Genomic DNA, 56,687 nt, shown 5'->3' on the forward strand with positions numbered 1-56,687 from the left:
ATTCGTTTCCGGGCACAGCCTGGGTGAATACAGTGCGCTGGTGGCTGCCGGCAGCCTGAGCCTGGGTGACGCGGTCAAGCTGGTCAAGCGTCGCGGCGAGCTCATGCAGGAGGCCGTGCCGGCCGGGCAGGGCGCCATGGCTGCGATTCTGGGCCTGGATGACGCCGTGGTCGTGGACCTGTGTGCTCAGGCTGCGCAGGGTGAGGTGGTCAGTGCGGTCAACTTCAACTCCCCGGGCCAGGTTGTCATTGCCGGTGCCAAGGCTGCTGTAGAGCGCGCCATGGAAGCCTGCAAGGCCGCCGGCGCCAAACGTGCGCTGCCGCTGCCGGTCAGCGTGCCGTCGCACTGCGAGCTGATGCGCCCGGCCGCCGAGCGGTTTGCCGAATCGGTGAACGCCATCGACTGGCAGGCCCCGCAGATCCCGCTGGTGCAGAACGTCAGTGCGGGCGTGGCTGGCGATCTCGATACCCTCAAACGCGACCTGCTGGAGCAGCTGTACAAGCCGGTACGCTGGGTCGAATGCGTGCAGACCCTGGCCGCCAATGGCGCGGTGCAACTGGTCGAGTGCGGCCCCGGCAAGGTGCTGGCCGGCTTGAACAAGCGCTGCGCCGACGGCGTGAACACCTTCAACCTCAATACCCCGGATGCTTTCGCCGCCACCCGTGCGGCGCTGGCCTGATTTAGGAGAAACTTGCATGAGCCTGCAAGGTAAAGTTGCACTGGTCACCGGCGCCAGCCGTGGCATTGGCCAGGCAATCGCCCTGGAACTGGGGCGTCTGGGCGCCACCGTCATCGGTACCGCCACGTCCGCCTCCGGCGCCGAGCGTATTGCCGCGACCCTCAAGGAGCACGGCATCGCCGGTACCGGGCTGGAGCTGAACGTGACCAGCGACGAGTCGGTCACCGCCACCCTCGCTTCTATCCAGGTGCAGTTCGGTGCGCCGACCATCCTGGTCAACAACGCCGGCATCACCCGCGACAACCTGATGCTGCGCATGAAAGACGACGAGTGGTTCGACGTCATCGATACCAACCTCAACAGCCTCTACCGTCTGTCCAAGGGCGTGCTGCGCGGCATGACCAAGGCGCGCTGGGGTCGTATCATCAGCATCGGTTCGGTCGTTGGGGCCATGGGTAACGTCGGCCAGGTCAACTACGCCGCCGCCAAGGCCGGCCTGGAAGGCTTCAGCCGCGCCCTGGCGCGTGAAGTCGGCTCCCGTGCGATCACCGTGAACTCGGTAGCGCCGGGTTTCATCGATACCGACATGACCCGCGAACTGCCAGAGGCACAGCGTGAAGCGCTGCAAAACCAGATTCCGCTGGGTCGTCTGGGCCAGGTCGACGAAATCGCGAAAGTGGTTGCGTTCCTGGCCTCTGACGGCGCAGCTTACGTGACCGGTGCTACTGTCCCGGTCAACGGCGGGATGTACATGTAGTTAAATGTGACGGATTGCTTCAAAAAAATGTCATACGAGCTGTCTAAAATCCGTTATAAAGCTGCAACCAAATTCTAGGCGGCAGGTGGGTGTGAAGTTCGAGGGATGCATTACGCTTGAAAAGCGGGCGTCTTTCTATAAACTTACACACCGGCCAGCTGCCTGACATATATCCATTAGGAGTGAAAACTAGGTATGAGCACCATCGAAGAACGCGTCAAGAAAATCGTCGCCGAGCAACTGGGCGTTAAAGAAGAAGAAGTGGTCAACACCGCTTCCTTCGTAGAAGATCTGGGTGCCGATTCCCTTGACACCGTTGAGCTGGTGATGGCTCTGGAAGAGGAATTCGAGACCGAAATCCCTGACGAAGAAGCCGAGAAGATCACTACTGTTCAAGCAGCCATCGACTACGTCACCAGCCACCAGGCTTAAGACTTTGTAGTCGTCGCTTCTTGTCATGGAAAAACCGCACTGCCGTTACTGGCGTGCGGTTTTTTCTTTGCATGAGATGTAGACCATAGAATAAGGAGAGTGCTGTGTCGCGTAGACGCGTCGTGGTCACCGGTATGGGTATGCTGTCGCCACTGGGCACGGATGTGCCAAGCAGTTGGCAAGGCATTCTGGCTGGCCGCAGTGGCATAGGTCTGATCGAGCATACTGACCTGTCTGCCTACTCCACCCGTTTTGGCGGCTCGGTAAAGGGCTTTGAAGTCGAGCAGTACCTGTCGGTCAAGGAAGCCCGCAAGCTCGATCTGTTCATTCAATACGGCCTGGCGGCCGGGTTCCAGGCGGTGCGCAATGCCGGGCTGGAAGTCACCGATGCCAACCGTGAGCGTATCGGCGTGGCCATGGGTTCGGGCATCGGCGGCCTGACCAATATCGAAGAAACCAGCCGGACCTTGCACGAGCAAGGCCCGCGGCGCATTTCGCCGTTCTTCGTGCCAGGCTCGATCATCAACATGATTTCCGGTTTCCTGTCGATCCACCTGGGTGTACAGGGGCCCAACTACGCCATTGCCACTGCCTGCACCACGGGCACGCACTGCATCGGCATGGCGGCGCGCAATATCGCCTACGGCGAAGCCGACGTGATGATCGCCGGTGGCGCAGAGATGGCGGCCTGTGGCCTGGGTATGGGCGGTTTTGGCGCTTCGCGTGCGCTGTCGACGCGCAACGACGAGCCAACCCGTGCCAGCCGGCCGTGGGACAAGGGCCGTGACGGTTTCGTGCTGTCCGACGGTGCCGGTGCGCTGGTGCTCGAAGAGCTCGAGCACGCCAAGGCGCGGGGCGCGACCATCTATGCCGAACTGGTTGGTTTTGGCATGAGCGGCGACGCCTACCACATGACTTCGCCACCCGACAACGGCGCCGGTGCAGCCCGCTGCATGGCCAACGCCTTGCGCGATGCGGGCGTGAACCCCAGCGAAGTCGGCTACATCAACGCCCACGGTACCTCGACGCCTGCCGGCGACCTGGCCGAAGTGGCAGCGATCAAGTCGGTGTTCGGCGAGCACGCCTACAAGCTGGCCGTGAGCTCGACCAAGTCGATGACCGGTCACCTGCTGGGGGCTGCCGGCGCGGTAGAGGCGATTTTCAGCGTGCTGTCCATCAATGGGCAAGTGGCGCCGCCGACCATCAACCTCGATGAGCCGGATGAAGGCTGCGACCTGGACTTCGTGCCGCACCAGCCGCGCAACATGCCGATCGAGGTCGTGCTGTCGAACTCCTTCGGTTTTGGCGGTACCAATGGCTCGCTGGTGTTCCGCCGGTTCGCCGAGTGATGCACAGCTGGGTCGATGGCCTGCCGGCTGACGCCCTGACGTTGGGCAGCCGCGGGCTGGCCTATGGCGATGGTCTGTTCGAGACCATCGCCGTGCGGGCCGGGCAGCCCTCACTGCTGACGTATCACCTCGACCGCCTGGCGCTGGGTTGCCAGCGCCTGGCGATCGACGCCGATCATCCGCTCATCCGCGACGAGGTATGCCGTTATGCCGGCTTGCTGGGTGATGGCGTGCTCAAGCTCATTCTCACCCGTGGCGACAGTCAGCGCGGCTATGCCCCGGCTGCCGGTGCACCGCCGCGTCGCATTCTTCAGGCCAGCCCCGCCGCCAGCTACCCGCCGCAGAACGCCGAGCAGGGGGTAAGGCTGTTTGCCTGCCAGACCCGCCTGGCCGAGCAACCCTTGCTTGCCGGGCTCAAGCACCTCAATCGTCTGGAGCAGGTACTGGCACGGGCCGAGTGGCAGGGCGCCGAGTACGCTGAAGGTTTGATGCGTGATGTATCCGGGCGCGTGATCGAAGGTGTCTACAGCAACCTGTTCGTGGTGCGCGATGGCGTGCTGTACACCGCCGACCTGGCGCGTTGCGGCGTGGCCGGGGTAATGCGCGCTGCCTTGCTGGACGAGGCGCCGCGCCACGGTATCACGGCCCGTGTGGTCGACCTGGCGCTGGCCGATCTCGAGCAGGCCGACGAGGTGTTGCTGTGCAACAGCGTGTATGGCGTATGGCCGGTGCGTGCATTTGCATCGCTGAACTGGTCGCCGGGGCCGCTCACCCGTAAACTGCAGGCCATTGCCCGTACGCTACTGGATGCCTGATTCGTGAGACGTAAATTGTTGGTGCTGCTGGAGACCGGGTTGATCCTGGCCGGCCTGCTATTGGGCTTCTCGGCCTGGAAGGTGCACTCGGCGCTGGAGCAGCCGCTGCACCTGACCGGCGAGCGGTTGCTCGATGTTCCTACCGGCACCACGCCCAACCGCATGTTCTACCGCATGCAGCAGGACGGCGTGATCCGCGACGCCTTCTGGCTGCGCCTTTACTGGCGCTTCAACATGCCGAGCGTGGCTTTGCATACCGGCGAGTACCGCATGACCCCCGGCATGAACGTGCGCGACCTGTTCGAGGCGTGGCGGCGTGGTGACGTGGTGCAGTACAGCCTGACCCTGGTCGAGGGCTGGAATTTCCGCCAGGTGCGCTCGGCACTGGCCAGACATGAAAAGATCCGCCAGACCCTGGATGGCCTGAGCGACAGCGAGGTCATGGACAAGCTCGGGCACCCGGGCGTGTTCCCCGAGGGGCGCTTCTTCCCTGACACCTATCGGTTCGTGCGCGGCATGAGCGATGTCGAGTTCCTGCAGCAGGCGTACGCGCGCCTGGAGGAGGTGCTGGCCAAGGAGTGGAACGAGCGCTCCCCGGCTGCGCCCTATCGCGACCCTTACCAGGCGCTGATCATGGCCTCGCTGGTCGAGAAGGAAACCGGCGTGCCACAGGAGCGTGGTCAGATCGCCGGCGTCTTCGTGCGTCGCCTGCAGATCGGCATGCTGCTGCAGACCGACCCTACCGTGATCTATGGCATGGGCGAACGCTACAACGGCAAGATCACCCGCGCCGACCTGCGTGAGCCCACGCCCTACAACACCTACGTGATCGCCGGCCTGCCGCCGACGCCGATTGCCATGGTCGGGCGTGAAGCCATTCACGCGGCCTTGAACCCGGAGCCGGGCAGCAGCCTGTACTTCGTCGCCCGGGGCGATGGCAGCCATGTGTTCTCCGACGACCTGGGGGCGCACAATTCTGCCGTGCGCGAGTACCAGATCAAGCGGCGTGCCGACTACCGTTCAAGCCCGGCGCCAAGCGCCGGCGACACCCCGAACGAGGTTCCTGCGCCCGAGGCGCCCCAGGCTGCACCGCAGCCTGCCGAGCCCTCGGTGCAGCCGGATGTTCCCCCGGCCAGCGAACCTACCCCGCAATGACCCTGATTAAGGACTGCCTGTGAGCGGCTTGTTTATCACCCTGGAAGGTCCCGAAGGCGCGGGCAAGAGCACCAATCGCGAGTACCTGGCCGAGCACCTGCGCGCCCACGGGCTGGATGTGGTGCTGACCCGCGAGCCGGGCGGCACCCCGCTGGCCGAGCGCATCCGCGAACTGTTGCTGGCCCCCAGCGATGAGACGATGGATGCCGACACCGAGCTGTTGCTGGTGTTCGCCGCGCGCGCCCAGCACCTGGCCCAGGTGATCCGCCCGGCGCTTGCGCGGGGCGCCATCGTCCTGTGCGACCGTTTCACCGATGCCACCTATGCCTACCAGGGCGGTGGCCGCGGGCTGTCGGTCGAGCGCATTGCCACCCTTGAAACCTTCGTCCAGGGCGACCTGCGCCCCGACCTGACCCTGGTGTTCGACCTGCCGGTGGAGGTCGGCCTTTCGCGCGCAGCGGCGCGCGGGCGGCTGGATCGCTTCGAGCAGGAAGGCCAGGCGTTTTTCCAGGCTGTTCGCCAGGCCTACCTGGCCCGCGCAGCCGCCGACCCGGCGCGCTATCACCTGGTCGATGCCGCGCAACCGCTGGCCCGGGTTCAACTCGCCCTGGATGCGTTGCTGCCGCAGATCCTGGAGCGTTGCCGTGGCTGAGGCCTACCCGTGGCAGGCGACGCTCTGGCAGCAACTGGCCGGGCGCACACAGCATGCCCATGCGTACCTGTTGCACGGCCCGCAAGGCATCGGCAAGCGGGCGCTGGCCGAGCGCCTGATGGCGTTTCTGCTGTGCCGCCAGCCCGAGGGGCTTGAGGCGTGCGGGCACTGCAAGTCGTGCCAGTTGCTGAAGGCGGGCAGTCACCCGGACAACTACATCCTGGAACCTGAAGAGGCCGACAAGCCGATCAAGGTCGACCAGGTGCGTGACCTGGTCAGCTTCGTGGTGCAGACCGCGCAGATGGGCGGACGCAAGGTGATTCTCATCGAGCCGGTCGAGGCAATGAACATCAACGCTGCCAACGCCTTGCTCAAGAGCCTCGAAGAGCCTTCGGGCGATACCGTGCTGTTGCTGGTCAGTCACCAGCCCAGCCGGTTGCTGCCGACCATCAGGAGCCGTTGCCAGCAACAGGCCTGCCCGTTGCCAAGTCAGGCGCAGAGCGAGGCGTGGCTGGCAGCCGCGTTACCCGACAGTGACGAGGCCGAGCGCCACGAACTGCTGAGCCTTGCAGCAGGTTCGCCACTGCTGGCTGTCAGCCTGCAGGCCCAGGGTGTGCGCGAGCAGCGCGCGCAGGTGGTCGAGGGGGTCAAGAAGCTGCTCAAGCAGCAGCAGTCCGCGACCCAGTTGGCTGAAGGCTGGAACAGCATCCCGCTGTTGTTGCTGTTCGACTGGTTCTGCGACTGGTCCAACCTGATCCTGCGCTATCAGCTGACCCAGGACGAAGAGGGCCTGGGGCTGGCCGACATGCGCAAGGTCGTGCAGTACCTTGCCCAGAAGAGCCCGCAGGGCAAGGTGCTGGATATCCAGGACTGGATTCTTGTGCAGCGCCAGAAGGTGCTCAACAAGGCCAACCTCAACCGCGTGCTGTTGCTCGAAGCGTTGCTGGCCTCCTGGGCCCTGTTGCCGGGCCAGCGTTGAGCTGGCCTTTCGATCCTCCATTTTCAGTGTTGTCATTACGCCCATGCTTGTAGATTCCCATTGCCACCTCGACCGTCTCGACCTCGCCGCCCATGGTGGCTCCCTGGATGCCGCGCTGGATGCCGCGCGGGCACGGGGCGTCGGGCATTTCCTGTGCATCGGCGTAAGTGCCGACAATGCGGCCCAGGTCAGGGCGCTGGCAGCGCGCTACCCTGATGTGGACTGCTCGGTCGGCATTCACCCGCTGGACCTGGCGCCAGGCGAAGCGCCGGCGCTGGACTGGCTGCTCGGCGAACTGAACCACCCCGAGGTGGTGGCCATTGGTGAGACCGGGCTGGACTATCACTACGAGCCCGAGGCTGCACAGTTGCAACAGGCGTCGTTTCGCCTGCACCTGGAGGCGGCCAGGCTCACCGGCAAGCCGGTGGTCATCCATACCCGTGCGGCGCGCGCCGATACCCTGACCCTGCTGCGCGAGGCGGCATTGCCGCAGGCAGGCGTGCTGCACTGCTTCACCGAAGACTGGGAGATGGCCAAGGCAGCGCTGGACCTGGGGTATTACATTTCGTTGTCGGGGATTGTCACGTTCCGCAATGCCGACGCGTTGCGTGATGTGGCGCGGCAGGTGCCGGCAGATCGTTTGCTGGTAGAGACCGACTCACCGTACCTGGCGCCGATTCCGCACCGCGGCAAGCCGAACTTGCCGGAGTATGTGCGTGACGTGGCGGAGTTCATCGCGTTGGTGCGGGGGGAGCGTTACGAGCAGCTGGCGCAACAGACCACCGAGAACTTCAGGCGTCTGTTCCCCCTGGCACGGGTGCGGGTGGCCTGACCCCGCTGCGCGGGCGCCGTGGCGGTCGCGCGGGCAAAAAAAACCCGGGTTCTGGGGGGGAATCCGGGTTAAGACCATTAGGAGTAAAACAAAGGCGAGCGGTCCGTGTTCACCCTTATCGGCGCGTCACTTGGGGGGATGCGTCGCGCCAACACCTCAAGTATTGGTCAGGTTCGCCGCGATTCCACCAAGGGTTGATCGTTTTTTAAACAGATTTGGAATACGTGCGGCCCTGCTGAGCACGCATTGCTCTGCCGTGCGCCTGACCGCCTGGATTGCACGTCTGGGGCAGGGGGAAGGGGAGGTCCGCTTCGGGCAACCGGGTCGCCGGCCTGTTCAAACTCATCAAGAAACATAGGCATGCGCGGATGATCCGTGCATTTTTGCGCAAGTTAGGCATAATAACGGGCTTCGATTTTGATCCAGTCCTTCTTATGCAGAAAGAACCTCGTAAGGTCCGTGAGTTTCGTCGCCGAGAGCAAGAGATTCTCGATACCGCGCTCAAGCTGTTTCTCGAACAGGGTGAAGACAGTGTCACCGTCGAGATGATCGCTGACGCCGTGGGTATCGGCAAAGGCACGATCTACAAGCACTTCAAGTCCAAGGCGGAGATCTACCTGCGCCTGATGCTCGACTACGAGCGCGATTTGAACGAACTGCTGCACTCTGCCGATGTGGATCGCGACAAGGAGGCCCTGTCGCGTGCCTACTTCGAATTCCGCATGCGCGACCCGCAGCGCTACCGCCTGTTCGACCGCCTCGAAGAGAAGGTGGTCAAAGGCAACCAGGTGCCGGAAATGGTCGAGGAGCTGCACAAGATCCGTGCCTCCAACTTCGAGCGCCTGACCCTGCTGATCAAGGGTCGCATCACCGAGGGCAAGCTCGAGGACGTGCCGCCGTATTTCCACTACTGCGCAGCCTGGGCCCTGGTGCATGGCGCGGTGGCACTGTATCACTCGCCGTTCTGGAGCAATGTGCTGGAGGACCAGGAAGGCTTCTTCCAGTTCCTCATGGACATTGGCGTGCGCATGGGCAACAAGCGCAAGCGCGACCCGGAGCCATCTGGCAGCTGAATGCTCGCTGGCGCCGTGCAGGCATATACTCAGGTAAGAGGCTTGCAAAAAACTGATTTCTGAGTCAGGTTTTGCAGGCCCGATTCACACTTGCCGGAGTGCTCCATGATCGTCGACCGTCAAGGCAGACGTTTTCGCAACCTGCGCGTCAGCCTCACCGCGGCGTGCAACTATGCCTGCACCTATTGCGTGCCGGACGGCAAGCGTCTGGTCGCAGCGCAGGATGAGCTCTCGGCCCAGGCCATGGTGCGTGGGGTGGCCTGGCTGATCGAAGCTGCCGGTATCGAGCGCCTGCGTATCACCGGTGGCGAACCCCTGGTCAGTCCCAAGCTCGAAGCCTTCCTGGCTGGCGTGTCGGTGCTCGGCCTCGATGACATCGCCCTGACCACCAATGGCCAGTTGCTCGCGCGCAAGCTGCCATTGCTGCTGGATGCCGGCATCCGGCGCCTGAACGTCTCCCTTGATACCCTCGACGCCGATGCCTTCCGCGGGATCTCCCGTGGCGGGGATCTGGCCAGCGTGCTCGATGGCATGCACAAGGCCAGCGACGCCGGCATGAAGATCAAGGTGAACATGGTGCCACTGCGCGGGCGCAACCTCGATCAGGTGCTGCCGCTGCTCGACTACTGCCTGGCCCGTGGCTATGAACTGCGCTTTATCGAACTGATGCGCATGGGGCACCTGGCCAGCGACCACAACGCTTTCCTGCAGCAGTTCGTGAGCCTGGAGCAGTTGCTGCAACTGATCGGCGAGCATCACGAGTACGCCCAGGCCGATGCGCCAGTGGACGCCACTGCATTGCGCTACCGGGTGCCGGGGCAAGGCCACTTCGGCGTGATCGCCAACGAAAGCGTGCCGTTCTGCCGAACCTGCTCGCGCCTGCGTCTGTCTTCTACCGGGTGGCTGCATGGCTGCCTGTCGTCGAGCAACCGGCATTTCATCGGTGACCTGCTCGACAAGCCGCGCCACCAGGCGTTGCCGGCCTTGCAGGGCATGTTGATGAAGGCCCTGGGGGACAAGCAGGCCGTGGCATTTTCAGGCGGTGCCACGGTGATGAAGATCATCGGCGGTTGAGCCATACCCTCCAGCTGGCGCAAAACCTGCATCTGGTGGCTGTTCGCCGGTTTTCCGTCACCGGCTTCTGGAGGAAAGATGCGTAGCCTGGTTCTGCTGCTGGCGCTGATGGCGCTGGGTGGCTGCATGAATGTGAGCGATATGGGCGAAGGTGTGCGCTACCACATGAGCGACGCCGGCCTGCTCGACCATAGCGAAACCCGCCGTTCGTTGTCGGTGCGCCTGCAGCCCGACTCGTTCGTCTTCATCGGTCAGGGCGTGTTCGTGCCGCCGGGCAATGCCTATCCGCGGCCCAACGTGGTGGCCGAGGAAGCCTTCAAGGCCTTTGTCGAGTACTTCCCGCTGGTGCGACGTGCCGAGGGTCCGCTGGGGCTGGAGGATGCCTTGTCCCAGGCGCGCGACGTGGGCGCGCATTACCTGCTGTATGCGCGTTTTGCCAAGGCCGACAACCGTATCGGCAATGGTGACGAGTGGTACGACGAGCAGGCGGTGGACCGCCTGGGTGTCGACACCGGAAGAATTCAGCTGATGCTGATCGAAACCAGTACCCGCTATCTGATCGATACCGTGAGCATCCGCAGCCGTGGCGGTTTGCTGACGTTCCACGACAATCAGCCGCAGGATTTGATTGCGGCACCGCTTGAGGATTACGCTCGCAGTTTGTTGGGCATGAGCCGCTGAGGAGCAGATGATGGTGGATACCGGCAAGGCCAATGACCTGTTGGCGCAACTCCCGAAGGTCGGCAAAGGTCCGGCGCCGGTCCACCTGTGGAATCCGGACTTCTGCGGCGACATCGACATGCGAATCGCCCGCGACGGTACCTGGTACTACCTGGGCACCCCGATTGGTCGCAAGCCGATGGTGCGTCTGTTCTCCACCATCATCCGTCGCGACGGGGATGACTACTTTCTGGTCACGCCTGTGGAAAAGGTCGGAATCCAGGTCGATGATGCGCCGTTCGTGGCGGTGCTCATGGACGTGCAGGGCAGTGGTGAGCAGCAGGTGCTGCGCTTCACCAGCAATGTGGAGGATGTGGTCGAGGCCGGGCCCGAGCACCCGCTGCGCTTCGTGATCGACCCGCTGACACAGGAACCTTCGCCTTACGTGCACATGCGCAACAACCTCGAGGCGCTGATCCATCGCAGCGTGTTTTACCAGCTGGTAGAGCTGGCTGTAACGCGTGACATCGATGGGCAGCCATGGCTGGGCGTATGGAGTGCGGGGCAGTTCTTTCCGATCGGGCAGCAATAGCCTGTCGCAGCCTTTATCGCCAGGCAGCCCTGGTCCGGGCTGAAGACCAAAACGAAAAAACCCGCCAAAAGGCGGGTTTTTCGAGTATTTCAGAAGCTGTGCAAGCACGCTCTGAAACGATGTTTGGCTCCGCGACCAGGACTCGAACCTGGGACCCAATGATTAACAGTCATTTGCTCTACCGACTGAGCTATCGCGGAATCTGGGGCGTATCTTACTGATTGCTAAGGGGAAGTCAAGCTCCCCCTGAGCAATCAGGTGTTACAGGACCTCGACGATCGCCTTGGTCACCACGTGAATGTTGTTCTGGTTCAACGAGGCGACGCAGATACGACCGGTATCCAGAGCATAGATCGCATGCTCGTCCTTCAGGCGTGCCACCTGCTCGACGGTCAGGCCCGAGTAGGAGAACATGCCGCACTGACGCCCGACGAAGCTGAAGTCCTGCTGTGCGCCGTACTGGGCCAGCAGCTCGACCATCTGCTTGCGCATGCCGTGGATGCGCTGGCGCATCTCGGCCAGTTCCGCTTCCCACATTGCGCGCAGCTCGGGGCTGTTGAGCACGGTGGCGACAATGGTCGCGCCGTGGGTCGGCGGGTTGGAGTAGTTGGTGCGGATCACGCGCTTGACCTGCGAAAGCACGCGAGTGGCCTCTTCCTTGGACTCGGTGACGATCGACAGGGCGCCGACGCGCTCGCCGTACAGCGAGAACGACTTGGAGAACGAGCTGGAGACGAAGAAGTCCAGGCCCGATTCGGCGAACAGGCGCACGGCAGCGGCGTCTTCGGCGATGCCCTGGCCAAAGCCCTGGTAGGCCATGTCCAGGAACGGGATGTGACCCTTGGCCTTGACCACCTCGAGCACGTTGTTCCAGTCGGCCGGGGTCAGGTCGACGCCGGTCGGGTTGTGGCAGCAGGCGTGCAGTACCACGATCGAGCCGGACGGCAGCGCGTTGAGGTCCTCGAGCATGCCGGCACGGTTGACGTCATGGGTGGCGGCGTCGTAGTAGCGGTAGTTCTTGACCGGGAAACCGGCGGTTTCGAACAGGGCGCGGTGGTTTTCCCAGCTCGGGTCGCTGATTGCGACAGTGGCATTGGGCGACAGCTGCTTGAGGAAGTCAGCGCCGATCTTCAGGGCGCCGGTACCACCGACGGACTGGGTGGTGACCACACGGCCGGCGGCCAGCAGGGGCGAATCGGCACCGAACAGCAGCTTCTGCACGGCCTGGTCGTAGGCCACGATGCCGTCGATCGGCAGGTAGCCGCGGGAGGCGTGCTGGGCGGCGCGTTGGGTTTCGGCTTCGATGACTGCACGCAGCAGTGGGATACGCCCTTCTTCGTTGCAGTAAACACCAACGCCCAGGTTCACCTTGTGGGTGCGGGTATCGGCATTGAACGCTTCGTTGAGGCCCAGGATAGGGTCGCGGGGTGCCAGCTCGACAGCGGAAAACAGGCTCATTTTTACCTTGGCTCTGAATGGAGAGTGATAGAGGTCGCACGCTCCAGCCGAATGCACTGAAGCGGTGCACAAACGGGGAGTCAGTATAGTGATACCCATCGGTCACGGCGACAGTCTGTCGCAGCTTTTACTGCTGTTTTCGCGAATATTTTTCGACCGTCAGTCGCTTGCGCCGGTCAATACTGTGAAACAGGCCGTGGTTTGCCTTGAAACTGGCGCCGGGCACCACCAATTGGGTATAAGTACTGTCTATAAATACAGTTGCCTGTATCCGTTCATTTCCAGGGGTTCACCATGTCCGAGTTTCAACTCGTCACCCGTTTCCAGCCGGCGGGTGATCAGCCCGAAGCCATTCGCCTGATGGTCGAGGGGATCGAGGCCGGGCTGGCGCACCAGACCCTGCTCGGGGTGACGGGTTCGGGCAAGACCTTCAGCATCGCCAACGTGATTGCCCAGGTGCAGCGCCCGACCCTGGTACTGGCGCCGAACAAGACCCTGGCCGCCCAGTTGTATGGCGAGTTCAAGTCATTCTTCCCGAACAACGCGGTGGAGTATTTCGTTTCCTACTACGACTACTACCAGCCCGAAGCCTACGTGCCGTCCTCCGACACCTTCATCGAGAAGGACGCCTCGATCAACGACCATATCGAGCAGATGCGCCTGTCGGCGACCAAGGCGCTGCTGGAGCGGCGTGACGCGATCATCGTCACCACGGTGTCGTGCATCTATGGTCTGGGCAGCCCGGAAACCTACCTGAAGATGGTGCTGCACGTGGACCGTGGCGACAAGCTCGACCAGCGGGCCTTGCTGCGCCGTCTGGCCGACCTGCAGTACACCCGCAACGACATGGACTTTGCCCGCGCCACCTTCCGTGTGCGCGGCGACGTGATCGACATCTTCCCGGCCGAATCGGACCTGGAGGCCATCCGCATCGAGCTGTTCGATGACGAGGTGGAGAACATCGCGGCCTTCGACCCGCTGACCGGCGAGGTGATCCGCAAGCTGCCGCGCTTCACCTTCTACCCCAAGAGCCACTACGTGACCCCGCGCGAAACCCTGCTGGAGGCCATGGACGGGATCAAGGCGGAGCTCAAGGAGCGCCTGGAGTACCTGCACAAGCACAACAAGCTGGTCGAGGCCCAGCGCCTGGAGCAGCGCACCCGGTTCGACCTGGAGATGATCCTGGAGCTGGGCTACTGCAACGGCATCGAAAACTACTCGCGCTACCTGTCCGGGCGTCCGGCCGGCGCGCCGCCGCCGACCCTGTACGACTACCTGCCGCCGGATGCGTTGCTGGTGATCGACGAATCCCACGTCAGCGTTCCGCAGGTGGGGGCCATGTACAAGGGGGACCGCTCGCGCAAGGAAACCCTGGTGGAGTACGGCTTCCGCCTGCCTTCGGCGCTGGACAACCGGCCCATGCGCTTTGACGAATGGGAGTCGGTCAGCCCGCAGACCATCTTCGTCTCGGCCACGCCGGGCAACTACGAGGCCGAGCATGCCGGCCGTGTGGTGGAGCAGGTGGTGCGCCCGACCGGTCTGGTCGACCCCCAGGTGGAGGTGCGTCCGGCCACGACCCAGGTGGATGACCTGCTGTCGGAGATTCGCAAGCGTGTGGCGGTGGAGGAGCGGGTGCTGGTCACTACCCTGACCAAGCGCATGGCCGAAGACCTCAGCGATTACCTGGCCGATCACGATGTGCGGGTGCGCTACCTGCACTCGGACATCGATACCGTTGAGCGAGTCGAGATCATCCGCGACCTGCGCCTGGGCACCTTCGATGTGCTGGTGGGTATCAACCTGCTGCGCGAGGGCCTGGACATGCCCGAGGTCTCGCTGGTGGCGATTCTGGATGCGGACAAGGAGGGCTTCCTGCGTTCGGAGCGCTCGCTGATCCAGACCATCGGGCGCGCGGCGCGCAACCTCAACGGCCGCGCGATCCTGTACGCCGACAACATGACTGGCTCGATGGAGCGAGCGATCGGCGAAACCGAGCGTCGCCGCGACAAGCAGATGGCCTTCAACGAGGCCAACGGCATCGTGCCCAAGGGCGTGGTCAAGGACATCACCGACATCATGGAAGGCGCCAACGTGCCCGGCTCGCGCAGCAAGAAGCGCAAGGGCATGGCCAAGGCCGCCGAGGAGCGCGAGCGTTACGAGGCCGAGTTGCGTTCGCCTGGCGAGATCGCCAAGCGCATCAAGGCGCTGGAAGAGAAGATGTACCAGCTGGCGCGGGACCTGGAGTTCGAGGCTGCAGCGCAGATGCGCGACGAGATCGCGCAGTTGCGTGAGCGACTGCTCACGGTCTGACGGGCCTTTCGCGGGTCAAGCCCGCTCCCACAGGATCACATTGACGCCAAGGGCAATGGAGTACCTGCGGGAGCGGGCTTGCCAGCGAAGACTTCAACGCGGTCTAGTGCGCCTCACCCGCCTTCAACCCCTGCGGCAGCTTCTTCGTCAACAGCACCGCCACCATGCTGATTGCCAGCCCGATGCCGACAAAATGGAAGGCGTCGTTGTACGCCATGATCATCGCCTGCTGATGGGTGATCTCGCTCAGCCTGGCCAGCGCTGCCCCTTCGCTGCCCAGCTTCTCGGTCAGCAAGGTCAGCCGCTCGGCCACTGCGGCATTGGTCGGTACCACCGCCTCGCGCAGGTAGTCGAAATACACCTTGGTGCGCGCATCCAGCAGCGTGGCCAGCAGCGCAATGCCGATGGCCCCGCCCAGGTTGCGCAGGATGTTGAACAGGCTCGACGCCGAGCCTGCGTCCTGCGGCTGGATATAGGCCGTGGCAATCAGCGAGATGGTCACCATGATCATCGGCTGCCCCAGCGCACGGATGATCTGGATATGGTTGAACTGGGTGCCGGCAAAGTCCGGGTTCAAGACCCCCGAGCTGAAACTCGCCAGCCCGAACAGCCCGAAGCCGATGGTGCAGAGGATCTTCGGCGAAATCACCTTCATCAGTTGCGGCACCAGCGGGATCAGGAACAGCTGCGGCACCCCCATCCACATGATCACTTCGCCGATCTGCAGGGCGTTGTAGTTCTGGATCTGCGCCAGGTACAGCGGCAGCAGGTAGATCGAACCGTACAACCCCACGCCCATGCCCAGGCTGGCAATGCTCGACAACCCGAAATTGCGGTTCTGCAGGATGCGCAGGTTGATCAGCGGGTTGGGTTTCGAGAACTGCACGATCACGAAGGTAATGAGGCTGACCAGGGCAATGCTGCCCAGGGTGACGATCAGCCCCGACTCGAGCCAGTCCTTGCGATGCCCCTCCTCAAGAAACACCTGCAGGCAGCCAAGCCCGACGCCCAGCGTCAGGATGCCGGTGTAATCGGTGCTTTTGAGCAGCTCCCAGTGCGCTTCCTTCTTCTCCAGGCCGTACAGCAAGCCGCCGATCATGATCAGGCCGGGCGGGATGTTGATGTAGAAGATGTATTCCCAGCCCCAGTTCTCGGTCAGCCAGCCGCCCAGGGTAGGGCCGATGGACGGGGCGAAGGTGGCGGTCATGGCGAACATCGCCATGCCCTTGGCGCGGTGATGCTCGGGCAGCTTGATCAGGGTCAGGGTGAAGGCCAGCGGGATCAGGGCGCCGCCGGTAAAACCCTGCAGGGCGCGGAACACGATCATGCTTTCCAGGTTCCAGGCCATCGAGCACAGCAGCGACGACACCAGAAAACCCGCCGACACCCACACCGCCAGGCGCCGCGCCGACAACAACTGCACCAGCCAGGCGGTCAGCGGGATCATGATGATCTCGGCCACCAGGTAGGAGGTGGAGATCCACGAGCCTTCTTCCAGGGTCGCCGACAGGGCGCCCTGGATGTCCTTGAGCGACGAGTTGGTGATCTGGATGTCGAGCACTGCCATGAACGCGCCGAGCATCACGCTCATCACCGCGATCCAGTCGCGCCGGCTGGGTTCGCCGGCGGGACGGATCAGTTGATCACCGGCCATCGGTACGGATATCGACGGTGGCGGTCACCGACATGCCCGGGCGGATCTTGCCGTGCAGCGGGTTGTCGGCGGCGAAGGTCAGCTTGACCGGGATGCGCTGCACGACCTTGGTGAAGTTGCCGGTGGCGTTGTCGGGTGGCAGCAGGCTGAACTGCGCGCCGGAAGCGGCGAACAGGCTGTCGACGCGGCCTTCGATCGGCGTGTCGGGGTAGCTGTCGAACACCAGCTCGGCACGCTGGCCGGGCTGCATCTTGCCGATCTGGGTTTCCTTGAAGTTGGCCTGCACCCAGATGTCCTGATCGGGCACGATCGACAGCAGGTAGGCGCCGGCCTGCACGTACTGGCCGTTGCGTGCCGCGCGCTGGCCGATCATGCCGCTGATCGGCGCGCGAATTTCACTGCGGCTCAGGTTCAGCTCGGCCTGGGCCAGGTCGGTGCGGGCGGTGGCGATCTGGGCGTCCAGGCGCTTGAGTTCGGCAGCCAGTGCGTTGACCTGCTGGCGTTGACCCTGCAGGTCGGCCTGGGCCTTGCTCACCTGGGAGCGTGCCACGTTGCTTTCGGCCGACAGGGTGGTCACCCGTTCTTCCGAGACAAAGCCTGGCTTGCGCAGCGCCTGTGCACGGTTGAGGTCCAGCTGGGTACGCCCAAGTGTGGCCTGGTTGGCCGACACCTGTGCCTGGCCGGCGGCGATCAGGCTCGCCTGCTGCGTCAGGCGGCTGTCGGCTTGCATGCGCTCGGCCTCGCGGGTGGCCAGGGTGGCGCGGGCGCGCTCCACGGCAAACTGGAAGTCGTTGCCTTCCAGGCGTACCAGCAGGTCGCCCTTGGCCACATGCTGGTTGTCCTCGACCAGCACCTGCTCGATGCGCGCGCCCAACTGGCTGGAAACCCGGGTGATCTCGCCCTGCACGTAGGCATTGTCGGTGCTCTCGTAGAAGCGCCCCTTGAAGTACCAGTGGGCCAGAAAGCCCAGGCCGATGAGCAGAACCAGGGTCAGGAAAATCAGCAGGCGACGCTTGAGTTGGGCAGGCATGGGTACGATCGTTCCAAAAATGTAAGCAAATTTAACAAGGTTTGCCTTGGCAAACACAAGCGCCGATCGTGCCCATTGCTGGAGCCGGGTGGCCCCGTGCTGTTAACATCCAGCCTTTGTTTCACCTCTTGTTCGAGACTCTCATGACCACCGTTCGCACGCGTATCGCGCCTTCGCCGACTGGCGATCCCCATGTCGGCACCGCCTACATCGCCCTGTTCAACTACTGCTTCGCCAAGCAGCACGGTGGCGAATTCATCCTGCGTATCGAAGATACCGATCAGCTGCGCTCCACCCGCGAGTCCGAGCAGCAGATCTTCGATGCCCTGCGCTGGCTGGGTATCGAATGGAGCGAAGGCCCGGATGTCGGCGGCCCGCACGGCCCGTACCGCCAGAGCGAACGCGGCGAGATCTACAAGCAGTACGCCCAGCAACTGGTCGATCTGGGCCATGCCTTCCCGTGCTTCTGCACTGCCGAAGAACTGGACCAGATGCGTGCCGAGCAGATGGCCCGCGGCGAAACCCCGCGCTATGACGGGCGCGCCTTGCTGCTCTCGCCTGAAGAAGTGCAGCGTCGCCTGGCCGCCGGCGAGCCCCATGTGATCCGCATGAAAGTGCCGACCGAAGGCGTGTGCGTGGTACCGGACATGCTGCGCGGCGACGTAGAGATTCCTTGGGACCGCATGGACATGCAGGTGCTGATGAAGACCGATGGCCTGCCGACCTACTTCCTGGCCAACGTGGTCGATGACCACCTGATGGGCATCACCCACGTATTGCGTGGCGAAGAGTGGCTGCCTTCGGCGCCCAAGCTGATCAAGCTGTACGAGTACTTCGGTTGGGAGCAGCCAACCCTGTGCTACATGCCGCTGCTGCGCAACCCCGACAAGAGCAAGCTGTCCAAGCGCAAGAACCCGACCTCGGTGACCTTCTACGAGCGCATGGGCTTCATGCCCGAAGCCATGCTCAACTACCTGGGCCGCATGGGCTGGTCGATGCCGGACGAGCGCGAGAAGTTCTCGCTGGCCGAAATGGTCGAGCACTTCGACCTGTCGCGTGTGTCGCTGGGCGGCCCGATCTTCGACATCGAGAAGCTGTCGTGGCTCAACGGCCAGTGGCTGCGTGAGCTGCCTGTCGCAGAGTTTGCCGCGCGCGTGCAGAAATGGGCGTTCAACAGCGACTACATGATGAAGATCGCGCCGCACGTGCAGGGCAGGGTAGAGACCTTCAGCCAGATTGCGCCGCTGGGTGGGTTCTTCTTCGAAGGTGCGCTCAAGCTCGACGCCAAGCTGTTCGAGCACAAGAAACTGTCGGCCGACCAGGTACGCCAGGTGATCCAGCTGATCCTGTGGAAGCTCGAGGGGCTGCGCCAGTGGGAGAAGGATCGCATCACCGGCTGCATCCAGGCGGTGGTCGAGGCGCTGGAGCTCAAGCTGCGTGACGCGATGCCGCTGATGTTCGCCGCGATTTCCGGCCAGGCCAGCTCGGTGTCGGTGCTCGATGCCATGGAGATCCTCGGGCCGGACCTGACCCGCTACCGCCTGCGCCAGGCGCTGGACCTGCTGGGTGGTGTGTCGAAGAAAGAAAACAAGGAATGGGAAAAGCTGTTGGGCACCATTGCCTGAGCATTTTTCCCTTAGGAGCCGGCCTTGCCGGCGAACAAAGCGCTGCGGTACCCGGTATTGCGCAGCGCCTGTTTCGCCGGCAAGGCCGGCTCCTGCAAGGGCGAGACCCCCGAGTTTGCGGGGGCTCTCCTGACCCAGGCCGGTAAGTGTTTGTTATCTCGGAAATTTCTTTTGGATTTTGTTGAAAATTTATTTGACAGGTCTTCAATCCGATCTTAATATGCGCCCCGTCCACAGCGATGAACGAAACGAAGCGCGAAGCACCCAGCCAAGCGATTCAGTTCAAAGCGACATTGTGGGGCTATAGCTCAGCTGGGAGAGCGCCTGCATGGCATGCAGGAGGTCAGCGGTTCGATCCCGCTTAGCTCCACCAAATTCCCTATCCGGAGTTGGTCATACAACTCAGGGTTCAACCGGGTTCCAGCAGCCGGGTTGTGTGGTAAGAAGGTTCGTCCCCTTCGTCTAGTGGCCTAGGACACCGCCCTTTCACGGCGGTAACAGGGGTTCGAGTCCCCTAGGGGACGCCAGTTTTACACAAGTGATGTTGCAAGGCATCGCTGGGCCGCGAGGCTAGAAATCTGGGGCTATAGCTCAGCTGGGAGAGCGCCTGCATGGCATGCAGGAGGTCAGCGGTTCGATCCCGCTTAGCTCCACCAATTTTGCCAGGGTTCGTGAAAACGAGCCTGCACGAAGGTTACAAGTCCCCTTCGTCTAGTGGCCTAGGACACCGCCCTTTCACGGCGGTAACAGGGGTTCGAGTCCCCTAGGGGACGCCATTTTACCCGCTCTGCGGGATTTCAAGGCTCATTCGATTATTGAATGAGCCTTTTGTTTTTTCCCTCGAAAAAATCTCTTTCGCCCTTGGGCCGCAGGAGAAAGTGCTTGCCAATAAATATTATGAGCATAATATTAGCTCCATAATATTTGGAGGCCTGCCATGCACGACAAAAAAGCCCAGACCCGCCAGCGCATTTTGGATGCGGCGCGCAGTGCGCTGATCCTTAACGGCCCGGCCGACCCCAGTGTGCAGCAGGTGATGGGCGCTGCGGGGCTCACCGTGGGTGGGTTCTATGCGCATTTCGAGAACAAGGATGCGCTGATGCTCGAAGCCTTTTGCCAGTTGCTTGGCGAGCGCCGGGCCTTGCTGGCACAGGTCGACGCGTCGCTGGACGGGGAGGCGCGTCGTGCCCTGGTGGCGGCCTTCTACCTGTCGCGCAAACACCGCGATGCCGTCGACAGCGGCTGCCCGCTGCCCAGCTCTCTGGGCGAGATCAATCAGTTGCCGGCGACCTTTCGCGCGGTGCTGACCGAGCATATCGAGTTGATGATGGCCAACCTGGCCGACACCCCCGAAGACGCCGACAAAGTGCTGGCCGACCTGGCCCTGATGGTCGGCGGCCTGGCCCTGGCGCGAGCGCTGGGTACCAGCGAATTGTCCGACCGTGTGTTGCGTGCCGCCAAGTCCGCGGTGATCTGATCTGGAGCGACGTGATGAACAGCCTGAGCTGGATTCGTGGTATCAACGCCACTGTTGGACGCCTGGCACCCAATCGGGTGGCCGGGCAGATGCGCCAGGCCTTCATGAGCCCGCGCACCTTGCCGCCACGCGACTGGGAACTGCCGCTGCTGGCGCGTGCCGAGCGCATTACCCTGCGCTTTGGCCTGAGTGCGCTGCGCTGGGGGCAAGGCCCCACGGTGCTGCTGATGCACGGCTGGGAGGGGCGCCCCACCCAGTTCGCCCATCTGATCGAGGCCCTGGTGGCCGCCGGCTATTGTGCGGTGGCGCTCGAAGGGCCGGCCCACGGCCGCTCGCGTGGAAACAAGGCCAACGTGGTGTCGTTCGCCCACGCCTTGCTCGAGGCGGCCGGTGAGCTGGGCCCATTGCACGGGGTGATTGGCCATTCCATGGGCGGTGCCAGTACGCTGCTGGCCCTGCAGTGGGGGCTGCGTACCGAGGTGGCGGTGAGCATCGCCGCGCCGGCGCGCCTGCTCGAGGTGCTGCGCGGCATGGCGCGGCACCTGGGGTTGCCGGCGCGGGCGCGGGCAGCCTTCATTCGCCAGGTGGAGCGAGAGGTCGGGGTGCCGATCTCGCGCCTGGACGTGGCCGTCTACCAGCTGGAACTGCCCGGGTTCATCGTGCATGCCGAGGACGACCCGCTGGTCGCCGTCAGCGAGGCGCGGCTGATTCATCAGGCGTGGTTCGACAGCCAGCTGCTGCTGTTGCCCCAGGGCGGGCATATGCGTGTGCTGTCCGACCCGCAACTGGTCGACGGCGTGCTTGCGCTGCTGCAACGCAGTGCCCGGCCAGTGCGCCAATCGGCCTGAGCATCCGTTACACTCTGCCCGTTCACTACAGATCGGGAGCGGGCATGAGCTGGGATCGGGCAACGCCATTTACCATCGACCTGCAGGTCGGTGCCGAGGATATCGACGGCCTGGGGCACGCCAACAACGCGGTGTACGTCACCTGGCTCGAGCGCTGCGCCTGGCGTCATTCCCAGCGCCTGGGGCTGGACCTGGCCGAGTACCGGCGCCTGGACCGCGCCATGGCCGTGGTGCGTCACGAGATCGACTACCTGGCCAGCGCCTATGAGGACGACATCCTGCAGTTGGCCACCTGGATCGTCGACTGGGACCAGCGCCTGAAGATGACCCGTCACTTCCAGCTGGTGCGACCAAGCGACGGCACCACCTTGCTGCGGGCGCAGACCACCTTCGTGTGCATCGAGCTGTCCACCGGCAAGCCCAGGCGCATGCCGGCAGAATTCATCGAGGGCTACGGCGCCGCGATGGCCGGAGCCCGATAAGCCACGGTTTTTGCTAGACTGCCGGCCTTTTTCGCGCGAGACCCACGCCATGCAAATTGCCCTGGCCCCCATGGAGGGGCTGGTCGACAACATCCTTCGCGACGTACTGACCCAGGTGGGCGGCATCGACTGGTGTGTCACCGAGTTCATTCGCGTGTGCGACCGGTTGCTGCCGGCGCATGTGTACGAGAAGCTGGCCCCGGAGCTTGGCCGCGGTGCGCAAACCGCCGCCGGCGTGCCTTTGCGTGTGCAGTTGCTGGGCTCCGACCCGGCATGCCTGGCCGATAACGCGGTGCTGGCCTGCGAGCTGGGGGCCCCCGTCATCGACCTCAATTTCGGTTGCCCGGCCAAGACCGTGAACAAGTCCCGCGGCGGCGCGGTGCTGCTCAAGGAGCCCGAGCTGCTGCATGCCATCCTGCGCGAAGTGCGCCGGGCTGTGCCTGCGCATATCCCGGTCACCGCCAAGATGCGCCTGGGCTTCGACAGCCCGGACGGTGCGCTGGACTGCGCCCGCGCCCTGGCCGAAGGCGGTGCCGACCAGTTGGTGGTGCACGCACGCACCAAGGTCGACGGCTACAAGCCGCCGGCGCACTGGGAGTACGTGGCGCGGGTGCAGGAGGTGGTGAAGGTGCCGGTGTTCGCCAACGGCGAGGTGTGGACGCTGGAAGACTGGCGCCGCTGCCGCGAGGTCAGCGGCGTGGAGGACATCATGCTCGGTCGCGGCCTGGTGTCGCGCCCGGACCTGGCCCGGCAGATTGCCGCCGAGCGCCAGGGCATCGAGTTCGTGCCGCTGGACTGGCAGGCACTGCAACCGCTGCTGCAGGACTTCTGGGTGCAGGCCCGGGAACAGATGACCGAGCGTCAGGCACCGGGGCGACTGAAGCAGTGGGTGGCGATGCTGACCCGTACCTACCCCGAAGCCACGGCACTGTTTACCGAACTGCGTCGCGAGACCGACTGTGATCGCGTGGCGCGGCTGCTGGGTATTCCGGTCAGCGAGGCGGCCTGAAAAAATTTTTGTGGTCGATGCTTGAAATGTTAGGGCGGGTCCTTATCTAGGGAGTACGCGATGCCGAAGTCGGGTCGCGCAATCACCAACTCGCTGATATTTCAGGAGATGTACCATGACTACCGCATTTTCTCTGGCTCCACTGTTCCGTCAATCCGTTGGCTTCGATCGTTTCAACGACCTGTTCGAATCCGCGGCACGTAGCGAGTCGGGTAGCACCTACCCACCCTACAATGTTGAAAAACATGGCGAAGACCACTACCGAATCGTCGTTGCTGCAGCTGGCTTCCAGGAAGAGGACCTCGACCTGCAAGTGGAAAAAGGCGTTCTGACCGTCAGTGGCGGCAAGCGTGACAGCAGTGGTGAAAGCGTCACCTACCTGCACCAGGGCATCGCCCAGCGGGCCTTCAAGTTGTCCTTCCGCCTGGCTGACCACATCGAAGTGAAGTCGGCGGGCCTGGCCAACGGTCTGCTCAGTGTCGATCTGCTGCGTGTTGTGCCTGAAGAAGCCAAGGCCAAGCGCATCCCGATCAACGGCGAGAAACCTGCGCTGAACTGAGTGTGGGCTGAGTGAAAGAGGGCACCTTCGGGTGCCCTTTTTTGTGCCCGGTCCGCGGCTCTTCACTGCAGGAGCCAGCCTTGCTGACAACTGCCGTGCTGCGGTGTGTCAGTAGTCCGCCGGTGCCTGCAGCAGCATCGCCCTGAACTCGTTCAGCGGCAATGGCCGGCTGTGCAGGTACCCCTGGTACAGATGGCACCCCAGCCGCTCCAGAAACTCCAGTTGCTCCGACAGCTCCACCCCTTCGGCAATCACTGCCAGGTCCAGGCTTCTGGCCATGGCCACGATGGCCTTGACGATCTCTGCATCATTGGGGTCCAGCGGTGCATCGCGCACGAACGATTGGTCGATCTTCAGCGCATCCACCGGCAAGCGCTTGAGGTAGGTGAGCGACGAGTAGCCGGTGCCGAAGTCATCCATCGCAAAGCTCACCCCGAACGCCTTCAGCTCGCGCATCTTGCTGATGGTGTCCTCCAGGTTCTGGATCACGATGCCCTCGGTGATCTCCAGCTTGAGCATCTGGTAGGGCAGGCGGTAGTCGTCCAGGCTGCGCCGCACCCGCTCGACGAAATCGTTCTGGCGGAACTGGCGCGGGCTGATGTTCACGCACAGGCTGAAATCCATCGGATCGATCAGCCCGTCCTGCAGCATGCGCGAGCAGGCATCGCAGGCTTCGTCGAGTATCCAGCTGCCCACCTCCAGGATCAGCCCGCTTTCCTCCAGCACCTGGATGAACTGGCTGGGCGGCTGCTGGCCCAACAGCGGATGGTGCCAGCGCAGCAGCACCTCGGCTCCGACGATGCGGTTGTCACGGGCATCCACCTGGGGCTGGAAGTGCAGCGCCAGTTCGCCCCTGGCCAGGGCCATGCGCAGGTCGCTCTCCATGCGCAGGCGTTCACTGGCGGCCTTCTGCATGGTGGTGTGGAACAGTTGCGTGGTGTTGCGACCCGAATCCTTGGCGCGGTACAGCGCAATGTCGGCGCGCTTGAGCAGGTCGGCCGGCGTGGTGCCGTGGTCGGGGATCAGCGCCACGCCGATGCTGGGGGTTACCTGCAGGCGCTGGCCGTCCAGCGACATCGGCTCGGCCAGCAGCTCGCGCAAGGTGTCGGCCAGTTGGCGAACCTTGTCGGTGACCTCTTCGCGGCTGCCTTCCAGGCCGCTCAGCAGCACCACGAACTCGTCACCCCCCAGGCGCGCCACGGTGTCCTCCAGGCGCACGCTGGCTTCAAGCCGGGCTGTGATGATCTTGAGCACCGTATCGCCCACCGGGTGGCCCAGCGAGTCGTTGATGTGCTTGAAGTGGTCGAGGTCGAGGAACAGCAGGGCGCCGCGCAGGTTCTGGCGTTTGAGCAGGGCGATCTGCTGGCTCAGGCGATCCATCAGCAGGGCGCGGTTGGGCAGGTTGGTCAGCGGGTCGTGGTAGGCCAGGTGACGGATCTGCGCCTGGGCATTCTTGAGCTGGCTGACGTCGCGGGCAGTCAGTAGCAGGCAGTCTGTCTCGTTGAGGGTGATCGGCTCCATCGACACCTCCACGGTGAGGATTTCGCCGCGTTTGTTGCGCCCCAGCATTTCGCGGTGGTGCACCCGCCCGCGCTCACGCATTTCACCGAACAGCAGGGTCTGCTGCTTGTCGTCGGCCCACAACCCGATCTGAGCCATGCTCTGGCCGATCACCTCGTCGGCGCTGTAGCCGGTGAGCCGGCAGAAGCCGTCGTTCACCTCCAGGTAGCAGCCACTGTCGCGCTCGGTGATGGTGATGGCGTCGGGGCTGGAGTGGAAGGCCTTGGCGAACTTCTCCTCACTGGCCTTGAGTGCGGCTTCGCCGCGTTGCTGCTGGGTGATGTCGCGCAGGGTGGTGACGCTGCAGGGCTGGTTGTCGACCTTGATCAGGCGGCTGGAAATCACACAGGTCAGGGGCTGGCCATCCTTGTGATTGACCACCACCGCGACATTGTTCAACGCCTGGTCGCGAATCACCTGCTCGATACGTCGTGCGCGGGCGGCCGATTCGGCCCACAGCCCCAGTTGTTCGGCGGTACGACCCAGTACCTGGTCGGCGCACCAGCCGAAGGTCTGGGTGAACGCCTGGTTGATCTCGATGAACTGGCCGGTGTCCTGGCGGGTGACGCAGATGGGGTCGGGGCTGACCTGGAACAGGCTGGCGAACTTTTCCTCCGAGCTGGTCAGGCGCTGTTCGCGTTCAACCTGTTCGGTGATGTCCAGCAGGGTGCCGGCCATGCGCAGCGGGTTGCCCTGGTCGTCACGGTACAGCCGTGCGCGGCTCTCCAGGTAGCGTGAGGCGCCGTTTTCCAGCTGGATGCGGTAGGTGATCTGGTAGTTGCCCGCGGGGCCTTCGCGCAGGCTGCGATAGGCCTGGCGCATGCCGCTGCGCTCAAGCTCGGGCACGCCTTCGAAAAACGCCTCGAACGACTCGTGGAACGGCACCGGCGCCAGGCCGTGCAGTTGTGCCGCGCGGGCCGAGCCGTACAGCATGCCGCTGGGGATGTGCCAGTCCCAGGTACCCAACTGGGCAGAGTCCAGTGCCAGGTCCAGGCGCTCCTGGCTGTCCTTGAGGGCTTGTTCGGCACGTTTGCGCTCGCTGGTGTCGACGAAAGTACTGAGCAGGTAGGTGACACCTTCGAGTTCGATGGCCTGGGTGCTGAGGATGCCATCGTGGACCTGCCCGCTGCTGGCGCGAAACTGCACTTCCAGGGTCACCGGGCCGTTGTTGCCGCTGGTGGCCTCCAGCACCTGGTCACGCTGCCTGGGGTTGGCCCACAGGCCCAGTTCCAGCGTGGTACGCCCGATCACCTGGGCGCCGGGCCAGCCAAGAATGTTCTCGAAGTGCTGGTTGACCTCATGGATCAGCCCGTCGGCGCGCCGGGTCAGCAGCACCACGTTCGGGCTCAGGTGAAAAAGCGTGGCAAAGCGCTTTTCGGAGTTGATCAGTGCGGTTTCGCGTTCGCGCTGGCGGGTGATCTCGCGCACCACCCCGATCATCTGCAGGCGCCCGTCGCGGTTGGTGGCCAGGCTGCCGTTCACTTCCAGCCAGTGCAGGCTGCCGTCCGGCCAGCGGATGCGATGGCGCAGGGCCTGGTCCACCGGCTCGCCGTTGAGCACTGCATGAAAGGCCTGGCGCATGCGCGCGCGGTCCTCTTCCGGCAGCAGGTCGAGGTAGTCGATGTCGTGGGTCAGCGGTTGATGCGGATCGAAGCCAAACAGTGCCTGGGTGCCTCGTGACCAGTTGATGCGCCCGCTGCCCACATCCCACACCCAGGCGCCAAGGTGCGCACCATTGAGCGCCGCGAGCAACTGCGGCGCACTTTCCCAGGCCTGTTCCAGCTCCTGGGGGTCTGCTGCGTGGATACGGGGAAGGCGCGCAAAACGATTGGCTGACTTGGGCATCGGTACCAGACCTTTGGCGGGTGATACGTCCTTGGTGGCGGGCCGCCCGGGGCAGGGGCGGCTACGCCGGGCTTGCGTGACTGTCGAGCAGGGCCATGAAGGCTCTGGCCGCATTCGATAACGTTCGTTCCGTGTGCAGAATGTAGCCTAGCTGGCGCGACAGCTGTATGCCCGGCAAGTCGATGGATGCAACCTGCTCATCGAGCATTGTGCGCGGCAGCACACTCCAGGCCAGCCCGATCGACACCATCATCTTGATGGTTTCCAGGTAGTTGGTGCTCATGGCGATGTTGGGGACCAGGCCCTGGGCCTCGAACAGACGCTGCACAATATGGTGTGTGAAAGTGTTGCCGCCGGGGAACACGGCCGGGTGGTGGGCAATGTCCGCCAGGCCCACCGCGCCCTTGCAGGCCAGCGGGTGCTCGGGGGCGACCACGAAATCCAGCGGGTCGTCCCATACCGGCACCGCGCGCACCAGGCTGTGGGGCTCGGGGGCGAGGGTGATCACGGCGATTTCGGCGCGCCCGTGCAGAATTTCCTCGTAGGCCACTTCCGAGTCCAGAAACTGGATGTCCAGAGCCACAGCCGGGTACTGACGGGTAAACGCCCGCAACAGCGGCGGCAGGCGGTGCAGGCCGATGTGATGGCTGGTGGCCAGGGTCAGTCGACCGCTGACCTCGCCGGTGAGGTTGGTCAGGGCCCGCCGGGTGTCGTCCAGCACGTTGAGGATCTGGTAGGCGCGCGGCAGCAGGGCACGGCCGGCTTCGGTCAGGCTCACCTCGCGGCCAAGGCGGTCGAACAGGCGCACATCCAGCTGCTGCTCCAGCCCGGCAATGCGCTTGCTGATGGCCGGCTGGGTCAGGTGCAGGCGCTCGCCGGCACCGGAAAAGCTCCCGGTTTCAGCGATGGCGATGAAGGCACTAAGGTTGGCCAGGTCCACGGAATGAGTTCCTCGGGTTTGGATTCCTGAAAGTTATCCAAAGCATAAAAAATATGAATTTGAGTTATTCAATCTAACCCCATAGCATCGTCCGTACAAGCCAAGGGGTTATTGGCATAGAAAGACTGATGAGGAAAGTCTGATGGCTGGCAAAACGCTCTACGACAAGCTCTGGGATTCGCACTTGGTCAAGCAGCGCGACGACGGTTCGGCGCTGATCTATATCGACCGTCACATCATTCACGAAGTGACGTCGCCGCAGGCCTTCGAGGGGCTGCGCCTGGCCAACCGCAAACCCTGGCGCATCGATGCCAACATCGCCACCCCCGACCACAACGTGCCCACCACGCCAGAGCGCAAGGGCGGCATCGAGGCCATCGCCGACCAGGTGTCGCGCCTGCAGGTGCAGACCCTCGACGAAAACTGTGACGAGTACGGCATCACCGAATTCAAGATGAACGATGTGCGCCAGGGCATCGTCCACGTCATCGGCCCGGAGCAGGGTGCCACCTTGCCCGGCATGACCGTGGTCTGCGGCGACTCGCATACCTCCACCCACGGCGCGTTCGGCGCCCTGGCCCACGGCATCGGCACCTCCGAGGTCGAGCACGTGCTCGCTACCCAGTGCCTGGTGGCCAAGAAGATGAAGAACATGCTGGTGCGCGTCGAAGGGCAATTGCCGTTCGGCGTCACTGCCAAGGACATCGTGCTGGCCGTGATCGGCAAGATCGGGACCGCCGGCGGCAACGGGCATGCCATCGAGTTTGCCGGCAGCGCCATTCGCGAGTTGTCGGTCGAAGGCCGCATGACCATCTGCAACATGTCCATCGAGGCCGGTGCGCGGGTGGGCCTGGTGGCCACCGACGAGAAGACCGTTGCCTACGTCAAGGGTCGTCCGTATGCGCCCAAGGGCGAGCAGTGGGACCTGGCCGTCGAAGCCTGGAAAGACCTGGTGTCCGACAGCGACGCGGTGTTCGACACCGTGGTCGAGCTGGACGCGGCGCAGATCAAGCCGCAGGTCAGCTGGGGCACCTCGCCCGAGATGGTGCTGGCGGTCGACCAGCGCGTGCCGGACCCGGCGGCCGAGGCCGACCTGGTCAAGCGCGGTTCCATCGAACGCGCCCTCAAGTACATGGGCCTGAACGCCAACCAGGCGATCACCGACATTCAGCTCGACCGCGTGTTCATCGGTTCGTGCACCAACTCGCGCATCGAAGACCTGCGCGCCGCGGCCGTGATCGCCAAGGGCCGCAAGGTGGCCTCGACCATCAAGCAGGCCATCGTGGTGCCGGGCTCGGGCCTGGTCAAGGCGCAGGCCGAGCAGGAAGGCCTGGACAAGATCTTCCTCGAGGCCGGTTTCGAATGGCGTGAGCCGGGCTGCTCGATGTGCCTGGCGATGAACCCGGACCGCCTCGAAAGTGGCGAGCATTGCGCCTCCACCTCCAACCGCAACTTCGAGGGGCGCCAGGGCGCCGGTGGGCGTACCCACCTGGTGAGCCCGGCAATGGCGGCGGCTGCCGCAGTAACCGGTCGTTTTGTCGATGTACGCGAGTTGATCCAAGGGAGCGCAGCATGAAAGCCTTTACCCAGCACACCGGCCTGGTCGCCCCGTTGGACCGTGCCAACGTCGACACCGATCAGATCATCCCCAAGCAGTTCTTGAAGTCGATCAAGCGCACCGGGTTCGGCCCGAACCTGTTCGACGAATGGCGTTACCTGGACGTGGGTCAGCCCTACCAGGACAACAGCAAGCGCCCGCTGAACCAGGATTTCGTGCTCAACCATGCGCGTTACCAGGGGGCCAGCGTGTTGCTGGCGCGGGAGAACTTCGGTTGCGGTTCGAGCCGCGAGCATGCGCCTTGGGCGCTGGAAGAGTACGGCTTTCGCAGCATCATTGCGCCCAGCTACGCCGACATCTTCTTCAACAACAGCTTCAAGAACGGCTTGCTGCCGATCATCCTCGGCGACGAGGAAGTCGACGAGCTGTTCAAGCAGGTTGAGGCGGACCCGGGCTACCAGCTGACCATCGACCTGCAGGCGCAGACCGTGACGCGGCCGGACGGCAAGGTGCTCCACTTCGAGATCGACGCGTTCCGCAAGCATTGCCTGCTCAACGGCCTGGATGACATCGGCCTGACCTTGCAGGATGGCGATGCGATTGCAGCGTTTGAAGCCAGGCACCGTGCTGGCCAGCCCTGGTTGTTTCGCGACGCCTGAATGATGCAGTGATGTGCCGGCCAAGCCGCCCCAGGAGATCCATGATGACCCGCAGCACCGCACACACCGAAGTCGTCCAGCGCCAGTTCGGCGAACAAGCCTCTGCCTACCTGAGCAGCGCCGTGCATGCCCAGGGTAGCGAATTCGCCCTGCTGCAGGCCGAGCTTGCCGGGCACGCCGACGCCCGCCTGCTGGACCTGGGCTGCGGTGCCGGTCACGTGAGCTTCCATGTCGCCCCGCTGGTGGCCGAAGTGGTCGCCTATGACCTGTCGCAGCAGATGCTCGACGTGGTCGGCGCCGCCGCCATCGAGCGCGGCTTGAACAACATCGTCACCGAGCGTGGCGCCGCCGAGCGCCTGCCGTTCGCCGACGCCTCGTTCGATTTCGTCTTCAGCCGCTACTCGGCGCACCACTGGAGCGACCTGGGCCTGGCCCTGCGCGAGGTGCGCCGGGTGCTCAAGCCCGGCGGCGTGGCCGCGTTCGTCGACGTCATGTCGCCGGGCAGCCCGCTGCTCGACACCTACCTGCAAAGCGTCGAAGTACTGCGCGACACCAGCCACGTGCGCGATTATTCTGCCGGCGAGTGGCTGCAACAGGTCAGCGAAGCCGGCCTGTGCACCCGCAGCCACACGCGCCAGCGCCTGCGCCTGGAATACACCTCGTGGGTGGAGCGCATGCGCACCCCCGAGCCGATGCGTGCGGCGATTCGCCAGTTGCAGCAGGCGATGGGCGACGAAGTTCGCCAGCATTACCAGATAGAAGCCGATGGCTCCTTCAGCACCGACGTGATCGTGCTCTGGGCCCAACGCTGAGTTTTCCCCGGTACGCCAGTGCGGCGCACCGCTTGAATTGAATGATGAGGAACCCATGAGCAAGCAGATTCTGATTCTCCCAGGTGATGGCATTGGCCCGGAAATCATGGCCGAGGCGGTCAAGGTGCTGGAACTGGCCAACGACAAGTTCCAGCTCGGCTTCAGCCTGGCGCACGATGTGATCGGTGGCGCGGCCATCGACAAGCACGGCGTGCCGCTGGCCGACGAGACCCTGGAACGTGCGCGCCAGGCCGACGCCGTGCTGCTGGGCGCGGTGGGCGGGCCGAAGTGGGACAAGATCGAGCGTGATATCCGCCCTGAGCGCGGCCTGCTGAAAATCCGTTCGCAACTGGGCCTGTTCGCCAACCTGCGTCCGGCCATTCTCTACCCGCAGCTGGCCGATGCGTCCTCGCTCAAGCCAGAAATCGTCGCCGGCCTGGATATCCTGATCGTGCGCGAGCTGACCGGCGGCATCTACTTCGGTGCGCCGCGCGGCACCCGCGAACTGGAAGGCGGCGAGCGCCAGGCCTACGACACCCTGCCGTACAGCGAGAGCGAAATACGCCGCATCGCCCGTGTCGGTTTCGACATGGCCCGCGTGCGCGGCAAGAAGCTGTGCTCGGTGGACAAGGCCAACGTGCTCGCCTCCAGCCAGCTGTGGCGTGAAATCGTCGAGGACGTGGCCAAGGACTACGCGGATGTCGAGCTCAGCCACATGTACGTCGACAACGCCGCCATGCAACTGGTGCGCGCGCCCAAGCAGTTCGACGTGATGGTCACCGACAACATGTTCGGCGACATCCTGTCGGATGAGGCTTCCATGCTCACCGGTTCCATCGGCATGCTGCCGTCGGCGTCACTGGATGCCAACAACAAGGGCATGTACGAGCCGTGCCACGGTTCGGCCCCGGACATCGCCGGGCAAGGCATCGCCAACCCGCTGGCGACCATCCTGTCGGTATCGATGATGCTGCGTTACAGCTTCAACCAGCAGGCGGCGGCCGAGGCCATCGAACAGGCCGTGAGCCTGGTGCTGGATCAGGGCCTGCGCACCGGCGACATCTGGTCGGCGGGCTGCAGCAAGGTAGGTACGCAGGAAATGGGCGACGCAGTAGTCGCAGCGCTGCGGAATCTGTAATCTCTCGGGCCCGCCGCTGGTTTCTTCCAGGCGGCGGCCCACTTTTAGCGAAGGTGTAGTTGCGATGAAACGTGTAGGTCTGATCGGTTGGCGCGGTATGGTCGGTTCCGTGCTCATGCAGCGGATGCTCGAAGAGCAGGATTTCGATCTGATCGAGCCGGTGTTCTTCACTACCTCCAATGTCGGGGGCCAGGGGCCATCCGTGGGCAAGGACATTGCTCCGCTCAAGGATGCGTACAGCATTGAAGAGCTCAAGACCCTCGATGTGATCCTGACCTGCCAGGGTGGCGACTACACCAACGAGGTGTTCCCCAAGCTGCGCGAAGCCGGCTGGCAGGGTTACTGGATCGATGCCGCTTCCAGCCTGCGCATGCAGGATGACGCGGTCATCGTGCTGGACCCGGTCAACCGCAAGGTCATCGACCAGCAGCTGGACGCCGGCACCAAGAACTACATCGGTGGCAACTGCACCGTCAGCCTGATGCTGATGGGCCTGGGCGGCCTGTTCGAAGCCGGCCTGGTCGAATGGATGAGCGCCATGACCTACCAGGCGGCCTCCGGCGCTGGCGCGCAGAACATGCGCGAGCTGATCAAGCAGATGGGCGCTACCCATGCGGCGGTTGCCGATGACCTGGCCAACCCGGCGGCGGCCATCCTCGACATCGACCGCAAGGTCGCCGAGGCCATGCGCAGCGACGCCTACCCGACCGAGAACTTCGGCGTGCCGCTGGCCGGCAGCCTGATCCCGTGGATCGACAAGGAGCTGCCCAACGGTCAGAGCCGTGAAGAGTGGAAGGCCCAGGCCGAGACCAACAAGATCCTGGGTCGTTTCAAGAACCCGATCCCGGTCGACGGCATCTGCGTGCGCATCGGCGCCATGCGTTGCCACAGCCAGGCGCTGACCATCAAGCTGAACAAGGACGTGCCGATCGCCGACATCGAAGGCATGATCAGCCAGCACAACCCCTGGGTGAAGCTGGTACCGAACCAGCGCGAGATCAGCATGCAGGAGCTGAGCCCGACCAACGTCACCGGCACGCTGAACATCCCGGTAGGGCGTCTGCGCAAGCTGAACATGGGGTCGCAGTACCTGGGCGCCTTCACCGTGGGCGACCAGCTGCTGTGGGGCGCGGCCGAGCCGCTGCGTCGCATGCTGCGGATCCTGCTGGAGCGTTGATCGCTGCTGCGCGGTAGAACAGGCCCCCTCGTCTTGCGACGCAGGGGGCTTTTTTGTGGTGGCCTGATGCCTTTGCCGGCACCGGGTGGTCTCGCTGCGGCAATCCGAGTAAAGTGCCGCTCCCCCCGTTCTGCCAGAGGCACTGTCCATGACTCAGACCTACGATATCGCCGTGATCGGCGCCACCGGCACCGTCGGCGAGACCCTGGTGCAAATCCTCGAGGAGCGCGATTTTCCCCTGGGCACCCTGCACCTGCTGGCCAGCAACGAGTCGGCGGGCAGCTCGGTGAACTACCGTGGCAAGAACCTGCGCGTGCGCGAAGTCGATGCCTTCGACTTCAGCCAGGTCAAGCTGGCGTTCTTCGCCGCAGGCCCTGCGGTTACCCGCAGTTTCGCCGCCAAGGCGCGTGCCGCCGGGTGTGCGGTGATCGATCTGTCCGGCGCGCTGTCGGCCGAACAGGTGGCAGCAGTGGTGCCCGAGGCCAATCCACAGGCCATCGACAGTCAGAGCCTGCCCGTGCAACTGGTCAGCCCGAGCGCTGCCGCGGTTGCCCTGGCGGTGGTGCTGGCCCCGCTCAAGCACCTGCTGGAACTGGAACGGGTCAACGTGACGGCGTGCATGGCGGTGTCGGCCCAGGGCCGCGAGGCGGTGGGCGAACTGGCCCGGCAAACTGCGGAGTTGCTCAATGCGCGTCCGCTGGAGCCGCGCTTCTTCGATCGCCAGGTGGCGTTCAACCTGCTGGCCCAGGTGGGTACCAGCGACAGCGAGGGCCATGGCGCCCTGGAGCGTCGCCTGGTGAGTGAGCTGCGCGAGTTGCTTGGCCTGCCTTCGCTGAAGATTTCCGTGACCTGTGTTCAAGTCCCGGTGTTTTTCGGCGATAGCTACACTGTGGCCGTGCACAGTCGCAAGGCGGTCGATCTGGCGGCGGTGAACGCCGTGCTGGAGCACGCCGACAGTGTCGAGCTGGTGGAGGCGGGTGACTACCCGACCCCGGTCGGTGATGCGGTGGCCCAGGATGTGGTGTATGTCGGGCGGGTGCGTGGCGGTGTCGACGAGGCCGAACAGCTCAATCTCTGGCTGACCACCGACAACGTGCGCAAAGGCGCGGCGTTGAACGCCGTACAGCTGGCGGAGTTGTTGATAAAACACCTTGCGTAAAAGATACTTGGCGACGATTTGCACATTGTTTCTGAAATACTGGAAGTGAGCGGCCGTCACGCGCTTGCGGGGCACCTTGCCAACATGATCCGGTGGTCATGCCAGTCAAATGCCTCACGGCGGTTTTTCACTTTCTTCTCGGTAGCCGGGGAAGGTTCATACAAAGGATGAGGTCATGCTTCGAATTCGCAAACTGGTGTTAGCAATAGCCGCGGCATCGGCGCTGTCCTCCGGTATGGCGCATGCGCTGGGGCTGGGCGAGCTGACCCTCAAGTCGGGGCAGAACCAGCCGCTGGATGCCGAGATCGAATTGCTCGATGTGCGTGACCTCACTCCCGCCGAAGTGGTGCCCAGCCTGGCGCCGGCCGAAGAGTTCAGCAAGGCCGGGGTCGAACGCCAGGCGTACCTCAACGACCTGACCTTCACCCCGGTGATCAACCCCAGTGGCAAGAGCGTGCTGCGGGTGACCTCCAGCCAGCCGCTGCCGGCCCCTATGGTCAAGTTCCTGGTGCAGGTGATGTGGCCCCAGGGCCGCCTGCTGCGCGACTACAGCGTACTGATCGACGCCTCCAAATTCTCTCCCGAAGCGGCCCAGGCGGCTTCGGGCGTCACCCCTGCGGTGACCGCGCCCGCCCGCCACACCACCGTGCGTCGCGACACTTTGTGGCAGATTGCCGCCAAGGCGCGCCAGGGTGGATCGGTGCAGCAGACCATGCTGGCGATCCAGGCGCTCAACCCCGATGCCTTCTACAACGGCAACATCAACCAGCTCAAGGTTGGCCAGGTACTTCGCCTGCCCGACCAGCAGCAGATCGCCGCCATCCCCCAGGGCCAGGCCGTCAAGGAAGTGGCCGAGCAGTATGCGGCCTGGCGTGAGGGGCGCCGTCTGGGCCCGCGTGCGCGCCAGCTCGACGCCACCCGGCGTGACGCGGCCGGCGCCGCCCCGGCGCGTATCGCCCAGCAGGACAACCTCAAGCTGGTGGCACCCGGCGGCAAAGGTGCGGCTGGCGACAGCAAGGCCCTGGCCGACAAGCTGGCGATGGCCGAAGAGAGCCTCGACACCACCCGGCGTGACAACGCCGAGCTGAAAAGCCGTGTGGCGGATCTGCAGAGCCAGCTGGACAAGCTGCAGCGCCTGATCGAACTGAAGAACGACCAGCTGGCGCGCCTGGAAGCCCAGAGCGCCGCGCCGGCGAGCCTGCCTGCGCCCGAGCAGCCGGCGATCGATGCCCAGTTGCAGCAGGCGGTACCGAGCGAAGCGGTGGTGTCCCCGGCGCCGGCTGCCGTGGATACCGCGCCGGTGGCCGAAACGCCGCCGGCTGCCGTTACCCCGAGCGATTCGGACAAGATGCTCGACGACCTGCTGGGCAACAGCTGGCTGCTGGCGCTGATCGCAGGTTCAGCCTTGCTGGTGCTGTTGTTGCTTCTGCTGCTGTTGGCGCGCAAGCGTCGTGCCCAGCAGGAGGCTGAAAAGCACATGCGCATGGCGCGAGCCCTGGCCGAGGAAAGCGACCTGGGCCTGGGGCCGGACATGGACCTGCCGCAAAGCAGTTTCGAGGGCCTGGAGGTCTCCGCGCCGAGCGTGACCCTGGCGCCGGGTGTGGTGGCGGCCTCCGCTGCAGCGGCTGCGGCTGCCGAGGTGGCACCCGCCTACGACAGGCTGGACCCGGAGTCCGAGCTGGAGCTGGAGCCGGAATTCGAGCCCAAGCCGGCCCCCGTGGTCGAGCCCGCGCCCGAGCCGGTAGAGGTTCCGTCTCCGGCCCCGGCTGCGGTGGTGGCACCGGCCGTCATCGCACCTGCCGTGCAGGCACCGGCCGAGGACGCCCCCGCGCCAAATGATGATGCCCTGCTGGCGGAAGTCGACCTGAGCATTGCCCGCGGTCGTCTGAACCATGCCGCCGAGCTGCTGGAGCCTGCGGTGGAGCAGGCCCCCGAGCGCGCCGACCTGCGCCTGAAGCTGATGGAAGTCTATGCCCGCCAGGGCGACCGTGACGCCTTTGTCGGCCACGAGCGCCAACTGGTTGCCAATGGTCAGAACCACGCCGATGTCGAGTCGCTCAAGCAGCGTTACCCGGCCATGCTCGGCGTGGCCGCAGCGGGCGTCAGCGCTGCGGCCCTGGCCGCCGAGCTGGATGCCCAGTATGTGCAGGACCTGCTGCAGGACGACCCGCAGCCCGAGCCGGAAATCGAGTTGCCGGGCGAAGACGACCTGGACAGCGCCTTCGACCTGAGCCTGGATGACCTGGAGGGGTTGGAAGGCCTTGAAGACCTCGAAGGTCTCGAGGGCCTGGCAGACCTGCAGATCGATGATCCTCAGGCCCCGCAGGCCACGCCGCCTGCCGATATCGCGGCGCTCGACGACCTCGATTTCGATACCCTGCTGCAAGAGCAGACCCAGACCCAGGCCCAGGCCGAGACGCCAGCGCCGCACGTGCCCGACGTGCAGGAGCAGGCAGTGACTGAAGTGCCGGCCGAGACACCCGCCGGGGTGCCTGCCGAGCCGATGTCCGAACCTGCACCGGTCGAGCCCGAGCCAATCCTGGATGACCTGTCCGACTTCGACCTCGACATGGGCGCCGACCTTGCGCCACCGGCGCCTGAAGCTGCACCCGCCGCTACGCCTGAAGCGCCACTGGATATCGAGGCCCAGTTGGCGGCGTTCGATGACTCACTGGGGCTGGACGACAGCTTCCCGGACCTGGCCGATGATTTCGACCTGTCCCTGGCCGACGAGCCGGACCCGCTGGACGCCAGCTTTGCCGCCGAGCTGGACGACGTCAACGCCGAGCTCGACAAGCTCTCGCAGAACCTCGAACAGCCTTCCATCGCGCCGCACTTCACCGCCGAGGACGCCTCCGACCTGATGCTCGACGAGCCGGAGTTCGACTACCTCTCCGGTACCGACGAAGCCGCCACCAAGCTCGATCTGGCACGTGCCTACATCGACATGGGCGACAACGACGGCGCCCGCGAGATACTCGACGAAGTGATGAAGGAAGGTACCGAGACCCAGCGCAAGGAAGCCATCGAACTGCGTTCGCAGATGAGCTGAACGTCCACCTGAAAGGCCAACGGCAGCCCTCGTGGCTGCCGTTGTCGTTATAATCCGCGCATTGCGTAAACCGACAGGCTGTATCCCCTTGGAAATCATCGATAACGCCGCAGCCGAAATGGCCGCCGAAGGCTTTTTCAGAATCGCGCTGGGCGTGGAATACAAAGGCACCCGCTACCGTGGCTGGCAACGCCAGGCCAGTGGCGTGCCGAGCGTGCAGCAGACCCTCGAGGAGGCACTGTCGAAGGTCGCCGACTCGCCAGTGTCGCTGCAGTGCGCCGGGCGTACCGATGCCGGCGTGCATGCCAGCGGCCAGGTGGTGCATTTCGACACGCGGGCGGTGCGCAGCATGAAGGCCTGGACCATGGGCGCCAACATCAACCTGCCGCATGACGTCAGCGTGTCGTGGGCCAGGCAGATGCCGGCGCACTTTCACGCGCGCTTCAAGGCCATTGCCCGGCGCTACCGCTACGTGATCTACAACGACCAGATCCGCCCGGCGCACCTGGGCGACCAGGTCACCTGGAATCACCGCCCGCTCGATGCCGGGCGCATGGCCGAAGCCGCAGCCTACCTGGTGGGCACCCATGACTTCAGCGCCTACCGCGCCGGCCAGTGCCAGGCCAAGTCGCCGATCAAGCAGATCCATCACCTGCGGGTGAGCCGGCATGGGCGCATGATCGTGCTGGATATCCGTGCCAGCGCCTTCCTGCATCACATGGTGCGCAACATTGCCGGCGTGCTGATGACCATCGGCGCCGGCGAGCGTCCGCCCGAGTGGGCCAGGGAAGTGCTCGAAAGCCGCGTGCGTCGTACCGGCGGGGTGACCGCGCACCCGTTCGGGCTGTACCTGGTGCAGGTGGAATACCATGACGAGTTCGAACTGCCTGAGCGTTTCATCGGGCCACATTTCCTTACGGGTTACGAGTCGTTGACGGCTGACGGCCCGCAAGGCATTTGCTAACATCCGGAGCTTTCCGGTTCAGCTGAGGTTCACAGGCCATGTCCGCCGTTCGCAGCAAGATCTGCGGGATTACCCGCATCGAGGATGCGCTGGCCGCGGCCGAGGCGGGCGCCGACGCCATCGGGCTGGTGTTCTACGCCAGAAGTCCGCGGGCGGTGAACGTGCAGCAGGCGCGGGCGATCATCGCTGCACTGCCGCCCTTCGTCACCACCGTGGGCCTGTTCGTCAACGCCAGCCGCTGTGAGCTCAACGAGATCCTCGACGCCGTGCCGCTGGACCTGCTGCAGTTTCATGGCGACGAAACCCCGGCCGACTGCGACGGCTACCACCGTCCCTGGATCAAGGCCCTGCGGGTTCGCCCCGGGGATGACCTGGAGGCCGGCTGCCAGCAGTACGCCAAGGCCAGCGGCATCCTCCTCGACACTTTCGTGGCCGGCGTTCCGGGTGGAACCGGCGAGGCGTTCGACTGGTCCCTGATACCCGAGCACCTGAGCAAGCCGATCATCCTGGCTGGCGGCCTCTCGGCCGACAATGTCGGGGCGGCCATCGCCCAGGTGCGTCCTTACGCAGTGGACGTCAGTGGTGGGGTGGAGCAGGCCAAGGGCATCAAGGACCCGGCCCGCATCGAGGCGTTCATGCGCGCGGTGCGCCAGGCGTGAGGGGCGGGCGAATGCTCGATGTGACGGCTGGCGGTGCGCCATCGTCCATAGCTTTCGCAGCCCGTTGCTGCCGGATCGCGCCCACGGGCCGATCGAAATTACCGGGTGGCGCCACCGGCGTCGCCTTTACAGGTTGACGATGAAGCTGGGGCAGGGTGGTACCGCGCTGAACGCGCACCGCCGGCCACGTTTCATCATCGCGTCATACACGAATTGAGCTCAAGGGCATACGCGTGACCCGGCAACTTTTGCCTGCCGGTCGCCGCTACTGGAGAAAGAAAGCATGAGCAACTGGTTGGTAGACAAACTGATCCCTTCGATCATGCGTTCCGAGGTGAAGAAGAGCTCGGTACCCGAAGGGCTGTGGCACAAATGCCCGTCCTGCGAGGCCGTGCTGTATCGTCCGGAGCTGGAAAAGACCCTGGATGTGTGCCCCAAGTGCAATCACCACATGCGCATCGGCGCACGTGCACGCATCGACATCTTCCTCGACGCCGAAGGCCGCAATGAGCTGGGTGCCGACCTGGAGCCGGTCGACCGCCTGAAGTTCCGCGACGGCAAGAAGTACAAGGACCGCCTGGTTGCTGCGCAGAAGCAGACCGGCGAAAAGGACGCCCTGGTTTCCATGAGCGGTACCCTGCTGGGCATGCCGGTGGTGGTCAGTGCGTTCGAGTTCTCCTTCATGGGCGGTTCGATGGGTGCCATCGTCGGCGAGCGTTTCGTGCGTGCCGCCAACTATGCCCTGGAAAACCGTTGTCCGATGGTCTGCTTCTCGGCCTCGGGCGGCGCGCGCATGCAGGAAGCGCTGATCTCGCTGATGCAGATGGCCAAGACCTCCGCCGTGCTGGCGCGCCTGCGCGAAGAAGGCATTCCGTTCATTTCGGTTCTCACCGACCCTGTTTACGGCGGCGTTTCGGCCAGCCTGGCAATGCTCGGCGACGTGATCGTGGGCGAGCCCAAGGCGCTGATCGGCTTTGCCGGCCCACGGGTTATCGAACAGACCGTGCGCGAAAAACTGCCTGAAGGCTTCCAGCGCAGCGAGTTCCTGCTGGAGCATGGTGCCATCGACATGATCATCGCCCGATCCGAACTGCGCCCGCGCCTGGGCAATCTGCTGGCACAGATGATGGGCCTGCCGACGCCGAAGTTCGTCGCCCCCGTGATCGAGCCGATCGTGGTACCACCGGTGCCTGCCAACGTATGACCCAGCGCACCCTGGGCGAGTGGCTCGCCTACCTCGAGCAGTTGCACCCGTCGACAATCGACATGGGCCTGGAGCGTTCGCGGCAGGTCGCAACGCGCCTCGGGCTGGGCCAGCCCGCGCCTCGGGTGATTACCGTTACCGGCACCAATGGCAAGGGCTCTACCTGTGCCTTCGTGGCCAGCCTGCTGCAGGCCCAAGGCCTGAAGGTCGGGGTCTACAGCTCGCCGCACCTGCTGCGCTACAACGAGCGGGTGCAGATCGACGGCCAGCAGGCCAGCGATGCGCAGCTGTGCCAGGCATTCGCCGCCGTCGAAGCGGCGCGTGGCGAGACCTCCCTGACCTACTTCGAGGCCGGTACCCTGGCGGCGTTCTGGCTGTTCCAGCAGTCGGCGCTGGACGCCGTGGTGCTTGAAGTGGGCCTGGGCGGGCGGCTCGACACCGTCAACCTGGTGGACGCCGACCTTGCCGTGGTCACCAGTATCGGTGTCGACCATTGCGATTTCCTTGGCGATACCCGTGAGTCGGTGGCCTTCGAGAAGGCCGGGATTTTCCGTGCCGGCAAGCCGGCGCTGTGTGGCGACCTCGACCCGCCGCAGCCGCTGCTGGACAAGGCACGCGAACTAGGCTGCCGGTTCCTGCTGCGCGGACGCGACTTCGACCTGTCCAGCACCGACCAGTACTGGCAGTGGCGGGGCGTGGATGCGCACGGCAATGCCGTCGAGCTGCACGACCTGCCGTTGCTTGATCTGCCCATGGAAAACGCGGCGCTGGCGTTGCAGACCTACCTGCTGACCGGCCTGCCCTGGAGTGCCGCGCAGATCGCCCAGGCACTGCGCGACACCCGTATCGTCGGGCGCCTCGACCGTCGCCAGTTCATCTGGCAGGGCAAGCACCTGAGCATTCTGCTCGACGTCGGCCATAATCCACATGCGGCCCAGTACCTCGCTCAGCGCCTGGCTTCGCGCCCGGTGGCCGGCAGGCGCCTGGCGGTGTTCGGCCTGCTGGCCGACAAGGACCTGGCCGGGGTGATCGAACCGCTGCATGCGCAAGTGGCCCACTGGGCGGTCGCGCCACTGGATACCGCCCGCAGCCGGCCTGCAAGCGAGTTGCAGGCCGCGTTGCAGAACCTTGGCGCCGACGTGAAGTCGTATGCAAGCGTCGCCGACGCCCTTGACGGGCAGTGCGCGCAAGCGACGGCAGGCGACCAGATCCTGCTGTTCGGATCATTTTTCTGTGTCGGCGAGGCCCTGCAGTGGCTGAGCCGGCAGACCATGGAGGACGGGGCAAATGGCGTTGCTGGATAAAGTCGTCAAGCAGCGGATGGTGGGCGCGCTGGTGCTGGTGGCACTGGCGGTGATCTTCCTGCCGATGCTGTTCACCCGTGAGGACGAGCTGCGCCAGGTGCATGTCGAGGCGCCCGCCGCCCCGGCTGTGCCGGCCTTGCCGCAGGTGCAGGTGGAGCCGGTGGAGGTGCCCGAGCCGCAGGTGATCCAGGATGAGGCGCTCACCGCCCAGGAACCCAGCGCACCGAGCACGCCCATTGCCCCGGCACCGGTGGTGACTGCACCCACCCCAGCGCCCGCCGCGCCGGTGGCGGAGGCCAAGCCGGCCACGCCTGCGCCGGTCAGCAAGCCTGCGGCGGCCCCGGCCAAGCCGGTTGCCAGTGCACCTGCCAAGGTCGATGGCAATGGCCTGCCGGTGAGCTGGTCGGTGCAACTGGCCAGCCTGTCCAACCGCGCCAATGCCGAGAACCTGCAGAAAACCCTGCGCAGCCAGGGCTACAACGCCTATATCCGCTCGGCCGAAGGTACCAACCGGGTGTTCGTCGGGCCGCTGATCGAGCGTGCCGAAGCCGAGCGCTTGCGCGATGTGATCAACCGCCAGCAGAACCTCAAGGGTTTTGTGGTGCGCTTCCAGCCCGAACGTAGCTGACCCTCCCCGCCGTCCGGCCGCCGCCGGACGGCAAATCACCGCTTACCGATAGCCCACCGCTCTGGTAAAATGCGCCGCCTTATCCGTTTGCAGGCAGCACTGTGGCATTTACCTGGGTCGACTGGGCGATTCTCGCGATCATCGCCGTTTCTTCGCTGATCAGTCTCAAGCGCGGTTTCGTCAAGGAAGCCTTGTCGCTGCTTACCTGGATCATCGCCGGTGCGGTCGCCTGGATGTTCGGTGGCGGTATCTCGCAGTACCTTGAAGGCTACATCCAGACGCCGTCGGCGCGGGTGATAGCCGGATGTGCCATTCTTTTCGTCGCCACCTTGCTGGTGGGGGCAATGATCAATTTTCTGATCGGCGAGCTGATTCGCGTCACCGGGTTGTCCGGGACCGATCGCTTCCTGGGCATGGCGTTCGGCGCCGCTCGCGGGGCCCTGCTCGTCGTGGTGGCGGTCGGGCTGCTGAGCCTGGGGCCGGTACAACAGGACCCGTGGTGGCAGGAGTCTCGCCTGCTGCCACAATTTCTATTGGTGGCTGACTGGTCGAAAAACCTCATTCTGGGGCTGACCAGCCAGTGGCTAGCCAGCGGAATCAGCGCACCGGCTGATCTCCCGTTTCAAGAACAGTTGCTTGGGCCCAAAGCGCCCTGAGTGCTGATCCGTCAAGTTTCATAATGTAGGGGTTGCGTCGCATGTGTGGCATCGTCGGTATCGTCGGTAAGTCGAACGTCAATCAGGCGCTGTATGACGCGCTAACCGTGCTCCAGCACCGCGGCCAGGATGCTGCCGGTATCGTTACAAGCCATGATGGCCGACTATTCCTGCGCAAGGACAACGGCCTGGTACGTGACGTGTTCCAGCAGCGTCACATGCAGCGTCTGGTGGGCCACATGGGCATCGGTCATGTGCGCTACCCGACCGCGGGCAGCTCGACCTCGGCCGAGGCCCAGCCGTTCTACGTCAACTCGCCGTATGGCATCACCCTGGCGCACAACGGCAACCTGACCAATGTGGAGCAACTGGCCAAGGAGATCTACGAGTCCGACCTGCGCCACGTCAACACCAACTCCGACTCCGAAGTGCTGCTCAACGTATTCGCCCATGAGCTGGCGGTGCGCGGCAAGCTGCAACCGACCGAGGAAGACGTGTTCGCCGCCGTGACCGACGTGCACAACCGTTGCGTGGGTGGCTACGCGGTGGTGGCGATGATCACCGGCTACGGCATCGTCGGCTTCCGCGATCCGAACGGCATCCGCCCGATCGTGTTCGGCCAGCGTCACACCGACGAAGGCGTCGAATACATGATCGCCTCCGAAAGCGTCTCGCTGGACGTGCTCGGCTTCACCCTGATCCGCGACCTGGCGCCGGGCGAAGCGGTGTACATCACCGAAGAAGGCAAGCTGCACACCCGCCAGTGCGCCATCGCGCCCAAGCTTTCCCCCTGCATCTTCGAGCACGTTTACCTGGCCCGCCCGGATTCGATCATCGACGGTGTTTCGGTGTACAAGGCGCGCCTGCGCATGGGCGAGAAGCTTGCCGAGAAGATCCTGCGCGAGCGTCCCGAGCACGACATCGACGTGGTCATCCCGATTCCCGACACCAGCCGTACAGCGGCGCTGGAACTGGCCAACCACCTGGGCGTGAAGTTCCGTGAAGGCTTCGTCAAGAACCGCTACATCGGCCGTACCTTCATCATGCCCGGCCAGGCCGCGCGCAAGAAGTCGGTACGCCAGAAGCTCAATGCCATCGAGCTGGAGTTCCGCGGCAAGAACGTGATGCTGGTCGACGACTCGATCGTGCGCGGCACCACCTGCAAGCAGATCATCCAGATGGCCCGCGAAGCCGGCGCGAAGAACGTCTACTTCTGCTCCGCCGCGCCAGCGGTGCGTTTCCCCAACGTCTACGGCATCGACATGCCGAGCGCTCATGAACTGATCGCGCACAACCGCAGCACCCAGGACGTGGCCGAACTGATCGGCGCCGACTGGCTGGTCTACCAGGACCTGCCGGACCTGATCGAGGCTGTAGGTGGTGGCAAGATCAAGATCGAGCATTTCGATTGCGCGGTATTCGATGGCCAGTACGTGACTGGCGACATCGACGCCGCCTACCTGGACAAGATCGAGCAGGCGCGCAACGACGCCTCCAAGGTCAAGAACCAGGCGGTCAGCGCGATCATCGACCTTTACAACAACTGACAAGGGGAGCAACGGCATGACACAGCAATGGGATGCCGGGCGCCTGGACAGCGACCTCGACGGGGTCGCTTTCGATACGCTGGCGGTACGCGCCGGCCAGCATCGCACGCCGGAAGGTGAGCACAGCGACCCGCTGTTTTTCACCTCCAGCTACGTGTTCCGTACGGCGGCCGATGCCGCTGCGCGGTTCGCCGGCGAGGTTCCAGGCAACGTCTATTCGCGCTACACCAACCCGACCGTAAGGGCCTTCGAGGAGCGCATCGCCGCCCTGGAAGGCGCCGAGCAGGCGGTCGCCACCTCCACAGGCATGTCCGCGATCCTGTCGCTGGTGATGGCCTTGTGCAGCGCTGGCGACCACGTGCTGGTCTCGCAGAGCGTGTTCGGTTCGACCATCAGCCTGTTCGAGAAGTACTTCAAGCGCTTCGGCGTGCAGGTCGACTACGTGCCGCTGGCCAACCTGGCTGGCTGGGAACAGGCGATCAAGCCCAATACCAGGCTGCTGTTCGTCGAGTCGCCGTCCAATCCGCTGGCCGAGCTGGTGGACATCGGCGCGCTGGCCGAGATCGCCCATGCCCGGGGCGCGCTGCTGGTGGTGGACAACTGCTTCAGCACTCCGGCCCTGCAACAGCCATTGAAGCTGGGCGCGGACATCGTCATGCATTCGGCGACCAAGTTCATCGACGGCCAGGGGCGCTGCATGGGCGGCGTGGTCGCCGGGCGCAACGAGCACATGAAGGAAGTGGTGGGCTTTCTGCGTACTGCGGGGCCGACGCTGAGCCCGTTCAACGCCTGGGTGTTCCTCAAGGGCCTGGAAACGCTGAACCTGCGCATGCGCGCCCACTGCGCCAATGCCCAGGCCCTGGCCGAGTGGCTGGAGCAGCAGGACGGTGTCGAGAAGGTGCATTACGCCGGCCTGCCAAGCCACCCGCAGCACGAGCTGGCCAAGCGCCAGATGCGCGGCTTCGGTGCGGTGGTGAGCTTCGAGGTCAAGGGTGGCAAGGAGGGCGCATGGCGCTTCATCGACGCCACGCGGCTGATTTCGATCACCGCCAACCTGGGTGACAGCAAGACCACCATCACCCACCCGGCCACCACCTCCCACGGCCGTCTGGCGCCGCAGGAGCGTGAGGCCGCCGGGATTCGCGACAGCCTGATCAGGGTTGCCGTGGGCCTGGAAGACGTGGGCGACCTGCAGGCCGACCTGGCGCGCGGTCTGGCGGCGCTGTGATCGACTGGTCGGTGAGCGAGAGCAGCCACAACGGGCGTGTGGCGCTGGTAACCGGCGCTGCACGCGGGATCGGCCTGGGCATCGCGGCCTGGCTGATCAGCGAGGGCTGGCAAGTGGTGCTCACCGACCTGGATCGGGCCCGTGGCGCGAAGGTGGCCAAGGTGCTCGGTGACAACGCCTGGTTCGTCGGCATGGACGTGGCCGACGAGGCCCAGGTGACGGTGGGCGTGGCCGAGGTGCTGGGGCAGTTCGGACGCCTGGATGCGCTGGTGTGCAACGCGGCGATTGCCGACCCGCACAATACCACCCTCGAAAGCCTCAGCCTGAATCACTGGAACCGCGTGCTGGCGGTCAACCTGGGTGGCCCGATGCTGCTGGCCAAGCACTGTGCGCCTTACCTGCGCGCGCATTGCGGCGCCATCGTCAACCTGGTGTCCACCCGTGCGGCACAGTCCGAACCCGATACCGAGGCCTATGCTGCGAGCAAGGGCGGGCTGCTGGCCCTGACCCACGCACTGGCCATGAGCCTGGGCCCGGAGATCCGCGTCAACGCTGTCAGCCCTGGCTGGATCGATGCGCGGGACCCTTCGCTGCGCCGTGCCGAGCCCTTGAGCGAGGCCGACCATGCGCAGCACCCGGCGGGCAGGGTAGGGACCGTGGAAGATGTGGCGGCGATGGTGGCATGGCTGTTGTCGCGCAACGCGGGTTTTGTCACCGGCCAGGAGTTCGTGGTGGACGGTGGCATGACCAAGAAGATGATTTACACGTAAGCGGCAGGCTTCACGCGACACGCTGCAAGAACCTGTGCAATCGGCTTTTGATTCTGCTTTTACTTGCAGCTTGTTGCTTGAAGCCTGCAGCTGTTTTTTTACGAAAGTGAAAAAAACTTCAACACTGGTATTGACTTAGGTTCGATACCTGCGTAAATTTCACCACCTCAGCGAAGCACACGGGTGATTAGCTCAGCCGGGAGAGCATCTGCCTTACAAGCAGAGGGTCGGCGGTTCGATCCCGTCATCACCCACCACTTCCTGAGATGTTCCTGGCCCGACACTTTCGAAAGACGGTGTTACCAGAGAGGAACAGGACGCAAGTCCACTATGCGCAGCGGTAGTTCAGTCGGTTAGAATACCGGCCTGTCACGCCGGGGGTCGCGGGTTCGAGTCCCGTCCGCTGCGCCACTTTTCTCCAGATCGGTTCAACAACCGGTTTGAGGTCCGAAGCCAAGGCTTCAGGCCAGATCCCAGTTTCAAACAGGTGAAAGCCTGTGCGATACGCAGCGGTAGTTCAGTCGGTTAGAATACCGGCCTGTCACGCCGGGGGTCGCGGGTTCGAGTCCCGTCCGCTGCGCCATATCCGCCTCGAGGCCCTTGAACTCCTCGAAGCAACAAAAAAAGCGACCTTAGGGTCGCTTTTTTTGTGCCTGCAGAAAAGCCTGGCCGCCAAGGCTGGCACCCGCTGGCGACGTACTGCCTGCAGGTGCCGGCCTTGCTGGCGAAAGAATATGCCCCTCAGACCTTGAAGCGCGAAAGCAGCCCTTGCAGCTCAGTGCCCAGGCGCGCCAGCTCTGCCGCCGAGGTGGCAGTGTGCGCCGAGGCGGTGGACGTCTGTTCGGCCACATCACGCACACTGATCACGCTGCGACCGATCTCTTCGGCTACCGCGCTCTGCTGTTCGGCGGCGGTCGCGATCTGCACGTTCATGGCCTGGATGTGCGTGACCGTGTGTGTGATGGCCTGCAGCTCCACGCCTGCCTCATTGGCCAGCCCGACTGTCGTACCGACCATGCCCTGGCTGGTGTGCATGCGTTCTGCAGCCCTCTGCGCACCCTGCTGCAATGACCCGATCAATGTCTCGATCTCTGCGGTGGACTGCTGGGTGCGTTGGGCCAGCCCGCGCACCTCATCGGCCACCACGGCGAAGCCACGCCCGGCCTCGCCGGCACGTGCCGCCTCGATGGCGGCGTTGAGCGCCAGCAGGTTGGTCTGCTCGGCGATGGCATTGATCACCGTCATCACACTGCCGATGCGTTCGCTCTCTTCGGACAACCTGCCGACGGCGTCGGCGGAGGTGCCGATGTCGTCGGCCAACTGGTCGATCTGGGTCAGTGCGCGCTGTACCACCAGATTGCCCTGGCTGGCCTGGCTGTTGGCCTGGCGGGTGGCGGTACTGGCCTGCTCGGCATTGCGCGCCACTTCCTGCACCGTGGCTACCATTTCGCTCATGGCCGTGGCGACCTGGTCGGTCTCCAGTTTCTGGCTGTCGACGCCGGCACGGGTCTGTTCGGTGATGGCCGAGAGCTGCTCGGCCGCCGCTGACAACTGAGCGGTAACGGTGCCCACCTGGCCCAGCACACCGCGCAGGTTGTCGCCGCTTTGGGAGAGGGCTTGGAGCAACTGGCCAAACTCGTCACGGCGCAGCTCGCTGCTGTTATCCCTCAGGTCGCCGGCACCGATACGACGCGCGATCACTACGGCCTGCTGCAACGGCTGGGTGATCTGGCGGATGATCACCCAGCCGATCGCACCGCCCAGCAGCATGGCGCCAACCAGCAGCCCGAGCATCAGCGCACGGCTGTGGCTGGACTCGTCGACGCTGAGCTGATTCTGGCGTGCGATCAGCGTATTGATCGCTTCCAGGCTGGTTTCGATATTGCTCACCAGCACCGTACGGCTGCGGGCCTGCTGCTCGACATCGCGGGCAAAGCGCTCGGCCAGTTGCATGTACTGGTCCAGGTCGGAGGGCAATCTACCCAGTTGCGGGTGACGGCTGCCCAGGCGCTTCACGCTGTCATTGGCGCGCGTGTGGGCCTCACGCACCGTGTCCAGGCGTTTGGTGCTGCCCTCGCGCATCATGGCCAGGCTGTTCTGGCGCAGGTCGCTCAGGGCGTCGTTGAGGGTGGCAAGGTCGCGACGGACGTTACTGGCGTCGTCCTGGTACAGCGCCTGGGTCAGTGTACGTACATCGTTCTGCAGGCTGCTTCCCAGGCGTTCGGAATCGGCCTGGATGCGGCCTATGTCCTGCTGGGCGGTTTGCAGCTGGCGAAACTGCTGCATGTAGCCCTGCATGTTTTCCAGCACGTGTTGCAACTGCTGCCTGGACACTGCGTCGTCCAGGCGCTGGAGGTTCTCCTCGATCAGCGCCACCAGGGTGCTGTAAGAGGTGTTCAATTGCGCCGCAAGGTTTTCATCGCCGTGGTGTTCATACGACAGGCGCGCGGCGCGAATGTCATTGGTGTGGTCGAGCACGTGATTGACCGACACCAGCCGATCGGCACGGGTGGTCAGGGTGTTGAGGCTGCGAATGCCGATCACGGCGAGGAGCGCCATCAGCAGCACGATACTCGCGAAACCGAGGGCCAGCTTCACTTTCACCGATATGTTTTTCACCTTGAATGCTCCTGGGTCGATGGTCAGTGGCTGAAGTAGTGGCGTATTGCCATTTTCTGTCGCATGCCAGGCCAGTATTGATGGGCTCAAGGTGTAGCGGGGAGTCAGACATTTCCCGGTATGACGTGGGAAAGCTGGTTAAATAGTGAGCGAAAAAAATCGCGACCAATGGTTCAGGACGGCTGTGTAGTGCAGGCCAGCCGCTGTGCAGGTGAAATTTAGTGCCGGATCGCCCGGTTGCGGTTTCAGTCATCTGCGGATGTGATGCACAATAGGCGCCGACCGTTTTTCGCAGGATTTTCAATGTCAAAGTCAACCGTCTTCACTGCGCTCGGGCTGGCCCTTGTGCTGGCGGGCGTTGCCGGCTGTTCCTCGAAGAAAGCCGCCATCTACGAACACGAGAACTTCGACGACTCGGGCACCTTCTCGCGCAGCTTTCCGGTCAGCGAAGCAGGTACCTGCGAGGCTGCCCGGCGCGCGCTGCTCAGCCAGGGCTACATCATCACCACCAGCGAACCGGGCCAGGTCAATGGCAACAAGAGCTTCCAGCAGACGGGCGACTCGCACCTGCAGATCAGCTTCAACGTGGTCTGTGCCAACGACACCGGTTCCGGTCAGCGCTCGACCATGTTCGCCAATGCCCTGCAGGACCGTTATGCGCTGAAAAAATCTAACACTTCGGCCAGCCTCGGGGTGGGTGTGCTGGGGTCGGTGTCGATGCCGATCGGCTCGTCGGACGACTCCATGGTCAAAGTGGCCAGCGAAACGGTGACCTCGCCCAAGTTCTACGAGCGCTACTTTGCGTTGGTCGAGAGTTTCCTGCCCAAGCCGAGCAAGAAGGCCAAGGTCGAGCCCAAGGCCGAACCCGCCAAGCCGGCTCTCGACCTGGGAGTGCCCGAACCTGCGCCTGCTGCGCCAAGCGCTCCGGCCGTCGAGGCTGCGCCGGTGCAGCCTCCGGCCCCTGCGGCACCTGCCGAGGTTGCAGCGCCGGTGGTGGCGGTACCGGCAGCGCAAGCGCCGGCTGCACCGCTGGTCGACGACAGCAAGAGCTCGCAGCCTGTGGCGCCGCCCCAGGATGCGGCGCCGATCACGGTCGAACAGACTGCACCGCCCACCGAGCCTGCCGCCGCACCGGCGCAGCCTCCAGCGGCCCCGACGGCCGACGCGCCTGCGCCGCTGTGACGCATCGGATAAATCATCGATTGCCTGCTACGTTTATCTCAATGGGCTGAGCGCTTGTAATTTTCGCTGGCTTGCCAGCGAAGGGCGAGCCACCTTGCGCCAGCCTGTCACGTCACGGTCATTTTTTCTTCACCTGGGCACTTTAGGGTGAAGCACGACTCAATGACATGATCGAGAAAACCAAGGAGCAGGCAATGGACGACTATCAAGAAGAACTGCTGGAATACCGCGCATTCGAACTCGACCCGCCAGAGCCGGCCGAAGACGCTACCGAGCTCTGATCGGGCTCATGCGCCCCGCCGCTGGCTGCGGCGAAAGTCCCCCGGCGTCACGCCGTTCCAGCGCTTGAATGCGCGCTGAAAGGCCTCTGCCGACGCAAACCCCAGCAGGTAGGCTATTTCGCCAAAGGCCAGCTCCGTGTCGCGGATGTAGGTCACAGCCAGATCGCGGCGCGTGTCGTTCAGAATCGCCCGAAACTGCGTGCCTTCCTCGGCCAGCTTGCGCCGTAAGGTCCAAGTGGGCAGTTGCAGCTGCGCCGCCACTTCACCCAGGTCCGGTTCACGTCCGCCGTTGAGCAACGGCCCCAGCAGATGGGCGATACGCTCAGCCAGGCTGCGCATGCGCGTGCGCTCCGCCAGTTCCTGCTCGCATAGCTGCAACAGGTGCTGCCAGGTGCTGGGGCAATGGGCCGGGTTGCGCAGCGCCAGGCTGGCGCGGTCCAGGCGCAACTGATTATGTGTGGCCCCGAACTGCACCGGGCTGCTGCACAGGGCCTGGTAACGGTCGGCATAGGCGGGCGCGCAAAACTCGATCTCCATGCGCTCTGCCTGCACTGCCACCCCCACCAGCCCCGACAGTTGTGCCAGCCAGCCGGCCAGTACCGAGTCGACCACGAAGCGGTTGTAGTCGTTGTACGGGCTGATCGAATAGAAGCGCAGCCAGGCGCCCTGATTGTCCTCATGGAGGCTGGACTGGCCACGGTAGTTGGCGGCGTACAGCGGCTCGAACCGCACCAGCGTACGCGCGGCCTCGCCCAGGGTAGGGGCCTGGGCGGCGGCTACACCGGCCAGGCCGGCCTGGTTCAGGCGGCTCAGGCGGCCCATGTGTAAGCCCAGCGCCGGTTCGTTGCTGAGTGCAATGGCGGCATGCCCCAGGTGCATGTAGCGCGGAATCGACAGGCGCGCACCGGCTTCGGCCAGCCGTGCAGGCACAAGCCCGTAGCGTTGCAGAAGGGGGGCCGGATCATGCCCCAGTTGCTGCAGCGCCTGCGCAAGGCTCTGGATGAACCCCACCGACAGATCCCCCAGGCGTACCCGTGGTCGGTTCATCGGTTACAGCCAGAGGTTGAGCAGGCGCGCGCCGGGATGACTGCTGGCACTGACGTAGTGCCCGTCGCGGCTGGTGAAGCCCAGGCCGTCGCCGGCAATTTCCCAGAACTGGCCGCGCAGGAACACGCTCAGCAGGGCGGTATCGGCGCTTTGGCCGTGGCCGATCAGGCGCTGCCAGGCCTGGCCTTCCTCGACCTGGCCGGCCTTGAGCGGCAGGCTCACGGCCATCGGCTGGTGGCGGTTGCCGCGCCAGGGGGCGGTCCAGCTGTCTCGGCCGCTGATGAAGGCGGGTACCGCGATCAGTTGTGCCGACTGCGCGGCCAGTTGCTGGTAGTTGGCCGGGTACCAGCTGTCGCTGCCCACCAATACGCCGAGGCGGCCTGCGGGTGTATCGAATACTTGCAGCGGATAGGCATCGCCGCTGCGGATGAAGCGGCGCACTTCACTGTCGGGGTATTGCTGGCGTTGCGGCTGGCCGATCACCTTGCCGTCGCTGGCGAATACCACGCCGTTGTTGTACAGCGCGCCGCTGCCACTGTGAAGGATGCCTTGCTCTGCATACGGCGTGGGCAGCACGATGGAACCGGCCACCAGGGTCACGCCGAACTCCCTGGCCAGGCCGCCGAACAGTTGCTGGTAGTCGGCTGCCATCTGCGTGGCCTTCATGCGCAGGTGCGCATCGGCGCGGCGGTCGTCGCCCTCGGCGTTGAACATCGCCAGCCCGTAGCGCAGCGGGTTGCTCAGCTCCAGCCATTGCCAGGCCTCCTGCAGGCGGGTGACCTGGTACAGCTCTTTCTTTTCGCCGCGGGCCCACAGCCAGGTGCCGATATGCTCGGGCAGCACCACGATCGTGCGCGGGCCGACAAGGCCCTGGGTGCGAGCGTGTTCAAGGTAGGCGGCGAGCTTGCGGTGCAGCAGGGCCAGGTTCTGGTAGTCGCCCGGATACAGCAGTGGCTCGATGCCCAGCAGATTGCCCTTGTCGGCGGGCACGCCCTGGTTCAGCGCCACTTCAACACGAAGGTCGGACAGGTAGTGGCCGGCCGGGCGTTGTTCGGTCCACAGGCCATAGCCCAGGAGCATGGCAGTCAGAACAAGCGCCAGGGCGCCAAGCAGAAGTTTTCGCATGGAATCAGATGTATGTCCGCAGTTGCGTCGAGGGTACTGGAAACAGGGGGTTGGTGAAACATATCCTGCTCGCACTGGGCCCTGAGCCGAAGCATAGGACAGCTGCAGGCGTCTTAAATACTGGCGCACTTGCTATTTGCCATGGCGGATCTATCGTCGTTGTTACAGCCTTCCAAAGGATTGGCATCATGACGATACGGCTGGTCAGACTGCTGGTCATGGGCGGGGCCGCGCTGCTCGCATCCTGTGCGCTGTTCAACCCTTATGTGCAGAGTATCGCGCCTGAAACAAAGACTGCCACTGGCTCGCAACTGGCCAGCAAGATCCGCATGGAGCTCCAGGGCAAGACCAACGGATTGGCCTACTGGCAGTCGGGATCGTCATTGGCGCTGGCAGGTGCGCTGGGTCTTGGGGGCTACAAGGCCGTCACTGCAGGCAACGGTCACCAGGTGGCAGCGCTTGCGGCTGGCAGTGCATCGCTCTATGGTTTTTCCGCTGCGCAGTACAAACCCACCAGAGAGCAGCTTTATCACCGTGGCGTGCAAGCGGTGATGTGTGTCGAGTCGATATACGAGCGGGCCAGCCTGGAGGAGGGTAACGAGCTGATAAGGCGCATCGCCCAGCTGAAGGCTGGCTCTGGAGCCGTGTCGATTACCAATGCCTACTCGTTGTATGGCGCGATTTCCAGGGCGAAGGCATTCGACAGGGTGTACAAGGAGAAACTGGTCGAAATCGTCGCGGCGCTCAATAACTACCTGGCTGCATTGCAGCCTGCCCCTGAGGTGACGTACCGGATCATCTCCGACGCGATCGGGTCACGGCCGGTTCCCCCGCCGGACGGCACGAAGAACGCGTGGTCAGCCGGCCTGGCGCCTATTTCCATCAATGGACGTTTCAATGCCCAGCAGCAGCTCCAGGCGGCCTTGCTGGCCGATGAGGCCAATGAATGGATTGCGCGCATCTACACCACTGCACCGGGCTTTGACAGTGATGCTCCCGGTTGCAACCCGTTTCAGGGGCAAGTGCCCTCGATCAAAGGTCTGCCATCCGGATCCACACTGGACATGGTGGCAGGCGGGCAGGAGCGCTTTCTGATCCTGAACTCCTCCGGCGACCTGCGCATCACCTACGCAACCCAGGACTCATCCGATCAGGGCGCTGCCGAAATCAGAGTGATTACTGAAAACAGAAGCTACTGGGTGGAGGTCAAGGCGCTCAGGCAGACCCAGAAACCGCTGAAGGCCTATCTGACGGATAGCCAGAAGGGCGAAGTCACCATCGACTTCTACATCAGTATCTCCGCCGCTCCTGCGGCTGGTCCTTGAGCTGGGGGGGATCGAGAATGTCTGGCGCAACGGTACTGTCCGGGCTTGCTGCGGGCTTTCTGCTCACCGCGTCAATGGCTTCAGGCGCCGAGGATTGCGGTACGCCTGGCACACTGACCAGCAGCAAGGGTGATTCCCGAGTGTTGGTGACGCGAGTGTTCAAGGATGGCTCGATCGCCGTGCGTGCGCGGCTGGCAGTGAATCCGGATGGTGGCAAGGGCGCCTACACCGTTGGCGATCATGGGTTCACCTATATCGCCAACGGCCTTTCGATCATGCGCAAAGGTGTCCGCTATCGATGCGACCTTGATTGCCGAAACGCTTTTCTGAAGGCGGAACTCAAAGGGTTTGCCGAGCACACGCCCGAGTTCTGCGTGTATGCCATGGAAGTCGAGCCCTTTGCGCCAGGGCAGGCCAGAACATCCTGCGGCAATGGGCGCTACCTCATCGGAAATGGCAAGGGCCGCCTGCGCAAGGGGCCGCTGCTTGACACCGTGAGCGGCGCCACGGTGCAGAGCTATGTTTCCACCACCTCATTGCGCCACAAGGTGGATGGCCAGGTGCAGCCTCTGGACTCCGAGACACTGCCCATAGCGGTGGCCGCCAAGGCGAGCATGCTGGGATCGATCGTCTGGGTCGCAGGCAAGGGCCTGCACGGCACGTTCGCGCTTGTGGGCGAAAGCGGGCCGGCTTTTGGCGAAGGCTCAATCGCGCTGCACCAGTTGTTGCACACCAATGCAATCACCGCACAGGTATCCGGCCCTATCCCTGTGGGGCAGCGCTGCAGCGCTGTCGAGTCAGGCCTGACGCCCCCTTTTCGGTCGTCCCCGGACAAACCAGGGGACGGCTGCCGGAGAGGGCGAGCAGCCAGCAGCGCCAGCGATATCCGTGCCTACAACGGTATCAGCGAGCCAGTCGATTTCGTCGTGCTTGGCCAGGCTGGATTTTCCCGCAAAGGCGGGTTGATCGAGCAGACGGTGACTCGGCAGTCGATCGATGAGGCGGCTGCACGAGCCGGCTATACCCAGCAGCGTATCCGTCAGATGCTGGCCTGCCTGCCGCGGTCCTGAGCCAGGCGACCGCCTACGGCTGGTCTCAGCCCTTGGCCGCCATGGCCGTCACTTCCACGCGCATGCCTTCGACCGCAAGGGCGGCCACGCCAACTGCGGCCCGCACTGGCCATGGCTTGGCGAAAAAGCGCTGGTACACCGCATTGAAGGCGGCGCGGTCGGCCATGTCGGTGAGGTAGATGGTCAGGTGCATGACCCTGTCCATCGAGCTGCCGGCGCGCTCCAGTGCCACCTTCAGGGCTTGCAGGGTGCATTCGCTCTGCAGGGTGATGTCGCCCAGTTCCAGGCTGCCGTCTGCCCGGGTCGGGATCTGGGTGGAGACCAGCACGCCGCCGAAACCGACAACGTCGGAGGAGATGGAGTCGGCATCGAGATCGGGAACGAAGGTGAGGTCGTGGTTGGCCATGGGCAGCTCTCGTTTGAGGGGGGGACAAGTTGGCCGACAGTTTACAGGGTCATGGCGCATGAGGTGCGATGGCGAGCGCATTCAGTCGTCAGTGAGTGGGTGCCTGTCGGCGACGATCGATCGGTCAGTCGACGCTCGTTTTGCCTCTTGAAATGCTCGCGGCCGATTTCCCCAACTGCGCAACTTCTTGCGCACTCAAATGTGGATAACCCTGTGCATACATTGCTGCAGGCCATACTCAACGTGGCCTGCAGCCAACTGCGCAACTTCTTGCACAGTACTGCGCAAGAAGTTGCGCACTTTTTCGGGTTTTCTCGCGTAAAAGTGCTCAAAAAACGTACAGTAAAAACACAAGCTACTGATTAACAACAACTAAATTTAAGTTGGCACGGGTCTTGAACTGTCTCCTTGCAGCCGCACGGCATTTTTCGCCTGTCCGGCTTCACTTTTTGCAAGGAGCAAACCCCCATGGCAACACCTGCCTACATGTCCGTCACCGGCACCAAACAAGGCCTGATCACCGCCGGTGCCTTCACCGCCGATTCGGTCGGCAACACCTACCAGGAAGGCCACGAAGACCAGGTCATGGTCCAGGGCTTCAACCACGAAGTGATCATCCCGCGCGACCCGCAGTCCGGTCAGCCGACCGGCCAGCGCGTGCACAAGCCGGTGGTCATCACCAAGGTCTTCGACAAGGCCTCGCCCCTGCTGCTGGCCGCGCTGACCTCCGGCGAGCGCCTGACCGAAATCGTCATCCACTGGTACCGCACCTCGGCGGCCGGCACCCAGGAGCACTATTTCACCACCAAGCTCGAAGACGCGATCATCGTCGACATCAAGGACTACATGCACAACTGCCAGGACCCGGCCAACGCGCACTTCACCCACCTCGAAGACGTGCACTTCACCTACCGCAAGATCACCTGGACCCACGAAGTGTCCGGTACCTCCGGCTCGGACGACTGGCGTACCCCGGTCGCCGGCTAAGCCTGCGTTAGTTCACTGCCCCGGCCAGCCAGCCAGCCAGCATGGCCGGCCGGGGCAGCCTGTCACCCCAGTTTTTGCAGCGGGAGGAACATCGGATGTTCTCAGCGGCCAACCAGCCCCATTTCACCCTGACCCTGGACGGGGTCGACAGCGACTTTCAGGTGCTGTCGTTCAGCGGGCGCGAAGCGCTCAGCCAGCCGTTCGAATTCGAACTGGAGCTGGTCAGTGAACGGGCGTCGCTGAACCTCGAATCCCTCCTGCACACGCTCGCCTTCCTGCAGCTG

The 56,687-nt window shown here is 64.0% G+C and carries 50 protein-coding genes, 8 tRNA genes and 1 pseudogene (2 of these 59 only partly in view); 48 read left to right on the forward strand and 11 right to left on the reverse strand.

Going from position 1 to position 56,687, the window contains the following annotated elements; genetic code table 11:
* From fabD to ACPRTJ_RS18125, 13 genes are all read left to right on the forward strand, one after another.
* Positions 1 to 679, forward strand: the 3' portion of a protein-coding gene (gene fabD / locus ACPRTJ_RS18065; RefSeq protein WP_100634427.1) for an ACP S-malonyltransferase. It extends 260 nt beyond the left edge of the window; 679 of the gene's 939 nt are visible here — the last part of the coding sequence; its start codon lies off the left edge, out of view; the stop codon is at positions 677 to 679.
* A 16-nt stretch (positions 680 to 695) separates the two neighbouring features.
* Positions 696 to 1,436, forward strand: a complete 741-nt coding sequence (fabG, locus tag ACPRTJ_RS18070; protein WP_043862877.1) for a 3-oxoacyl-ACP reductase FabG — start codon at positions 696 to 698, stop codon at positions 1,434 to 1,436.
* Positions 1,437 to 1,631: 195 nt separating this feature from the next.
* Positions 1,632 to 1,868: an acyl carrier protein gene (acpP, locus tag ACPRTJ_RS18075; RefSeq protein WP_003175607.1), complete on the forward strand. Its 237-nt coding sequence runs from the start codon at positions 1,632 to 1,634 to the stop codon at positions 1,866 to 1,868.
* A 104-nt stretch (positions 1,869 to 1,972) separates the two neighbouring features.
* Positions 1,973 to 3,217 (forward strand): beta-ketoacyl-ACP synthase II, encoded by a 1,245-nt coding sequence (gene fabF, locus ACPRTJ_RS18080; protein WP_043862876.1) that lies wholly within the window; start codon positions 1,973 to 1,975, stop codon positions 3,215 to 3,217.
* Positions 3,217 to 4,032, forward strand: a complete 816-nt coding sequence (pabC, locus tag ACPRTJ_RS18085) for an aminodeoxychorismate lyase (protein WP_058541074.1) — start codon at positions 3,217 to 3,219, stop codon at positions 4,030 to 4,032. Before fabF ends, pabC begins: the two co-directional genes overlap by 1 nt.
* Positions 4,033 to 4,035: 3 nt before the next feature.
* The gene (mltG, locus tag ACPRTJ_RS18090; RefSeq protein ID WP_078479734.1) at positions 4,036 to 5,187 is read left to right on the forward strand and encodes an endolytic transglycosylase MltG; all 1,152 of its coding nucleotides are present in this window, start codon (positions 4,036 to 4,038) and stop codon (positions 5,185 to 5,187) included.
* Between the two features lie 19 nt (positions 5,188 to 5,206).
* Complete coding sequence (tmk, locus tag ACPRTJ_RS18095) at positions 5,207 to 5,839, forward strand: dTMP kinase (protein ID WP_054915807.1); 633 nt, start codon at positions 5,207 to 5,209, stop codon at positions 5,837 to 5,839.
* Positions 5,832 to 6,818, forward strand: a complete 987-nt coding sequence (locus ACPRTJ_RS18100) for a DNA polymerase III subunit delta' (protein WP_058541076.1) — start codon at positions 5,832 to 5,834, stop codon at positions 6,816 to 6,818. The genes tmk and ACPRTJ_RS18100 overlap by 8 nt, the downstream gene beginning before the upstream one ends.
* 43 nt (positions 6,819 to 6,861) lie before the next feature.
* Positions 6,862 to 7,650, forward strand: coding sequence for a TatD family hydrolase (locus ACPRTJ_RS18105; protein ID WP_054915805.1), 789 nt, complete (start codon positions 6,862 to 6,864; stop codon positions 7,648 to 7,650).
* A 434-nt stretch (positions 7,651 to 8,084) separates the two neighbouring features.
* Positions 8,085 to 8,723, forward strand: coding sequence for a TetR/AcrR family transcriptional regulator (locus ACPRTJ_RS18110; RefSeq protein ID WP_054915804.1), 639 nt, complete (start codon positions 8,085 to 8,087; stop codon positions 8,721 to 8,723).
* A 105-nt stretch (positions 8,724 to 8,828) separates the two neighbouring features.
* Positions 8,829 to 9,797, forward strand: a complete 969-nt coding sequence (locus ACPRTJ_RS18115) for a GTP 3',8-cyclase MoaA (protein WP_043862869.1) — start codon at positions 8,829 to 8,831, stop codon at positions 9,795 to 9,797.
* Positions 9,798 to 9,875: 78 nt separating this feature from the next.
* Complete coding sequence (locus tag ACPRTJ_RS18120; protein ID WP_043862868.1) at positions 9,876 to 10,478, forward strand: DUF4823 domain-containing protein; 603 nt, start codon at positions 9,876 to 9,878, stop codon at positions 10,476 to 10,478.
* 10 nt (positions 10,479 to 10,488) lie between these two features.
* Positions 10,489 to 11,049 carry a DUF1285 domain-containing protein gene (locus ACPRTJ_RS18125; protein ID WP_043862867.1) on the forward strand — a complete coding sequence of 187 codons (561 nt, stop codon included), beginning with the start codon at positions 10,489 to 10,491 and terminating at the stop codon, positions 11,047 to 11,049.
* Between the two features lie 124 nt (positions 11,050 to 11,173).
* Here the strand turns inward: ACPRTJ_RS18125 and ACPRTJ_RS18130 are convergent.
* Together ACPRTJ_RS18130 and ACPRTJ_RS18135 are read right to left on the reverse strand one after the other, a co-directional pair.
* Positions 11,174 to 11,249 (reverse strand) — tRNA-Asn (locus ACPRTJ_RS18130).
* A gap of 61 nt (positions 11,250 to 11,310) precedes the next feature.
* Positions 11,311 to 12,507, reverse strand: coding sequence for an amino acid aminotransferase (locus ACPRTJ_RS18135; RefSeq protein ID WP_043862866.1), 1,197 nt, complete (start codon positions 12,505 to 12,507; stop codon positions 11,311 to 11,313).
* 294 nt (positions 12,508 to 12,801) lie between these two features.
* Here ACPRTJ_RS18135 and uvrB point away from each other — a divergent pair, with 294 nt between their 5' ends.
* Positions 12,802 to 14,817, forward strand: coding sequence for an excinuclease ABC subunit UvrB (uvrB, locus tag ACPRTJ_RS18140; RefSeq protein ID WP_043862865.1), 2,016 nt, complete (start codon positions 12,802 to 12,804; stop codon positions 14,815 to 14,817).
* A gap of 103 nt (positions 14,818 to 14,920) precedes the next feature.
* Here uvrB and ACPRTJ_RS18145 read toward each other — a convergent pair whose 3' ends face one another.
* Both ACPRTJ_RS18145 and ACPRTJ_RS18150 read right to left on the reverse strand, forming a co-directional pair.
* A complete protein-coding gene (locus tag ACPRTJ_RS18145; RefSeq protein WP_173925078.1) occupies positions 14,921 to 16,411 on the reverse strand; it encodes an MDR family MFS transporter in 1,491 nt (496 codons plus the stop codon).
* Between the two features lie 49 nt (positions 16,412 to 16,460).
* The gene (locus tag ACPRTJ_RS18150; protein ID WP_282361883.1) at positions 16,461 to 17,501 is read right to left on the reverse strand and encodes an HlyD family secretion protein; all 1,041 of its coding nucleotides are present in this window, start codon (positions 17,499 to 17,501) and stop codon (positions 16,461 to 16,463) included.
* A gap of 143 nt (positions 17,502 to 17,644) precedes the next feature.
* Between ACPRTJ_RS18150 and gltX the strand changes: the two genes are divergently transcribed.
* The 10 genes from gltX (at position 17,645) to ACPRTJ_RS18200 (ending at position 23,501) form a co-directional block, all read left to right on the forward strand.
* Positions 17,645 to 19,126, forward strand: a complete 1,482-nt coding sequence (gene gltX, locus ACPRTJ_RS18155; protein WP_043862862.1) for a glutamate--tRNA ligase — start codon at positions 17,645 to 17,647, stop codon at positions 19,124 to 19,126.
* Positions 19,127 to 19,423: 297 nt separating this feature from the next.
* A tRNA-Ala gene (locus tag ACPRTJ_RS18160) sits at positions 19,424 to 19,499 on the forward strand.
* A 78-nt stretch (positions 19,500 to 19,577) separates the two neighbouring features.
* Positions 19,578 to 19,653 (forward strand) — tRNA-Glu (locus tag ACPRTJ_RS18165).
* A gap of 53 nt (positions 19,654 to 19,706) precedes the next feature.
* A tRNA-Ala gene (locus ACPRTJ_RS18170) sits at positions 19,707 to 19,782 on the forward strand.
* A 44-nt stretch (positions 19,783 to 19,826) separates the two neighbouring features.
* Positions 19,827 to 19,902, forward strand: a tRNA-Glu gene (locus ACPRTJ_RS18175).
* Positions 19,903 to 20,063: 161 nt separating this feature from the next.
* Entirely contained in the window at positions 20,064 to 20,603 is a 540-nt protein-coding gene (locus ACPRTJ_RS18180; protein WP_078479730.1) for a TetR/AcrR family transcriptional regulator, read from the forward strand.
* Between the two features lie 14 nt (positions 20,604 to 20,617).
* Complete coding sequence (locus ACPRTJ_RS18185) at positions 20,618 to 21,451, forward strand: alpha/beta fold hydrolase (protein WP_043862860.1); 834 nt, start codon at positions 20,618 to 20,620, stop codon at positions 21,449 to 21,451.
* A gap of 44 nt (positions 21,452 to 21,495) precedes the next feature.
* Positions 21,496 to 21,933, forward strand: a complete 438-nt coding sequence (locus ACPRTJ_RS18190; RefSeq protein ID WP_043862859.1) for an acyl-CoA thioesterase — start codon at positions 21,496 to 21,498, stop codon at positions 21,931 to 21,933.
* 49 nt (positions 21,934 to 21,982) lie between these two features.
* A complete protein-coding gene (locus ACPRTJ_RS18195) occupies positions 21,983 to 22,942 on the forward strand; it encodes a tRNA dihydrouridine synthase (RefSeq protein WP_054916655.1) in 960 nt (319 codons plus the stop codon).
* Between the two features lie 115 nt (positions 22,943 to 23,057).
* The gene (locus ACPRTJ_RS18200) at positions 23,058 to 23,501 is read left to right on the forward strand and encodes an Hsp20 family protein (protein WP_043862857.1); all 444 of its coding nucleotides are present in this window, start codon (positions 23,058 to 23,060) and stop codon (positions 23,499 to 23,501) included.
* A gap of 108 nt (positions 23,502 to 23,609) precedes the next feature.
* On the opposite strand, the gene ACPRTJ_RS18205 is transcribed toward ACPRTJ_RS18200, so the two are convergent.
* Positions 23,610 to 26,906, reverse strand: coding sequence for a PAS domain S-box protein (locus ACPRTJ_RS18205; protein WP_043862856.1), 3,297 nt, complete (start codon positions 26,904 to 26,906; stop codon positions 23,610 to 23,612).
* A 61-nt stretch (positions 26,907 to 26,967) separates the two neighbouring features.
* Complete coding sequence (locus ACPRTJ_RS18210; protein WP_043862855.1) at positions 26,968 to 27,846, reverse strand: LysR family transcriptional regulator; 879 nt, start codon at positions 27,844 to 27,846, stop codon at positions 26,968 to 26,970.
* 142 nt (positions 27,847 to 27,988) lie between these two features.
* On the opposite strand from ACPRTJ_RS18210, the gene leuC reads away from it, so the two are divergent.
* From leuC to ACPRTJ_RS18305, 19 genes are all read left to right on the forward strand, one after another.
* Positions 27,989 to 29,422: a 3-isopropylmalate dehydratase large subunit gene (gene leuC / locus ACPRTJ_RS18215; RefSeq protein ID WP_043862854.1), complete on the forward strand. Its 1,434-nt coding sequence runs from the start codon at positions 27,989 to 27,991 to the stop codon at positions 29,420 to 29,422.
* Positions 29,419 to 30,063 (forward strand): 3-isopropylmalate dehydratase small subunit, encoded by a 645-nt coding sequence (leuD, locus tag ACPRTJ_RS18220; RefSeq protein ID WP_236176742.1) that lies wholly within the window; start codon positions 29,419 to 29,421, stop codon positions 30,061 to 30,063. Before leuC ends, leuD begins: the two co-directional genes overlap by 4 nt.
* A gap of 44 nt (positions 30,064 to 30,107) precedes the next feature.
* Entirely contained in the window at positions 30,108 to 30,875 is a 768-nt protein-coding gene (locus tag ACPRTJ_RS18225) for a class I SAM-dependent methyltransferase (protein WP_043862852.1), read from the forward strand.
* 55 nt (positions 30,876 to 30,930) lie between these two features.
* A complete protein-coding gene (gene leuB / locus ACPRTJ_RS18230; RefSeq protein ID WP_043862851.1) occupies positions 30,931 to 32,013 on the forward strand; it encodes a 3-isopropylmalate dehydrogenase in 1,083 nt (360 codons plus the stop codon).
* 64 nt (positions 32,014 to 32,077) lie between these two features.
* Positions 32,078 to 33,190: an aspartate-semialdehyde dehydrogenase gene (asd, locus tag ACPRTJ_RS18235; RefSeq protein ID WP_043862850.1), complete on the forward strand. Its 1,113-nt coding sequence runs from the start codon at positions 32,078 to 32,080 to the stop codon at positions 33,188 to 33,190.
* Positions 33,191 to 33,338: 148 nt separating this feature from the next.
* Positions 33,339 to 34,349 carry an aspartate-semialdehyde dehydrogenase gene (locus tag ACPRTJ_RS18240; protein ID WP_043862849.1) on the forward strand — a complete coding sequence of 337 codons (1,011 nt, stop codon included), beginning with the start codon at positions 33,339 to 33,341 and terminating at the stop codon, positions 34,347 to 34,349.
* A 175-nt stretch (positions 34,350 to 34,524) separates the two neighbouring features.
* Positions 34,525 to 37,401: a FimV/HubP family polar landmark protein gene (locus ACPRTJ_RS18245; RefSeq protein ID WP_426427164.1), complete on the forward strand. Its 2,877-nt coding sequence runs from the start codon at positions 34,525 to 34,527 to the stop codon at positions 37,399 to 37,401.
* Positions 37,402 to 37,519: 118 nt separating this feature from the next.
* Positions 37,520 to 38,365 (forward strand): tRNA pseudouridine(38-40) synthase TruA, encoded by an 846-nt coding sequence (gene truA / locus ACPRTJ_RS18250; protein ID WP_054916657.1) that lies wholly within the window; start codon positions 37,520 to 37,522, stop codon positions 38,363 to 38,365.
* Positions 38,366 to 38,403: 38 nt separating this feature from the next.
* Entirely contained in the window at positions 38,404 to 39,024 is a 621-nt protein-coding gene (locus ACPRTJ_RS18255) for a phosphoribosylanthranilate isomerase (RefSeq protein ID WP_054916652.1), read from the forward strand.
* Positions 39,025 to 39,307: 283 nt separating this feature from the next.
* Entirely contained in the window at positions 39,308 to 40,228 is a 921-nt protein-coding gene (accD, locus tag ACPRTJ_RS18260; RefSeq protein WP_043862846.1) for an acetyl-CoA carboxylase, carboxyltransferase subunit beta, read from the forward strand.
* The gene (gene folC / locus ACPRTJ_RS18265) at positions 40,225 to 41,532 is read left to right on the forward strand and encodes a bifunctional tetrahydrofolate synthase/dihydrofolate synthase (protein WP_213606041.1); all 1,308 of its coding nucleotides are present in this window, start codon (positions 40,225 to 40,227) and stop codon (positions 41,530 to 41,532) included. Before accD ends, folC begins: the two co-directional genes overlap by 4 nt.
* A complete protein-coding gene (locus ACPRTJ_RS18270) occupies positions 41,516 to 42,160 on the forward strand; it encodes an SPOR domain-containing protein (protein WP_058541082.1) in 645 nt (214 codons plus the stop codon). The genes folC and ACPRTJ_RS18270 overlap by 17 nt, the downstream gene beginning before the upstream one ends.
* A gap of 101 nt (positions 42,161 to 42,261) precedes the next feature.
* Complete coding sequence (locus ACPRTJ_RS18275) at positions 42,262 to 42,816, forward strand: CvpA family protein (RefSeq protein WP_043862843.1); 555 nt, start codon at positions 42,262 to 42,264, stop codon at positions 42,814 to 42,816.
* 41 nt (positions 42,817 to 42,857) lie between these two features.
* Positions 42,858 to 44,363: an amidophosphoribosyltransferase gene (gene purF, locus ACPRTJ_RS18280; RefSeq protein ID WP_043862842.1), complete on the forward strand. Its 1,506-nt coding sequence runs from the start codon at positions 42,858 to 42,860 to the stop codon at positions 44,361 to 44,363.
* Positions 44,364 to 44,379: 16 nt separating this feature from the next.
* Positions 44,380 to 45,591, forward strand: a complete 1,212-nt coding sequence (locus tag ACPRTJ_RS18285; protein WP_043862841.1) for an O-succinylhomoserine sulfhydrylase — start codon at positions 44,380 to 44,382, stop codon at positions 45,589 to 45,591.
* 11 nt (positions 45,592 to 45,602) lie between these two features.
* On the forward strand, positions 45,603 to 46,361 hold the full coding sequence (locus ACPRTJ_RS18290) for an SDR family oxidoreductase (RefSeq protein ID WP_167400232.1): 759 nt from the start codon (positions 45,603 to 45,605) through the stop codon (positions 46,359 to 46,361).
* 181 nt (positions 46,362 to 46,542) lie between these two features.
* Positions 46,543 to 46,618: transfer RNA gene (locus ACPRTJ_RS18295), tRNA-Val, on the forward strand.
* A 77-nt stretch (positions 46,619 to 46,695) separates the two neighbouring features.
* Positions 46,696 to 46,772, forward strand: a tRNA-Asp gene (locus ACPRTJ_RS18300).
* Positions 46,773 to 46,867: 95 nt separating this feature from the next.
* Positions 46,868 to 46,944 (forward strand) — tRNA-Asp (locus ACPRTJ_RS18305).
* Positions 46,945 to 47,102: 158 nt separating this feature from the next.
* Here the strand turns inward: ACPRTJ_RS18305 and ACPRTJ_RS18310 are convergent.
* On the reverse strand, positions 47,103 to 47,816 hold the full coding sequence (locus ACPRTJ_RS18310) for a methyl-accepting chemotaxis protein (protein ID WP_371920448.1): 714 nt from the start codon (positions 47,814 to 47,816) through the stop codon (positions 47,103 to 47,105).
* Positions 47,817 to 48,008: 192 nt separating this feature from the next.
* Positions 48,009 to 48,920 (reverse strand): annotated as a pseudogene (locus ACPRTJ_RS18315) (methyl-accepting chemotaxis protein); the annotation flags it as partial.
* A gap of 363 nt (positions 48,921 to 49,283) precedes the next feature.
* On the opposite strand from ACPRTJ_RS18315, the gene ACPRTJ_RS18320 reads away from it, so the two are divergent.
* Positions 49,284 to 50,162 (forward strand): DUF2242 domain-containing protein, encoded by an 879-nt coding sequence (locus ACPRTJ_RS18320; RefSeq protein WP_104572107.1) that lies wholly within the window; start codon positions 49,284 to 49,286, stop codon positions 50,160 to 50,162.
* A gap of 287 nt (positions 50,163 to 50,449) precedes the next feature.
* Here ACPRTJ_RS18320 and ACPRTJ_RS18325 read toward each other — a convergent pair whose 3' ends face one another.
* On the reverse strand, positions 50,450 to 51,490 hold the full coding sequence (locus ACPRTJ_RS18325) for an AraC family transcriptional regulator (RefSeq protein ID WP_043862838.1): 1,041 nt from the start codon (positions 51,488 to 51,490) through the stop codon (positions 50,450 to 50,452).
* Positions 51,491 to 51,493: 3 nt separating this feature from the next.
* Positions 51,494 to 52,615: a carbon-nitrogen hydrolase family protein gene (locus tag ACPRTJ_RS18330; RefSeq protein WP_078479725.1), complete on the reverse strand. Its 1,122-nt coding sequence runs from the start codon at positions 52,613 to 52,615 to the stop codon at positions 51,494 to 51,496.
* A gap of 188 nt (positions 52,616 to 52,803) precedes the next feature.
* On the opposite strand from ACPRTJ_RS18330, the gene ACPRTJ_RS18335 reads away from it, so the two are divergent.
* Together ACPRTJ_RS18335 and ACPRTJ_RS18340 are read left to right on the forward strand one after the other, a co-directional pair.
* The gene (locus ACPRTJ_RS18335; protein ID WP_058541088.1) at positions 52,804 to 53,940 is read left to right on the forward strand and encodes a hypothetical protein; all 1,137 of its coding nucleotides are present in this window, start codon (positions 52,804 to 52,806) and stop codon (positions 53,938 to 53,940) included.
* Positions 53,941 to 53,957: 17 nt separating this feature from the next.
* Positions 53,958 to 55,010, forward strand: a complete 1,053-nt coding sequence (locus ACPRTJ_RS18340; protein WP_116055089.1) for a hypothetical protein — start codon at positions 53,958 to 53,960, stop codon at positions 55,008 to 55,010.
* A 25-nt stretch (positions 55,011 to 55,035) separates the two neighbouring features.
* Here ACPRTJ_RS18340 and ACPRTJ_RS18345 read toward each other — a convergent pair whose 3' ends face one another.
* Positions 55,036 to 55,416 carry a RidA family protein gene (locus ACPRTJ_RS18345; RefSeq protein WP_043862834.1) on the reverse strand — a complete coding sequence of 127 codons (381 nt, stop codon included), beginning with the start codon at positions 55,414 to 55,416 and terminating at the stop codon, positions 55,036 to 55,038.
* 468 nt (positions 55,417 to 55,884) lie between these two features.
* Here ACPRTJ_RS18345 and ACPRTJ_RS18350 point away from each other — a divergent pair, with 468 nt between their 5' ends.
* Together ACPRTJ_RS18350 and ACPRTJ_RS18355 are read left to right on the forward strand one after the other, a co-directional pair.
* On the forward strand, positions 55,885 to 56,403 hold the full coding sequence (locus tag ACPRTJ_RS18350) for an Hcp family type VI secretion system effector (protein WP_043859617.1): 519 nt from the start codon (positions 55,885 to 55,887) through the stop codon (positions 56,401 to 56,403).
* A gap of 95 nt (positions 56,404 to 56,498) precedes the next feature.
* Positions 56,499 to 56,687, forward strand: the 5' portion of a protein-coding gene (locus ACPRTJ_RS18355) for a type VI secretion system tip protein VgrG (protein ID WP_426427165.1). The gene runs 2,769 nt beyond the window's last position; 189 of the gene's 2,958 nt are visible here — the first part of the coding sequence; it begins with the start codon at positions 56,499 to 56,501; its stop codon lies off the right edge, out of view.

The organism is Pseudomonas palmensis, assembly GCF_049942755.1.
Classification (GTDB): Bacteria; Pseudomonadota; Gammaproteobacteria; order Pseudomonadales; family Pseudomonadaceae; genus Aquipseudomonas; species Aquipseudomonas palmensis.

Coding starts and splice junctions, on each gene's coding strand:
- fabG (WP_043862877.1), top strand. CDS start 696: ATGAGCCTGCAAGGTAAAGTTGCACTGGTCACCGGCGCCAGCCGTGGC.
- acpP (WP_003175607.1), top strand. CDS start 1,632: ATGAGCACCATCGAAGAACGCGTCAAGAAAATCGTCGCCGAGCAACTG.
- pabC (WP_058541074.1), top strand. CDS start 3,217: ATGCACAGCTGGGTCGATGGCCTGCCGGCTGACGCCCTGACGTTGGGC.
- ACPRTJ_RS18105 (WP_054915805.1), top strand. CDS start 6,862: ATGCTTGTAGATTCCCATTGCCACCTCGACCGTCTCGACCTCGCCGCC.
- ACPRTJ_RS18110 (WP_054915804.1), top strand. CDS start 8,085: ATGCAGAAAGAACCTCGTAAGGTCCGTGAGTTTCGTCGCCGAGAGCAA.
- ACPRTJ_RS18115 (WP_043862869.1), top strand. CDS start 8,829: ATGATCGTCGACCGTCAAGGCAGACGTTTTCGCAACCTGCGCGTCAGC.
- ACPRTJ_RS18120 (WP_043862868.1), top strand. CDS start 9,876: ATGCGTAGCCTGGTTCTGCTGCTGGCGCTGATGGCGCTGGGTGGCTGC.
- ACPRTJ_RS18125 (WP_043862867.1), top strand. CDS start 10,489: ATGGTGGATACCGGCAAGGCCAATGACCTGTTGGCGCAACTCCCGAAG.
- ACPRTJ_RS18135 (WP_043862866.1), bottom strand. CDS start 12,507: ATGAGCCTGTTTTCCGCTGTCGAGCTGGCACCCCGCGACCCTATCCTG.
- uvrB (WP_043862865.1), top strand. CDS start 12,802: ATGTCCGAGTTTCAACTCGTCACCCGTTTCCAGCCGGCGGGTGATCAG.
- ACPRTJ_RS18150 (WP_282361883.1), bottom strand. CDS start 17,501: ATGCCTGCCCAACTCAAGCGTCGCCTGCTGATTTTCCTGACCCTGGTT.
- gltX (WP_043862862.1), top strand. CDS start 17,645: ATGACCACCGTTCGCACGCGTATCGCGCCTTCGCCGACTGGCGATCCC.
- ACPRTJ_RS18180 (WP_078479730.1), top strand. CDS start 20,064: ATGCACGACAAAAAAGCCCAGACCCGCCAGCGCATTTTGGATGCGGCG.
- ACPRTJ_RS18185 (WP_043862860.1), top strand. CDS start 20,618: ATGAACAGCCTGAGCTGGATTCGTGGTATCAACGCCACTGTTGGACGC.
- ACPRTJ_RS18190 (WP_043862859.1), top strand. CDS start 21,496: ATGAGCTGGGATCGGGCAACGCCATTTACCATCGACCTGCAGGTCGGT.
- ACPRTJ_RS18195 (WP_054916655.1), top strand. CDS start 21,983: ATGCAAATTGCCCTGGCCCCCATGGAGGGGCTGGTCGACAACATCCTT.
- ACPRTJ_RS18200 (WP_043862857.1), top strand. CDS start 23,058: ATGACTACCGCATTTTCTCTGGCTCCACTGTTCCGTCAATCCGTTGGC.
- ACPRTJ_RS18205 (WP_043862856.1), bottom strand. CDS start 26,906: ATGCCCAAGTCAGCCAATCGTTTTGCGCGCCTTCCCCGTATCCACGCA.
- leuC (WP_043862854.1), top strand. CDS start 27,989: ATGGCTGGCAAAACGCTCTACGACAAGCTCTGGGATTCGCACTTGGTC.
- leuD (WP_236176742.1), top strand. CDS start 29,419: ATGAAAGCCTTTACCCAGCACACCGGCCTGGTCGCCCCGTTGGACCGT.
- ACPRTJ_RS18225 (WP_043862852.1), top strand. CDS start 30,108: ATGACCCGCAGCACCGCACACACCGAAGTCGTCCAGCGCCAGTTCGGC.
- leuB (WP_043862851.1), top strand. CDS start 30,931: ATGAGCAAGCAGATTCTGATTCTCCCAGGTGATGGCATTGGCCCGGAA.
- asd (WP_043862850.1), top strand. CDS start 32,078: ATGAAACGTGTAGGTCTGATCGGTTGGCGCGGTATGGTCGGTTCCGTG.
- ACPRTJ_RS18240 (WP_043862849.1), top strand. CDS start 33,339: ATGACTCAGACCTACGATATCGCCGTGATCGGCGCCACCGGCACCGTC.
- ACPRTJ_RS18245 (WP_426427164.1), top strand. CDS start 34,525: ATGCTTCGAATTCGCAAACTGGTGTTAGCAATAGCCGCGGCATCGGCG.
- truA (WP_054916657.1), top strand. CDS start 37,520: ATGGCCGCCGAAGGCTTTTTCAGAATCGCGCTGGGCGTGGAATACAAA.
- ACPRTJ_RS18255 (WP_054916652.1), top strand. CDS start 38,404: ATGTCCGCCGTTCGCAGCAAGATCTGCGGGATTACCCGCATCGAGGAT.
- accD (WP_043862846.1), top strand. CDS start 39,308: ATGAGCAACTGGTTGGTAGACAAACTGATCCCTTCGATCATGCGTTCC.
- folC (WP_213606041.1), top strand. CDS start 40,225: ATGACCCAGCGCACCCTGGGCGAGTGGCTCGCCTACCTCGAGCAGTTG.
- ACPRTJ_RS18270 (WP_058541082.1), top strand. CDS start 41,516: ATGGCGTTGCTGGATAAAGTCGTCAAGCAGCGGATGGTGGGCGCGCTG.
- purF (WP_043862842.1), top strand. CDS start 42,858: ATGTGTGGCATCGTCGGTATCGTCGGTAAGTCGAACGTCAATCAGGCG.
- ACPRTJ_RS18285 (WP_043862841.1), top strand. CDS start 44,380: ATGACACAGCAATGGGATGCCGGGCGCCTGGACAGCGACCTCGACGGG.
- ACPRTJ_RS18310 (WP_371920448.1), bottom strand. CDS start 47,816: ATGAGCGAAATGGTAGCCACGGTGCAGGAAGTGGCGCGCAATGCCGAG.
- ACPRTJ_RS18320 (WP_104572107.1), top strand. CDS start 49,284: ATGTCAAAGTCAACCGTCTTCACTGCGCTCGGGCTGGCCCTTGTGCTG.
- ACPRTJ_RS18325 (WP_043862838.1), bottom strand. CDS start 51,490: ATGAACCGACCACGGGTACGCCTGGGGGATCTGTCGGTGGGGTTCATC.
- ACPRTJ_RS18330 (WP_078479725.1), bottom strand. CDS start 52,615: ATGCGAAAACTTCTGCTTGGCGCCCTGGCGCTTGTTCTGACTGCCATG.
- ACPRTJ_RS18335 (WP_058541088.1), top strand. CDS start 52,804: ATGACGATACGGCTGGTCAGACTGCTGGTCATGGGCGGGGCCGCGCTG.
- ACPRTJ_RS18340 (WP_116055089.1), top strand. CDS start 53,958: ATGTCTGGCGCAACGGTACTGTCCGGGCTTGCTGCGGGCTTTCTGCTC.
- ACPRTJ_RS18345 (WP_043862834.1), bottom strand. CDS start 55,416: ATGGCCAACCACGACCTCACCTTCGTTCCCGATCTCGATGCCGACTCC.
- ACPRTJ_RS18350 (WP_043859617.1), top strand. CDS start 55,885: ATGGCAACACCTGCCTACATGTCCGTCACCGGCACCAAACAAGGCCTG.